Origin of the sequence: Streptomyces sp. NPDC055243 (assembly GCF_044544025.1) — a bacterium.
Taxonomy (GTDB): domain Bacteria; phylum Actinomycetota; class Actinomycetes; order Streptomycetales; family Streptomycetaceae; genus Streptomyces.
On the sequence record NZ_JBITWR010000012.1, the window covers coordinates 47,014 to 102,213 of the forward strand.

Consider the following 55,200-nt stretch of genomic DNA (forward strand, 5'->3'; position numbering starts at 1 on the left):
TCGACGCAGCCGGTGAAGTGCGGCGCCCAAGACATCCCCACAGCTCCCCCACCGCGAGGACGACCTCGGCGGCGGACCAGCCCCCAGCCCACCCGCCGCTCAGGACAGACGCGACGGCCGGGGAAAATCTCAACCCATCCCGCGCTTGACGACGAACTCGACGCAGCCGGTGAAGTGCGGCGCCCAAGACATCCCCACAGCTCCCCCACCGCGAGGACGACCTCGGCGGCGGACCAGCCCCCAGCCCACCCGGCGCTCAGGACAGACGCGACGGCAGGGGACAATCTCAGCCCGTCCGGCGCTTGAGGACGAGCTCGGCGCAGCCGGTGATGTGCGGCGCCCGAGAACATCTCCGCAGAGCACCCGGCGCAAAGAAGTGCCCGCGCAGCTCCCCAGCTGCGCGGGCATTTCTCGTGCCGTCCGCCGCACCCCCGTCCCCACGGGGTTTCCTGGCCGGATGTCCCCGCCCGGACCGCTCATCCGGGCCCGGGGCGCCGCTCAGCGCCCCAGCATCACGCCCACGGACGACGCCTGTGTGACCACTGCTTCCCAGCCGCCGAAGACGACCACCAGCAGGGCCGCCAGGGGAAGAACCATGGCCGTCGCCACCAAGGGGTGGCGCGTGCCGGACGGGCGGACGCCGAACGTGGCGAAAGCCTTACGTCCCTGCGTGCGGATCATCGTCCGCGGTGCCGTGTCCGCCATGGTTCCTCTCCTGACCGAGTCTGTATGAATATGGCAGCGGCGGGTGTCTGACCTCGGGGGACGAGTGCTGCACCCGCCGCTTGACTTCAAATTTAGGTGCGCCGGAGGTCGGGGGCGTCATGCCCTCGTACCGATTGCCGGGCCTCCCGGAGGATGACCGATCGTCGGTCATGTACTCCCATGGGTGGAGACGGGGTCCTAGGTCTCAGGGTCTTCCCGGAGGGGACGGACGGCCTGCTCGGACGTGTCCTCCCGAGGGACGGGCTGCTCGACCAGAGCAAGCACACGGGTCGCCATGAACCGTGCCGTCCGCACCACGGAGCCGCTACGGGTGACTTCGCTCACTTCGACCACCCCTCTGCGCACCGCCGTCTCCACCCGGCGGCCCGCCCGGCTCGCCACCACCTCGTACGTCCGTGTCGTGTCCCCGGCGTCCACGACTATCTCCACGCGATCACCCTTCACGGGATCAATCCCCCTTCAGCGATGGATGGTTGGGGAGGACACCCCGCACAACGGCCGCTCTCCCCCGGCGCCCTGACCACTCTTCAAGTTTCCCACCCGGCACTGACAATCGGTCGGGCCGCGAGGGCGCGGCCTCTGCACCTGCCCGGCCACGGAAACGTAAGCTGTGGCACGACAACGGACCGGGCAGCGGGGATGGACATGGCGATGATGCGGCTCCGGCGCGAGGACCCGCGTGTCGTCGGCTCGTTCAGACTGCACAGGCGGCTGGGCGCCGGCGGCATGGGTGTCGTCTACCTGGGGTCGGACCGGCGGGGGCAGCGCGTCGCCCTCAAGGTGATCCGGCCCGATCTGGCGGAGGACGAGGAGTTCCGTTCGCGCTTCGCGCGGGAGGTCTCCGCGGCCCGGCGCATCCGCGGCGGCTGCACCGCGCGGCTCGTGGCCGCCGATCTCGACGCCGACCGGCCGTGGTTCGCCACGCAGTACGTTCCCGGGCCCTCCCTGCACGACAAGGTCGCCGCCGAGGGGCCGCTCTCCGCGGCCGATGTGGCGGTCGTCGGTTCGGCGCTGGCCGAGGGCCTCGTCGCCGTACACGAAGCCGGTGTCGTGCACCGCGACCTGAAGCCGTCGAACATCCTGCTGTCCCCGAAGGGGCCGCGGATCATCGACTTCGGCATCGCCTGGGCCACCGGCGCCTCGACGCTGACCCATGTGGGCACCGCCGTCGGTTCGCCCGGCTTCCTCGCGCCCGAGCAGGTGCGCGGCGCCGCCGTCACGCCCGCCACGGACGTGTTCGCCCTCGGAGCCACGCTGGCGTACGCGGGAATGGCGGACTCGCCCTTCGGTCATGGCAGTTCAGAGGTCATGCTCTACCGCGTCGTCCACGAGGAGGCGCAGCTCGGCGGGGTTCCCGACGCGCTCGCGCCGCTGATCAGGGCCTGCCTCGCCAAGGACCCGGAGGAGCGTCCCAGCACGCTCCAACTGTCGCTCAGGCTCAAGGAGATCGCGGCCCGCGAGGCACAGGGCCTGACCGAGCCGCGGCCGCCCGCGCCCCGGCAGGACCAGGACCGGCCGACGGGGCGGATGGCCGAGGAGTACGCGGACCAGCGCACCCAGCGGCGTCACCCGCAGGGCACTCCCCCGCCGCGCACCGGTTCGTCACGGACCGGCTCCTCGCGGACGGGATCGGGATCTTCGCGGACCGGTTCCTCGCGCACGGGTTCCTCGCGGCCGAATTCCTCGCGGCCGGGGTCCAGTTCCTCGCGGCCCGGGTCACGTCCCGGGCCTGCCAGGAACACGACGCGCTCCGGCGGTCCGCGGCGGCCCGCCAACCCGCGGCTGCTGCGCCAGCGGCTCTTCGTGTTCGTGGTCGTGACGCTGCTCGTGGCCCTGGGGATCGCGGCGGCCCAGGGGTGTCAGGGGCCCGCGCGCGGGCTCGGCGGCAGCGGCGCGCACGATGTGCGCGACGTGCAGCAGAGCCAGAGCCAGCGGCAGGACCCGGGGCCGGGCGCTGGGGCCGGGCGGACCTCTCAGAGCTGAGGGCGGCCCGTCGCCACCGCGTAGAACGCGACCGCGGCCGCCGCTCCCACGTTCAGGGAGTCGACGCCGTGGGCCATCGGGATGCGGACCCACTCGTCCGCGGCGACCAGCGCCTGCGTGGACAGGCCGTCGCCCTCCGCGCCGAGCATCAGCGCGACCCGGTCCATCCGGTGGGGCGCCGCCTCGTCCAGGGTCTTCGCCTTCTCGTCCGGGGTGAGCGCGAGCAGGTTGAAGCCCGCCTCGCGTACGCCCTCCAGGCCCTTGGGCCAGGATTCGAGGCGGGCGTAGGGGACGGAGAAGACCGCGCCCATGGAGACCTTCACCGAGCGGCGGTAGAGGGGGTCCGCGCAGTCCGGTGAGAGCAGGACCGCGTCCATGCCCAGGGCGGCGGCGCTGCGGAAGATCGCGCCGATGTTGGTGTGGTCGTTGACCGACTCCATGACGACGACGCGGCGCGCCCTGGTGAGGAGTTCGTCCGACGTCGGCAGCGGCTTGCGCTGCATCGAGGCGAGGGCGCCGCGGTGCACGTGGTAGCCGGTGACCTGCTCGGCCAGGTCGGGATTGACCGCGTACACCGGTGCCGGGACCTCGTCGATGACGTCCCGCATGACGTCGACCCACTTCGCCGAGAGCAGCATCGAGCGCATCTCGTAGCCCGCCTGCTTGGCGCGCCTGATCACCTTCTCGCCCTCGGCGATGAAGAGGCCCTCGGCGGGCTCGCGCCTGCGGCGCAGTTCGACGTCGGTCAGGCCCGTGTAGTCGCGCAGGCGCGGGTCGGTGGGGTCGTCAACGGTGATGAGATCAGCCACAGGGTGATACTGCCTTGTCCTGGGTGTGGTGCCAACGCCTCGGGGCGGGTTGGGTTACCGATGGTTACGCGCGGGCTCGGAGGGTTACGCGCGGGCTCGGGGTGGTTACGCGGGGGCGCCCGGACCCACGTTCACCACGTCGCCGACGACGATCACGGCCGGGGGCTTCACCTCGTGGGCGGCGACCTCGGCGGCGACGGTCGCGAGCGTGGCGTCCACGCGGCGCTGGGACGCGGTGGTGCCCTCCTGGATCAGGGCGACGGGGGTCTGGGGCGACCGGCCGTGCGCGGTGAGCGCCTCGGCGATCCTGCCGATCTTGTCCACGCCCATCAGGATCACCAGGGTGCCGCGCAGCTTGGCCAGCGACGGCCAGTCCACCAGGGAGCGCTCGTCGTCCGGGGCCACGTGGCCGCTGACCACGGTGAACTCGTGGGCGACACCGCGGTGCGTGACGGGGATGCCCGCGGCGCCGGGCACCGAGATCGAGCTGGAGATGCCGGGGACCACCGTGCAGGAGATGCCCGCCTCGGCGAGCGCCTGCGCCTCTTCCATGCCGCGCCCGAAAACGAAGGGGTCACCGCCCTTCAGTCGGACCACCGACTTGCCCTGCTTCGCGTGCTCTATGAGGGCGTTGTTGATGGCTTCCTGCGCCATGAACCGGCCGTACGGGATCTTCGCGGCGTCGATCACCTCGACGTGCGGCGGGAGTTCGTCGAGCAGGTCGCGGGGGCCGAGCCGGTCGGCGATGACCACGTCCGCCTCGGCGAGCAGCCGACGGCCGCGGACCGTGATGAGGTCCGGGTCGCCGGGGCCGCCGCCGACGAGGGCGACGCCGGGGGTGCGGGCGCGGTGCTGGCGCGCCACGAGGGTTCCGTCGCTCAGACCCTCGACGAGCGCGTCGCGGATGGCGGCGGTGCGGCGGGGGTCGCGGTCGTGGATGTCCGTGGTGAGGACGGCGACCGTGACGCCCGCGGAGCGGCCCGTCGCGGGGGTCAGAGCGGTGGCGGCGTCGGCGTCGTCCGAGCGCACGCACCAGACGCGGTGCGCCTCGCCTTCCGCGGAGGCCGCCGTGTTGGCCTCGGGGTCGCTGGTGGCGATGAGCGCGTACCAGGCGTCCGTGAGGTCGCCGTGCTCGTAGCGGCGGCGCTCCCAGGTGATCTCGCCCGCGTCCGCCATCGCCTCCACCGAGGCGGTCGCCGTCGGCGACACGAGGGTGATGTCGGCGCCCGCCGCGATCAGGGCGGGCAGACGGCGCTGGGCCACCTGGCCGCCGCCGAGCACTACCGTGCGGCGGGCGGTGAGACGGAGGCCTACGGGGTAGGCGGGGCTTTCGGCCATGGCGGGTGGCTCCTCGTGCGGGGCGCTGCGTGCGCTGCCGCTTCGGCGGTGGAGCGGCGCTGACGTGCGGGTTCTGGGTGTGGGACTACTTTACGGCCCCTGTACGTCTGCGGACCGTGGGCACAGACACAGCGGCGAAGGGTGGGCACGGCCTGCGTGACGCCCTGCCCACCCCTGTGCCGGTGCGGCTACTTCTCCGTTACTCCTGCCGAGTCGAACGTGGCCACCTCGTGCATCGCGCGGGCCGCGCTCTGGACCACCGGGAGGGCAAGGAGGGCGCCGGTGCCCTCGCCAAGGCGGAGGTCGAGGTCGACCAGGGGGCGCAGGCCCAGCTTGTTGAGGGCCGCCACGTGGCCCGGCTCCGCGCTGCGGTGGCCCGCGATGCAGGCCGCGAGGACCTCGGGGGCGATGGCGCGGGCGACCAGGGCCGCCGCGCCGGCGCTCACGCCGTCCAGGATCACGGGCGTACGCAGCGATGCGCCGCCGAGCAGCAGGCCCACCATCGCCGCGTGCTCCAGGCCGCCGATCGCGGCGAGGACGCCGATCGGGTCGGCCGGGTCGGGCTGGTGCAGGTCGAGGGCGCGGCGCACGACCTCGACCTTGCGGCTGTGCATCTCGTCGTTGATGCCGGTGCCGCGGCCGGTGACCTCGCCCGGGTCGGTGTCCGTGTAGACGGAGATGAGGGCCGCGGACGCCGTCGTGTTCGCGATGCCCATCTCGCCGGTGAGCAGGGCCTTGTTGCCCGCGGCCACCAGGTCGCGGGCGGTCTCGATGCCCACCTCGATGGCGGCCTTGACCTCCTCGCGGCTCAGCGCGGGGCCGGTGGTCATGTCGGCCGTGCCCGCGCGGATCTTGCGGGGCAACAGGCCGGGGGTGGCCGGGAGTTCGCTCGCCACGCCCACATCGATGACGCAGACCTCGGCGCCCACCTGGTTGGCGAAGGCGTTGCAGACCGCGCCGCCGCCGAGGAAGTTGGCGACCATCTGCGCGGTCACCTCCTGGGGCCAGGCGGTGACGCCCTGGGCGTGCACACCGTGGTCGCCCGCGAAGATCGCGACGGCCGCGGGTTCCGGGATCGGCGGCGGGCACTGCCGGGACAGGCCGGAGAGCTGCGCGGAGATGATCTCCAGCATGCCGAGCGCGCCCGGCGGCTTCGTCATCCGCTTCTGCCGCTCCCAGGCCTCGCCGAGCGCCTTGGCGTCCAGCGGGCGGATGTTGGAGACGGTCTCGGCGAGCAGGTCGTGCGGCTCCTCGCCGGGCAGGGCACGGCGGCCGTACGTCTCCTCGTGGACCACCCAGGAGAGCGGGCGGCGCTTGGACCAGCCTGCCTGCATCAGCTCGGGCTCCTCCGGGAACTCGTCGACGTATCCGACACAGAGATAGGCCACCACTTCGAGGTGCTCGGGCAGGCCGAGCGTTCTGACCATCTCGCGTTCGTCGAAGAAGCTGACCCAGCCGACACCCAGGCCTTCGGCGCGCGCCGCCAGCCACAGGTTCTCGACCGCGAGCGCCGAGGAGTACGGAGCCATCTGCGGCTGCGTGTGACGGCCCAGGGTGTGGCGGCCGCCGCGGGTCGGGTCGGCGGTGACGACGATGTTCACCGGGGTGTCGAGGATGGCCTCGATCTTCAGTTCCTTGAACTGTTTCGCGCGGCCCTTGGGCAACGACTTCGCGTACGCGTCCTTCTGGCGCATGGCCAGTTCGTGCATCGTGCGGCGCGTCTCGGCCGAGCGGATGACGACGAAGTCCCAGGGCTGCGAGTGGCCCACGGAGGGCGCGGTGTGGGCCGCTTCCAGGACGCGGAGCAGGACCTCGTGCGGGATGGCGTCGCTGCGGAAGCCGTTGCGGATGTCGCGGCGTTCACGCATGACGCGCAGGACGGCCTCGCGCTCGGCGTCGTCGTAGGCGGGGGCGGCCGGCGCCTGCGACTGCTGGGCGGGCTCCGGCTCCCTGACGGGCTCCGCCGGGACGGCCTCGTCCGCGGCTTCCGCCGGTTCGGCGGCCTCGGTCACCTCGGCGGGCCCGGCCTCGGCTACGGCCGCGGGCTCGGGGGCGTCGGGCACGGCCGCTGTCGCTGCCGCTGCCGCTGCTTCCGCTTCGGCTTCCGCGGGTTCGTCGATCACCAGGAGGGGCGTGGGCTCGGCTGCCGTCTCCGTCTGCTCGGGCGCATCGGCCACGGGCTCTTCGACTGCTTGCGTGGGTTCTGGCGCTGCCGACGCTTCCGGCGCTTCCGGCGCTTCCGACGTGGCAGTCGCCGCCGCGGGCTCCTGGCCGTCACGCGGCGCGGGCACGGTGGCCGCGGGCTCGGGGGCCTCCGCGGCTTCGAGAAGGGTCGAGGGCTCCTGGGCTTCCGGTGCCTCGGGGGGCTCCGGGGCCTCCTGGGCGGACGGCACCTCCGGGACCTCGGCTGCCGGTACGGCGTCCGGCGCGGGGGCCTCGGCCTCGGCGGCGGGCTCCGGCTGCGCCTCGGAGGCCTCGGGCAGCGGCGCATCGAAGTGCTCCGGGGGCACGGACAGGGCGTGCGGGGGCGTCGGCGCCAGGTGGGGCGTGGTCGGCACCGACCCCTCGACCGGCACGAACTGGCCCAGCGGCGCGGGCGCCTGGGGCTCCGCGTAGGGCTGGTTCGGGTCGCCCGGGAGTGCCTCGCCGTGGGGCGCCTGGCCCGCGGGGGCTTCCGCGTACTGCGGGGCCTGCGGGGCCTGAGGCGCCTGCGGGATGAGGGGGCCCTGGACCGTGTGCCCGGCGGCCGCGAGCGGCGCGTCCGACCAGGGCTGCGCGCCGGCCATGGCGAACTGCGGCTGACCGGAGCCCGCGTGCGCGGACTGTCCCTGCGCGGACGGCTGCTCCGCGTCGGCGGTGGGCGGCAGCTCCTGGCTCGCTTCCGGGGCGGGCGCGGAGGCCTCCGCGCCCGACGGCTGCTCGGCGTCCACGGCGAACGCGGGCTGTCCGGTCTCGGCGACGGCGTGCGCGAACTGGTCGTCCGCCTCGGTGCCTTGCGCGATCGCGGGGTCGGCGGCCTCAGCGGCCTGCGGGAAGGCGGCAGCGGGCGGCTCGGCGACCGGGGCCGCGGGGTCCGTCGCCACGGGCTGGGGCATGTCGGTGGCCGGCGCGGGCTGCGGGGCCTCGGCGCCGGGCGAGTCCTGCGCTCCTTGTGCGTCCTGCGCGGCCGGTGCGTCCTGCGCGCCCTCTGTCTGCGTGCCCTCTGTTACGGGTGTGGCGTCCGGGACGACCGTTTCTGCTGGTGCGACGGGCTGTGCGGCCTGCGCGGCCTGGGCGTGCTGCGGCTGGGTCGTCCACGGCGTCGCGCCCTGCGGCGTGATCTCACCGAGCTGCGGACCCGGCAGCATCCCTTCCCCGTCACGCGGGATGTCGAGGTACTCGGGCCCCACGGTCGGCGGCCCCGCGTGCCGCACGGGCACGGCGTGCTGCGGGGCACCGGCCGGGCCGCGGTCGGCGAGGGACCGTACGGGACTGCCCGTGCCGTCGGGCACGGCGGGACCCGAAGGCCCCCGGTGGAGCGGGCGGCGGGAGGCGCCGGGGTGCGATGCGGGCGCCGGCGTGGGCGCGCCGGGCAGCTGGACGCCGTTCAGGTCGACCGAGCCGCTGTCGCGCCCGGCGGTCTCGTGCGGACCCGGCTGGTGCACGGCCTGCGGTCCTGCGGCGTGCTGGCCGACGAGGGGCCGGCCGCCCGACGACTGATCGGCCGAGTGCCTGCCACCGGCGGACTGGCCGGCGGCGGACTGCTCCGCCATGGCCGGGTCGGCCACGGGCTGGCCCGCGGCGTACTGGTTCGCGAAGGACGGGTCACCGACAGGCGCGCCCGCGTTCTGCTGACCTACGGGCCGGCCTGCGGACTGACCGACGGCCGCGTGCTGGGCACCCCCGGGCTGCGCACCCACCGGCTGAGCGACGCCGTGCTGCGCGGTCCCGCCCTGGGCGCCCGCGTGCTGGGCGGCCACCGGCTGCTCCGGGCCTGCCTGCTGCGGCGCGGCCGAGTGCGGCTCGCTCCAGGCACCCTGGGCGCCCGGCATGAGGAGCAAATCGTCATCGTCTGCGGGGGCGACGCTCTCGCCGGGATTTTCGGAGGGGTCGAGGTAGGTGTACGCACCCGGGGCGGGGACGCCCGGCTGCTCCACCATGCCTGCGTTCTCCGGCAGTCCCTCGCCCGAGACCTGGCCGGTGTCGGTCATGCGTAACCCCTCGCCCATCGGTTAGTGCTTCTTCGACCGCCCCTCAGCCTTAGGCCGGGGAAGCCCCATTGCCCGGAGCGGCGCACCAACCGCCCGTCAACCTCAACGAGCGTGCGCGCCGCGCGGCACGAACCGCGTACGGACAACAGGCATTGTCCCGGGTGGCCCGCCGCCGCGGCGGCTTGATCCGCAACGGCCCGCTGTGGGCTGCGCCACGTTGCGCGCCCTCCGGTCCTGCCGTACCACACACCCCCCAAAACGGGCGAGCTTTCCGGACATTGACCAACTATTTGCCGGACACTCGGGTGCGGTACAACGATCGGCCAGCCTACCCCGCACCGTGCGGCAGCAGGGTCACGGGGCGCGATCGGGCAACTGTCCGGAGAGCAGGAAGACGACGGTCCGCTCCCGTTCCGTCCACGCGCGCGTGTCGAGTTCGACGGACTGGAGCAGGGCGCATTCGACCGCGTATCCGTGCTCCGTCAGGCCCCTGCCGATGAGTTCGGCGGCGTCACGGGTCGACGCGTGCGTCACGATGCGCGCCGGACGGCGGTCGGCGACGGCGGAGACCACTGCGGCTCCCCCGCCCCCGACGCGTACGACGTCGGGCTCGGGCAGGTCTTCGAGGACGTGCGGCGCCGTGCCGTGCACGATCTGCGGCTGGACGCCGAAGTGGCGGGCGACCGCCGTGGTGCGGGCGCAGGCGTCGGGGTCGGCGTCGACGGCGATGACGGCGGCGCCGAACCGCGCCGCCTCCGCGGTGAAGGCGCCGCTGCCGCAGCCGATGTCCCAGACCAGGTCGCCCACGCGCGGGCCGATACGGGCGAGTTGCGCGGCCCGCAGGCGGTCGCTCTCGCCCTCGCCGAGCTGGGCCTCGCCTCCGTAGGCGGGGGCGGGCAGGGCCCAGCCGCGCGGGGTGCCCGGGTCGCGTCCCGCGATCCAGCCGGTGTCGGAGGCGGCGACCGGGCCGCCGATGACGATGACGACGTTCGGGTCGCGCCAGGTGTGGTCGGCGGCCTTGTCGGAGGTGAGGACGGTGACCTGTTCGCGCTCGGTGCCGAGCTCCTCGCAGATCACGAAGGTGCGGTGCACGCCCTGCAGCAGCAGGCCGAGCTCGGCGGGGCCCGCGCCGGGCGAGGTGAGCACGGCGACCTTGGTGTGGGCGCGGCAGACGTTCACCGCGCGGCGCAGGGTGCGCGGGTGGGCGACCACGACCTGGGCGTCGTCCCAGGGCATCCCGGCGCGGGCGAAGGCCTGGGCCACGGAGGAAACGGCCGGCACCACTTCGACCTCGAGGCCGAATTCGGGGGCGCGCAGGGTGCGTACGACGCCGAAGAACCCGGGGTCGCCGTCGGCGAGGACCACGGCGGTGCCGCGGTGGGCGGCGATGCGGCGGGCGGCCAGGCTCACGCTGCCCAGGCGGATGCGTTCGGCGGCCGGTGGCACCTCGGTGAGCGCCAGGTGGTGGGCGGCGCCCGCGACGAGGGTGGCGGCGCCGAGCGCCGAGCGCGCGGTGGCGGTCAGCGGCGAGCCGTCCCAGCCGATCACCGTGACGCGGTCGGCCATCGTCGTCTGTCTCCTGGGTTCTCGCGGGTGTGCGTTCTCGCGGGTCGTCTGAGGGGGCCGGGCGTCGTGTGCAGGGGGCAACCGTGTGCGGCCAGGGGCGAGCGTACCTGGTGGGGCCCCGAGGTGCTTGGGGGGTCAGTTCCAGTCGGAGTAGGCGCTGAACCCGCTGTCGGCGAGCTGCTCTCCGACGCCTTCCAGGTCCTCGGGGAGCAGGCTCCACACGATGAGGTCGGTCCGGACGTCGATCCAGCCGCCGAACGGGTCCCCGCCGTTCCTCGTACGCGCTATCCAGGCGCCCCGCAGGACTCCCTCGCTGATGCAGCCGATCTTCTGCGCGACCTGCTGGGCCGCGGTGTTGTCGGCGGCGGTGCGCAGCTCGATGCGCTCGAAGCGCTGGTCGTTGAAGAGCCACTGGGCGGTGGCGAGCGCCGCCTCCGAGGCGTAACCCTCGCCGCGGGCCCAGGGGGCGACGACGTAGTTGAGCTCGCTGGAGCGCACCCGCCAGTCGATGTCCCGCAGTTGCACGATGCCGACCAGGCGCTGGGTGAGGAACTCCGTGACGGCCAGGGCGATTCCGCGGCCCTCGGTGCGCTCGGCGGGCGCGACCCGGGTGATCCAGTCGCGGGCGTCGTCCTCGGTGTAGGGCTGGGGCGCGGAGGTCCAGGCGGTGACCATCTCGTCGTTCATCATCTCCGCGTACGCACAGACGTCGGCTTCCTCGAACGGGCGCAGCACCAACCGCTCCGTGCTGATGGAGATGTCGGGCAAGGTGGTAGTCATGCGCTGCTCCGTAACCTGGAACCCTCGGGCCTGCTGAAGTGCCCAGCATGCAGCATGTCGGCGCGCAAACGCACCACGGGGTCCGCTCCTTCATCAGGAGAGGACCCCGTGGTGAGGGCGGAAACGGACTGTGCGTCAGCTCGTTTCGACGGGCAGGACCGAGCCCTTGTACTTGTCCTCGATGAACTGCTTCACCTCGGGTGAAGTGAGCAGTTCGGCCAGCTTCTCGACCCGGGGATCGTCCTCGTCGCCCTTCTTGACGGCGAGCACGTTGTTGTACGGATTGTCCTTGGGCGACTCCAGAAGGATGGCGTCCTTCTTGGGGCTGAGTCCGGCGTCGAGCGCGTAGTTGTTGTTGATGACCGCGGCTTCGACGTCTTCCAGGGAGCGGGGCAGCTGGGCGGGTTCCAGCGGCTTGATGGTGAGCTTCTTCGGGTTGGACGTGATGTCCTCGGGGGTCGCGGTCGAACCGGCCCCCTTCTTGAGCCCGATGACGCCCTTGGAGGCGAGGAGTTCGAGCGCCCTGCCTTCGTTGGTGGTGTCGTTCGGAACGGCGACGGTCGCCCCCGCGGGCAGCTCGGTGACGTCCTTCGCCTTGTTCGCGTACACCCCCATCGGCGGCAGATAGACCCCGGTCACCGGCGTCAGCTCCGTCTTCTTGGACTTGTTGAAGTCCTCCAAGTACGGGGTGTGCTGGTAGAGGTTGGCGTCGAGGGAGCCCTCCTGGAGCGCGGTGTTCGGCGTGACGTAGTCCGTGAACTCCGTGATCTGGAGGTCGAGTCCCTTCTTCTTCGCGAGGTTGTCCCTGATGTACGCGAGGACTTCACCGGCCGGGGTCGGGGTGGCGCCGACGACGAGCTTGTCACCGTCGGCGCCTCCCGAGCCGGATTCGCTGCCGCAGGCGGTCAGGCCGAGGGTGAGGGTGAGGGCCAGTGCTCCCGCGGCGGCCGCGATGACGGGCGTACGCATGATCAGAACGCCGCGACGACGGCACCGTCGTACTTGTCGTCGATGAACTTCTTGACCTCGGGCGAGGTGAGGAGCTTGGCGAGCTTCTTCACGCGCGGGTCGTTCTCGTCGCCCTTGTTCACGGCCAGGAAGTTGCCGTAGGGGTTGTCCTTGGCGGGCTCGGCGACGATGGCGTCCTTGGCCGGGCTGAGCTTGGCCTCAAGGGCGTAGTTGCCGTTGATCACCGCGGCGTCGACGTCACCGAGGGAGCGGGGCACCTGGGCGGCCTCGAGCTCCTTGAACTTGAGGTTCTTCGGGTTCTTCGCGACGTCCTTGGGGGTGGCTTCGTAGCCGACGCCCTTCTTGAGCTCGATCAGGCCGTTGTCGGCGAGGAGCTTGAGCGCGCGGGCCTCGTTGGTGGTGTCGTTCGGCAGGGCGACCGTGGCACCGCTCTTGAGGTCGGTGAGCTTCTTGACGCTCTTGGAGTAGACGCCGAGCGGCTCCAGGTGCACCGTCGCGTTCGGGACGGGCACGATGTCCGTCCCGTTCTTCTTGTTGAAGTCGTCGAGGTAGGGCTTGTGCTGGAAGTAGTTCGCGAAGACCTCGCCCTGCTGGACGGCGGTGTTCGGCGTGACGTAGTCGGTGAACTCCTTGACCTCGAGGTCGAGGCCGGCCTTCTTGGCGAGGTTCGCCTTGACGTAGTCGAGGATCTCGCCCTGCGGCGTCGGGGTCGCGGCGACGATGAGCTTGCCGTCCTTGTCGCCCGCGGCGGAGCCCTTGTCGGAGCCGCAGGCGGAGAGACCGAGGGTGAGGGCTCCGGTGGCGAGGACAGCGGTGGTGATCTTGGCGGTGTTACGCACGAAAAGTGCCTTTCTCCATGGGTGGTACGCCCCGCGATGGGGTGTGCGGGGTGAGATTCAGGAAGCCTTCGAAGGCGCGAGCTTGAGGAAGCGCAGGCGCGGTGCGGCGCCCGAGTGGCCGCCGCGCCGGTGCAGCCTGCGGGCCGCGTAGTCGCCCGCGAACTGGATGATCGAGATGACGACGGCGAGGACGCCGACGGTGATCCACATCAGTTCGGTCTCGAAGCGCTGGTAGCCGTAGCGGATCGCGATGTCGCCGAGGCCGCCCGCGCCGACGGCGCCGGTGATGGCCGAGTAGCCGATGATCGTGACGATCGTCGTGGTGGTGCTGGAGATCAGCGAGGGCAGCGACTCCGGCACGAGGACCTTGCGCACGATGGTCCAGGTGTTGCCGCCCATCGACTGCACGGCCTCGACGAGGCCGCCGTCGACCTCGCGCACCGCGGTCTCCACGAGCCGCGCGAAGAACGGCGTGGCGCCGATCGCGAGCGGCACGATGGCGGCCTCGCGGCCGATCGTCGTACCCGTGATCCAGCGCGTGAAGCCCATCAGGGCGACCATGAGGATGATGAAGGGCATCGAGCGCGCGATGTTCACGATCTGCCCGATGAGCTTGTTCAGGAACGTGTTCTGCAGCAGCCCGCCGCGGTCGGTGAGGACCAGCAGGATGCCGAGCGGCAGTCCGGCGACGACGGCTATCAGCGTCGACCAGCCCACCATGTAGAGCGTGTCCCAACAGGCCTGCTCCAGCAGGGGCTGCATCTCCGACCAGGTCACTTGGCACCTTCCTTGACCAGCGGCGTGGCGTCCTTCGGCGTGCTCACGGGCTCTTCGCCCGCGATGTCCACCTGTAGTCCCTGCTCGCGCAGGAAGCCGATCGGGACGACGTTCTCCTCGAAGCGTCCGGGCAGCTCGATGCGCATCCGGCCGACCTGCTTGCCCGCGACGGTGTCCATCGCGGCGCCGAGGATCGAGATGTCGATGTTGTACGTGCGCGACAGCTGGGAGATGACCGGCTGGGTCGCGGCCTCCCCGTGGAAGGTCACGTCGACGACGGTGCGGTCGACGCCCGACGCCTCGCCGCTGACCGGGAAGAGCGCGGCGGCCAGCTCGGAGCCGGGCGTCGCGAGCAGCTCGGTGACGGTGCCGGACTCGACGATCCGCCCGTTCTCCATGAGGGCGGCGGAGTCGCAGACGCTCTTGACGACGTCCATCTCGTGCGTGATCAGCAGGACGGTCAGGCCGAGCTGCCGGTTGAGGTCGCGCAGGAGCCCCAGGATGGAGCGGGTGGTCTCCGGGTCCAGGGCGCTGGTCGCCTCGTCCGAGAGCAGCACCTTGGGGTCGCCGGCGAGCGCGCGGGCGATGCCGACGCGCTGCTTCTGGCCGCCGGAGAGCTGCGCCGGGTAGGACTTCGCCTTGTCGGCGAGGCCGACCAGGTCGAGGAGTTCGAGGGCCTTGCGGGAGCGCTCGGCGCCGCTGAGACCGAGGATCTCAAGGGGCAGCTCGACGTTGTCCTGCACGGTGCGCGAGGACAGCAGGTTGAAGTGCTGGAAGACCATGCCGATACGGCTGCGGGCCCGGCGCAGCTCCTTGCTCGCGCGGCTGCCGCGTCCCGCGAGGGCGGTGAGGTCCTGCCCCGCGACGGTCACGGTGCCGGCGGTGGGGCGCTCCAGGAGGTTGACGCAGCGGATCAGCGAGGATTTGCCGGCGCCGGACTGGCCGATGACGCCGTACACCTCGCCTTCGCGGACATGCAGATCGACGCCGTCGAGGGCAGTTACTTCACGACCGCGTGAGCGGTAGACCTTGGTGAGGCCGGAAGTGGTGATCACAGGGGTTTCCGTCACTGTCGAGTGCGCGGCGCGGTTCTCGCCGGGCACGGGGCATTCGTGGGGAACGCGGCACGGTTTCTCGCGGTGGCGAAAAGAACCGGAGGAGGTGTGCGCGGGGCAGGCTCGCTTCCTACGTCATGTCCGCCGGTAAGGCGTACGTCGCATAGGGGCGCGGCACAGCGGCTTCGCTTCGGGGCGCGATGCTCAGGGGTGGTGCGGGGGCCCTCAGAAGGCGCACATTCGACACATACAACGAGCACCGGGCGTCGTGATCGCCTCGGTCGCAAAGATGCAGCTGCTCGTCGTGGTCATGTGGACCAGTAAAACACGCGTGCGTCGGCGCCCCGCCACCGTTGTCCGCTATACGGACAGCCGGTGGACAGGTGCGGACGTCGCGGGGCGGGTGCTCAGCCCTCGACGGTGATCTCCACGCCACCCTCGGTGGCCTGTGCGGACACGGCCGAGAGGTCCTTCACGACGACGTCTCCGGAGAGCTCGCCGGCGGTGTGCGTTGTGGCCAACGCCACGGTGGTCATGCCGGCCGCGCGGCCCGCCGTGAGACCCGCCGGTGCGTCCTCGAAGACCACGCAGCGCGCCGGGTCGACGCCCAGCTTCGCCGCCGCGAGCAGGAAGGGCTCCGGGTCGGGCTTGCCGCGCGTGATGTCGTCGGCGGCGATCAGCATCGCGGGGTCGATGCCGACCTCCGCGAGCCGGGCCTCGGCCAGGCGCCGCCCGGCGGAGGTCACCACGGCCCAGCGCTCGGGCGGCAGGGACGCGAGCAGCTCACGGGTGCCGGGCAGCAGCACGACGCCGCCGGCGACGTCCGAGACCTCAAGATCCTCGATGCGGGCGACGGCCTCGGCCACGCGCTCGGCGGGCAGCATGTCGGCGATGATCTCGGCCGCGGGGCGGCCGTGCAGCTCGACCCGCTCGAACTCCTCGGCGGTGATCCCGTACTCCTGCGCCAAGCGCCTCCAGCAGCGGTACACCGACTCCATCGAGGAGATCAGGGTGCCGTCGTTGTCGAACAGGAGCGCTTCAGCGTGGATCTTCATGGTGTCCGAGCGTACGGGGCACCCCAGGGGTGCGCGCATCGGGTCATAGGGCCCGTAATAAAGTCACGGCATGCTTGTTGCCCTGACGATCGCGACCGCCGTGGCCGCGCTCGTGCTCGCCGCGTGGTGCGGCTTCGCCGCCTACCGGGACCAGCCGACCAAGGACTGGCACTTCATCGGCATGGCCGTGGTGACGTTCCTCGCCACGGTCCAGCTGATCGTCGGCATCGTCCAGCTGGCGCGGGGCGAGAAGGCCGAGCAGGGCACGACGATCTTCGTGGCGTACTTGATCGGCTCCTTCGCCTGCATCCCGGCCGCGGGCTTCATGTCCCTGGCCGAGCGCACCCGTTGGGGCTCCATCACGGTCGCCGCGGGCGGCGTGGTCCTCGCCGTGCTGCAGGTGCGGCTCTACGACATCTGGGGAGGCTGAGGTGACGGTGACAGAGCCCGAGAAGCACTCCGCGGACGCGGCGCCCGCCCGGCAGAGGCTGATCAGCGGGCCCGGCATCCTGCTGGTGTGGCTGTACGGGGTGATGGTGGTCGGCGCGGTCTCGCGCTCCGCCGTGCAGATCTCGACGGACTTCCACAAGGCCCCGCTCGCCTACACGCTGTCCGCGCTCGCGGGTCTCGTCTACGGCTTCATCACGTACTCGCTGGTGCGGGGCGGCGAGAAGGCCCGCAAGGCGGCGCTGGTGTGCTGCGCCGCCGAGCTGGTGGGCGTCTTGGCGGTGGGGACCTGGACGCTCGTGGAGCCCTCCGCCTTCCCCGACGCCACGGTGTGGTCGGACTTCGGGATGGGCTATCTGTTCATCCCGGTGATCCTGCCGCTCACCGCGATCTTCTGGCTGAACAAGGCGCGCAGGGCGGCGCGCTAGACCCTGGCCGCGTACGCCCCCGCGGTCGCCTCCTTGGCGAGGGTGATGCGCGTGAGCCGTTCGTTCACGTGCTGCGTCTTCACCGCCGCGTAGCCGTGCTTGCGGTAGAGCTGAAGGTTCTGCTCGCTGCGATGGCCGCTGGAGAGCTGGAAGCACTTGGCGGTGCCGCCCGCGCCCAGGCGCCCCTCTATCGCGTCCAGGAGCCGGCCGCCCAGGCCGTGCCGCTGCATCCTGGGGTGGACGATCAGCTTGTCGATCCGCGCCGTGCCGTCGGCGTCGACCGTGCCGCGCACCGACGCGACGACCTCGTCGCCGAGGCGGGCCACCAGCACGTTGCCGGAGGTCAGTTCGGCCTTGATGGAGTCGAGGGTCTGTGTGAGCGGCTCGATGGAATAGTCGCCGTACAGCTCGGCCTCGCTCTGGTAGCACAGGTACTGCAGTTTGAGGATCTTCTCGGCGTCCTGTCCGCCCGCCTCCGAGATGGTCACGCTCATGCCCATGTGTGCATGCCTCCCGCTCACCTGCTCCGCCGGTTGTCTATCGCTCCTTTCCCCGCGGTTCAGGAGCTGCAACCTCCGCCGCGAGCATTCTGCGCAGGCATCCCAGGCAACGGGAACGTTCAGGCCCCAGACTGCCCTGTGACATTCCCAACTCGCCTGCGATCTCCCGGTAGGTGAGGTCCTTGGGGGAGAGCAGTGCCGCCATGAGACCGGGGCAGCGTCCGGGCAGCCTGCGCACCGCCGCGTGCAGGGTGCGCTCACGGTCGGCCCGCAGGGCGCGCTGTTCGGGGCCACGCTCGGTGTCGTCGGCCGGCTCGGTCGCGTACGCCACCTCGCGCTCCTCCCTGCGCCGGGCGCCGCGCGCCTCGGAGGCGACGGCGGCGCGCAGCCAGGTGGCCGGGTCGGCTGGTGGGTCGGCGACGTCCATGCGTTCCAACAGGCGCAGCCAGACGGCCTGTTCGAGGTCACCGGGGTCGGTGCCGGAGCCGTGGGCCGCGGCGGAGGCCTCGGCGGCGAGGAGCGGACGCAGGGTGGGGATCAGCTCGTGGGTCATGCAGGGCGGGACGCGGCCGCCCCGGCAGGAGGTTGCCGGGGCGGCCGTCTGTCACCCCAACCGGGGCGGGACGATCACTTGTTGACGAAGTCCGCGCGGGCGAGCAGCGCGGTGTCGCAGTTGTCCGAGAAGATGCCGTCGATGCCCGTCTCGAAGTACGCCTTGAAGGCGCCGAAGGCGTCTCCGTAGGCGGCCGGGTCGGTGCCCTTCCTGAAGTTCGTGGGCAGGAAGGTGTTCTCGTTGCGCATCGTGTACGGGTGCAGGATCAGGCCCGCCCTGTGCGCGTCCTTCACGAGGGTGGTCGGGGTGCCGAGGCTGCCGTCCGCCTTCCTCGGGATGATCAGGTCGAGCGTGGGGCCGATGCCCTGCGCGAACGAGGCCATCCACTCCAGGCCCTCGGGCTTGATGAGGTCGGCGACCGTGCGCGGGTCGCCCGCCTCGACGAAGTCCCAGGGGCGGGAGCTCGCGCTGGACAGGAGCACCACGAGCGGCGCGCCGACCAGCTTGTTCAGGCGCTGGATGCTGCTGGGCTCGAAGGACTGAAGGAAGTTCGGCGAGTTCTTCTTGTGCCGTCCGTACTTGCGAAGGAGCTTGGCCAGCGGCTCCTCCAGGCCCAGGCCCAGCTTGCGGAAGTACGTGGGGTGCTTGGTCTCGATGTACAGCCAGATCCGCTTGCCCGTCCTGCGCTCCTGCCGGTCAGCCCACTGGAAGACCTCTTCCAGGGTGGGCACGTCCCAGCGGCCGTCGTAGAGGGTGTTGCGCTGGCGGGTGCCGGGGATGCGCTCCTTGGCGCGCAGCGTCTTCAGCTCGGCGAGCGTGAAGTCCTCGGTGAACCAGCCGGTGAACGAGGTGCCGTCCACGGACTTGGTGGTCTTGCGGGACGCGAACTCCGGGTGCGCGGCGACGTCCGTCGTCGCGGTGATGTCGTTCTCGTGACGGCATACGAGATGGCCGTCCTTGGTGGGCACGACGTCCTGCTCGATGACGTGCGCGCCCATGTCGAGGGCGAGCTGGTACGAACCGAGCGTGTGCTCGGGCCGGTAGCCGCTGGTGCCGCGGTGCGCGACGACGGTCGGCACGGGCAGGTCCTTGTATCCCCCGTGCCCGTGCTTCCCGTCGGCTCTCGCCACGCCGGGCAGTCCTACGACGGCTGTGCCCGCCCCTAGTACGGCCGCTCCCAGTAGCGCGCGCCGCCCCGGTCGCCGCTCCCCCGGCTCCCCCGGCTTCGAATCCCTCGACTGCTGCGTGGCCATTGAGCGCTCCTCCCGATGTGCTGCCTTGCACCTGACAAAGCGGCACGATCGTAGGTGGCCGCGCGTGACGGACGGGAGACCCTGGACCGAACGGAAGGGTGACGCCGGATGGCGACTGGTGTGCGGGGCGGGGTCCGTTCGGTGGGTCCTGGCGCACGGAGGCGGCCCGCTGCACGGTGGCAGCGCGTGACCACCGCGCGTGACAAGGACCACTAGGACGAGCCACATCCTCCCCACGGAGATACGGTCGTCACAGGGAGGGCGATCCGAGGGCAACACCACGCAAACTCAGGTCAACTCTGCGTATCGAGTGCGTGAACCCGATGTGCGAGGAGCGGTAAGCCACGAGTATCGTCCTCACCTGCACATACTCGTCGTTGACCCGTTGACACCGGAGGGCTCGTTGTCCCGTCTCGCGCTCATCAAGGCTGTGCTCGGACCGATCTTGCGTCTGATGTTCCGCCCTCGGGTGGAAGGCGCCGAGAACATTCCGGGCACCGGTCCGGTCATCATGGCCGGAAACCACCTCACGTTCATCGACTCGATGATCATGCCTCTCGTCTGCCCGCGTCCGGTCTTCTTCATCGGCAAGGACGAGTACGTCACGGGCAAGGGGCTCAAGGGCCGCCTGATGGCCTGGTTCTTCACCGGCTCCGGCATGATCCCCGTGGACCGCGACGGCGGCCACGGCGGCGTCGCCGCCCTGATGACCGGGCGGCGCGTCCTGGAGGAGGGCAAGCTCTTCGGCATCTACCCCGAAGGCACCCGCTCCCCCGACGGCCGCCTGTACCGCGGCCGCACGGGCATCGCCCGGCTGACCCTGATGACCGGCGCGCCCGTCGTCCCCTTCGCGATGATCGGCACGGACAAGCTCCAGCCCGGCGGCAAGGGGCTGCCGCGCCCGGGCCGCGTGACGGTGCGGTTCGGTGAGCCGATGGAGTTCTCGCGGTACGAGGGCATGGACCGCGACCGCTATGTGCTGCGGGCGGTGACGGACTCCGTGATGACGGAGGTCATGCAGCTCTCCGGGCAGGAGTACGTGGACATGTACGCCACGAAGGCGAAGGCGGCGTAGCCCTCCGGGCTCGGGTAGCACAAGCCTGAACGCCCGCACCGCGCCAGAGTTCCCCTCCGGCGCGGTGCGGGCGTTCGCGTTTCTGCCTTCAGCTGCGGGCCGTATGTGGCTGGTCGCGCGGTTCCCCGCGCCCCTTACGGGGCTTTTCGCCGTCCTCCAGCCTTGAGCCCTTCAGGAGGAACCACGCCGCCACCGCGGTGGCGAGCAGCACCCCCGCGCCCACGCCCGCCGCCAGGCGCAGGCCGTCGACGAAGGCGTCCTGGGCCGAGGCCAGCAGGGCCTGGGACTCGTGGGCCGGGAGGCCCGCCGTCGACTCCACCGCGCCGCCCAGTGACTCGTGCGCGGCCGCCGCGATCTCCGGTGGGGTGCCCGCCGGGGCGGTGAAGTCGCGGTAGACCCCGGTCACGATGGAGCCGAGCAGGGCGATGCCGAGTGCCGCGCCCAGTTCGTACGCCGTCTCGGAGACAGCGGACGCGGCGCCCGCCTGCTCCTTGGGCACGCTGGAGAGGATGACGTCGGCGGTCACCGTGAACGAGAAGCCCGCGCCGATGCCGACGACCAGGAGCGAGGCGCCGAGCAGTGGATACCCGGTGGACTGGCTCAGCGTGGTCAGCGCCGCGAGGGCCACGCCCACCGCGGCGAGGCCGCCCGCGACCACCAGGCGCACGGAGAACCGCCGCGCGACCATGCCCGCGATCAGACCGGCCGCCACCGCGCCCACCGCGGCGGGCAGTTCGGCCAGGCCCGCCTCGAACGGCCGCCGCCCCTGGACCAGTTGCAGGAACTGGGAGAGGAAGAAGACCAGACCCGAGAGCCCGAGGACCGTGAGGAGGTCGGCGAGCACCGCCCCGGAGAACCCGCGGTTGCGGAACAGGCGCATGTCCAGGAGGGGCGCCTTGAGGGTGAGCTGGCGCCGTACGAACCAGGTGAGGGCCGCCACGCCGAGCAGGGCCGCCGCCCCGATGTCCCAGCGGATGCCGTGCGCCGCCGCCTCCTTGATGGCGTACACGATGGCGATCATGCCGATGAGCGAGAGCACGACGCTGATCAGGTCCCACGGACCGGGCGCCGGGTTCTTGGACTCGGGCAGGAACTTGATGCCGACGACGACCAGGACCGCCATCACCGGCAGGTTGATCAGGAAGACGGAGCCCCACCAGAAGTGCTCGAGCAGGAAACCGCCGACGACCGGACCCACGGCCGCGCCGGCCGAGGCCATCGCGCCCCAGATGCCGACCGCGAGGCTGCGCTCGCGCGGGTCGTGGAAGATGTTCCGGATCAGCGCGAGGGTGGACGGCATCAGCGTCGCACCCGCGACACCGAGCAGCGCCCGGGCCAGCATGAGCATTTCGGGCGTGGTCGCGTAGGCGTTGAGCACCGAGACGCCGCCGAAGGCGACGGCGCCGATCAGCAGCAGCTTCTTGCGGCCGATGCGGTCACCGAGGCTGCCCATGGAGACGAGCAGACCGGCGATGACGAACGAGTACACGTCGCCGATCCACAGCAGCTGGGTGCCGGTGGGCTTGAGGTCCTCGCTGATGTACGGCGTGGCCAGGCCGAGCACCGTCGCGTCCACGGCGACGAGCAGCACGGCCAGGACCAGCACGGCGAGCGCGAGCCAGCGGCCGGGGCTGCGCTCGACCTCCGCCGACGCGGTCCGCTGTTCGATGCTGGTCATGGTTCCACTCTCCGTTGTGCGCCGCCGATCAGCAGCTCGGCGATCATGTGTGTGAAGTCGTTGGCGGCCACGCGGCCGTCCAGTACGGCCCAGGCGCCCGCGCCGATGAGGCCGTACAGCGCCTCTGTCAGCCAGACGGGGCTCAGGTCGATGCGGAACTCGCCGCTCTCCTGGCCGCGTCGGAAGAGCGCGCCGATGCTGTCGTCGAGCCGGGACCAGCCCTCGTGCTGCGCGTCGTCCTCGAAGAGCTGGTTCTCGGTGACGAGGAACGCGAGCAGGCCCGCGGCCGGCTGGAGCTCCTTCACCAGGCGGCGCAGCGCCTCCTCGGCGCTGTCCTCGCCGAGCCTGGCCGCGTCGAGGGCGGCCTCGCACTCCTGGATGCCGAGCTCTTCCAGGGCGCGTACGAGGGCGTCGCGCCCGGCGAAGTGGCGGTGCAGGGTGGCCCGGCTGATCCCCGCCGCGCGCGCCACCTCGTCCATCGTGGCGGAGCCCTTGCGCGTGAGGAGCGCCGCGGCGCTGCGCAGCACCTGATCGCGATCGACTGACATGAGACAACCATAAGCCATGTGAGACATATTTGTCTCACAATGAAGGCGCGGTGATCACCAAGGGCGCGTCCGGCGGGGTGCTCAGTGCCAGGGCAGTTGCCCGCGCCGTCCCCAGTACGCGGCGGGCTCCTCCACCAGGCCCGCGAGCCGCTCCAGCTGCTCCGCGTCGAGGTCGACGGCCGCCGCGTGCAGGTTCGAGACGAGCTGGACCGAGGTTGCGGCGCCGGAGAGCACCACGCCCGCCCAGGGCTGGCGCAGGACCAGGGCGAGGGCCACGGCGTCGCTGCCGAACCCGGACGCGGCGGCGATCTCACGCAGGGCCGCGGGGGCGTGCGGGTCGGCGAGCCGGCCGTTGGCCATGGCCTCCTTGACCAGGACGGTGAGCCCCGCCTCATGGGCCTCCGCGAGCGCGGGGCCCGCCGAGGTCTCCAGGGCGTTGTACGTGGCCTGCACCGTACGGAAGAGCGGCTCGCCGTCGACGGTCACGGCGAGGGCCGCGCGGATCGCGGCCGCCTGCTCCGGGCCGCTGACGGAGAGCCCGACGGTCACGCCCTGGGCCGCCAACTCGGCCAGTTTCGCCTGGAGTTCCTTGTCGGTGAGGGCGGGGCTCTCCGGCGTCACGGAGTGGACCTGATAGAGGTCCAGCCGCTCGCCGAGCAGCTGGGCGCTCTCCTCGCGCTGACGGACGTACGCGGCGAGGCTGTGGTCCTTGACCTCGTGCGGGCCCGCGGCGTCGGCGTTCCAGGCGGCCGTGTACGTGTAGCCCCACTTGCTGCCGATCACGACGTCCCTGATGTCGGGCCTGGCGTTCAGCCAGTCGGCGAGGAACTCCTCGGAGCGGCCGTAGGAGCGCGCCACGTCGATGTACCGGACGCCCAGCGCGTAGGCGGCGTCCAGGAGTTCGAGGGTGCGCTCGCGCAGGGCCTCGACACTGCGGGACGGCGGCAGATCGGTGTCGCGGCCGAGCGTGATGTAGCCGGGCCTGCCGACGGCGGCGAGGCCGAAGCCGATGTGGGCGGTGGGGGTGGTCGCTGCGGCCAGGCGCGAGAAGGGCATCGCGGGCTCCGTTCGGTCGGCTCCTTGCGGAAGAACGACCAACGTAACCCGCGATGCCCACGTCAACGCGGCACGCGCTGTCCCGGCGTCACTTACGCGCCGCGGCCCACTTCTACTCGCGCGCCGCGGCCCACTCCTGCTGGATGGCCAGGTCGGCCTTGACCTCGGCGAGCTGGGCGGCGACGGCCGAGGGGGCGGTGCCGCCGCGGCCGTTGCGCGATGCCAGGGCGCCGGGGACGTTCAGGACAGTGCGGACCTCGGGGGTGAGGTGCTCGGAGATCTTGGCGAACTGCTCGTCCGTGAGCTGGTCGAGCTCGATGCCGTGCGCCTCGCACTCCTTGACGCACTCACCCGCGACCTCGTGCGCGACACGGAACGGCACGCCCTGCTTGACCAGCCACTCGGCGATGTCCGTGGCGAGCGAGAACCCGGCGGGGGCCAGCTCCTCCATGCGCTCGCGGTGCACGGTGAGCGTCGCCATCATGCCGGTGAAGGCGGGGAGCAGGACCTCCAGCTGCTCGCAGGAGTCGAAGACCGGCTCCTTGTCCTCCTGGAGGTCGCGGTTGTACGCGAGCGGCAGCGCCTTGAGCGTCGCCATCAGGCCGGTCAGGTTGCCGATGAGGCGGCCCGACTTGCCGCGCGCCAGCTCGGCGATGTCCGGGTTCTTCTTCTGCGGCATGATCGACGAGCCGGTCGAGAAGGCGTCGTGGAGCGTGACGAAGGAGAACTCCTTCGTGTTCCACAGGATGATCTCCTCGGCGATCCGGGAGAGGTTCACGCCGATCATCGCGGTGATGAAGGCGAACTCCGCCGCGAAGTCCCGCGACGCCGTCCCGTCGATGGAGTTGGCCGCCGAGCCGTGCTCGAAGCCGAGGTCCGCGGCGACGGCCTCGGGGTCGAGGCCGAGAGAGGACCCCGCGAGCGCGCCCGAGCCGTACGGCGACACGGCCGTGCGCTCGTCCCACTGCCGCAGGCGCTCCGCGTCCCGGGAGAGGGGCTGGACGTGCGCGAGGACGTGGTGCGCGAAGAGCACGGGCTGGGCGTGCTGCAGGTGCGTGCGCCCCGGCATGGCGACGTCCGGGTGCGCCTCGGCGAGGCCGACGAGCGCGCCCTGGAGGTCGGCGATCAGACCGCCGATGATCCGGGCGTGGTCCCGCAGGTACATCCGGAAGAGCGTCGCCACCTGGTCGTTGCGCGACCGGCCGGCGCGCAGCTTGCCGCCGAGGTCCGGGCCGAGCCGCTCCAGGAGGCCGCGCTCCAGGGCGGTGTGCACGTCCTCGTCGGCGATGGTGCCGACGAAGTCGCCCGACGCCACATCGGTCTCGAGCTGGTCGAGCCCGGCCAGCATGCGGGTCAGCTCGTCCTCGGTGAGGAGCCCCGCCTTGTGGAGCACGCGCGCGTGGGCGCGGGAACCGGCGATGTCGTACGGCGCCAGGCACCAGTCGAAGTGGACCGATGCCGACAGCTTGGCCAGGGCCTCTGCCGGGCCGTCCGCGAACCGCCCGCCCCAGAGCCGGACGTCACCGCCGTTGTTGCTGCTCACTTCACGTGCTCCTTAACCTGCATTCGCCGTTATGCATGAGTATGCAGTGGTCCGTATGTTTCGTCAATCCAACCAGGAGGTGGGACGGCATCCTCAAGTCGTTAGACAGTCAAAGCTTTTCTGGGAATAATCCTTAGACATGGGAAAGACTTACGAACGCATAGACGGCAGACTCCGCAAGTTCATCGAAGCCCAGCCCCTCTTCTTCACCGCGACCGCGCCCCTCTCCGGCGACGGCACGGTCAATCTCTCCCCCAAGGGCCTCACCGGCTCGTTCGCCGTCGTGGACGAACACACTGTGGCCTATCTGGACTTCGCGGGCAGCACCTCGGAGACCGTCGCGCACCTGCGTGAGAACGGCCGCATCACCCTGATGTGGTGCGCCTTCCAGGGCCCGCCGAACATCGTCCGGGTGCACGGCCGCGGCGAACCCGTCTTCCGCGACGACCCGCGCTGGGCGGAGCTGCTCGGGCACTTCCCCGGCATCGACCCGACCCCGCACGGCCTGCGCGCGATCATCGTCGTGACGGCCGAACTCGTCCGTGACAGCTGCGGATACGCGGTGCCGTTCATGTCGTACGACGACGATCGCGATCTGCACGGCAAGCGCTTCGCGCGCGAGGACGACGCGTCGCTCAGCGCCTACTTCACCAAGAAGGAGTACATCGCACAGAGCATCGACGGCCTGCCCGGGCTGCCGCTGCCCTTGCCTCCCACTACGGTCTGAGCCATGCGCCCCCGTGCCGCCGCCCTCGCGTCCGCAGCCGCCCTCCTCCTCGCCGCCACCGCAACCCTGGGTGCCGCGCCCGGCGCGAGCCGACCGCTGCCGGACCGCATGGCGGACACGGGCGGCGGAACCCAGCTCATCACCGCCCAGGCCGCGCGCACCGGCTCCACCACCGGCACGGTCACGTGGTGGGACCGGCGCGGCGGGCGGTGGGTGAAGTCCGGGACCGCGGCGGCGCGGTTCGGCGCGAACGGCCTGACGGAGGGCGGCTCGCGCAAGCAGGGGTCGAACACGACGCCCACCGGTCTCTTCCGCCTGCCGTACGCCTTCGGCATCAAGTCCGCGCCGTCCGGCACGGACTACCCGTACCGCCGTGTCACGAAGAACTCCTGGTGGTGCCAGGACAACGACTCGCGCTCCTACAACCGCTGGACCCAGCCGCGCCCCGCCGACTGCCGCGCCGCCGAGTCCGAGCACCTCATCACGTACGACGCGCAGTACGCGCACGCCCTGGTGATCGGCTTCAACTACGACCGCCCGGTGCGCGGACGCGGCGCCGGGATCTTCCTGCACGTCGACGGACGCGGGGCGACGGCGGGTTGCGTGTCCGTGCCGGGCGATGCGATGCGGCGGATCCTGCGGTGGGCCGAGCAGGGGCGGCGGCCGCACATGGCGATCGGTACGGCTTCGGGGGCCACCGCCATCACACGGTACTGAACGATCCCCGCCCCCCGGGCAGCTTCGTGTAGCGACCACATATCGAGACGGGTTTGCGTCCCCGCCGCGTGGCGGCGTTGCATCGCCGGGTGCAAACCGAACAGACGATCCCCAGCTCAACGGAGAGCGGCGACAAGGCCGCCCGCCTCGCCGTCACGGTCTTCCCCGTCCTCGTGCTCGCCGCGGGCGCGCTCGGTCTGATGACCCCGGACACCTTCAAGGACTGGGGCACGAACGTCCCGTACCTCCTGGGGCTCGTGATGTTCTGCATGGGGCTCACCATGACCCCGCTCGACTTCCAGGGCGTCGTCAAGCGGCCCTGGGCCGTCGCGCTCGGCCTGGTCGCGCACTACGTGATCATGCCGGGGCTCGGCTGGCTCATCGCCCACGCGCTCGGGCTCTCGCCCCAGCTGGCGGCCGGCGTGATCCTCGTCGGCTGCGCGCCGAGCGGGACCGCGTCCAACGTCGTGACCTATCTGGCGCGCGGTGACGTGGCCCTGTCCGTCTCGGTGGCCACCGTCTCGACCGTCCTCGCGCCGCTCATCACGCCGCCGCTGACGCTGCTCCTGGCGGGCGAGTACCTGCCGGTGGACGCGGGCTCGATGGTCACGGACATCCTCAAGACCGTGCTGCTCCCGGTCCTCGCCGGTCTCGTCGTACGGCTGCTCTTCGGGCGCTACATCGGACGGGTCCTCAGCGCCCTGCCGTGGCTGTCCGCCCTGACCATCGCCGTCATCGTGGCCGTCGTGGTCGCGGGCAGCGCCGCGGCCATCAAGTCGGCCGCCCTGCTCGTGTTCGTCGCCGTCGTGCTGCACAACGGACTGGGCCTCGCGCTCGGCTACGGCGCGGGCAAGCTGGCCCGCCTGGGTCCGCCGGCCTCGCGCGCCATGGCCTTCGAGGTCGGCATGCAGAACTCGGGGCTCGCCGCGTCGCTGGCCACCGCGCACTTCAGCCCGCTGGCGGCGCTGCCCGCCGCCGTGTTCTCCGTGTGGCACAACGTGTCGGGGGCGCTGGTCGCCGCCTGGATGTCGCACCGGGCGCGGCGGACGGAGAAGGCCGGGCAGGCCGAGCGGACCGAGCAGGCCGAGGCCGCCCAGCAGGCCTGACGGGTACGCATCCGCAAAGAATCTTCCGGCAGCCATAGACGGGACGGATCAGCTCCGCTTACCTTCTAGACATGCCTGGACAGGTTCACAAACACCACCGCGTCGCGCACGTGCTCGCCGACGAGATCCGCGCCGGGGTGCACGCCGACGGCAGCCGCCTGCCCGGCGAGCACGCCCTGCGGGAGCGGTTCGGGGTCAGTCGCACCACCGTGCGGCAGGCCCTGAGCGCGCTCGGCGAGCAGGGGCTCATCGAGACCCACGCCGGCATCGGTTCGATCGTCACGTTCGACGGGACCCCGCTCGACCAGCAGCTCGGCTGGACCCGGGCGCTCGCCGACCAGGGCACCGAGCTCACCACGGACACCCTCCGCTTCGAGCGGATCACCGACCCGGAGCTCGCCGCCGAACTCGGGGTCACGGACCCGCACTTCATCGCCCTCGACCGCGTCAGGCGCCTGCCCGACGGCAGTGGCGTCTCCCTGGAGCGCAGCCGCGTCCCCGCCGTGCCCGCCCTCGCCGATCTGCCCGAGCGAGGCCTCGAAGGCGGCTCGCTGAACCGGACCCTGCTGGCCGCGGGCCACATCGCCGCGTCGAGCGACGCCCACATCGCGGTGTCCGGCCTCGGCGACGAGGACGCGGGGCTCCTGCACCGCTCCCCCGGTGAACCCTTCCTGCGGCTCGCCCAGGTCTTCCGCGATGCCGAGGGAGAGGTCGTGGAACAGGTGACAAGCCTGCTCGACCCGTCCCGGTTCCAACTGCACGTCCGTACCGGCCGAGGAGTCCACTCGTGACCACCGCACCCCCCGACCTTCTCGACCGCGCGCTCGGCGCCTTCTACGGCCTCGCGCTCGGCGACGCCCTGGGCATGCCGACCCAGGTCATGTCCCGCGAGGACGTCGTACGCGTCTACGGCACCCTCACCGGATTCGAACCCGCCCGCGACGACAACCCCGTGAGCGCGGGCATGCCCGCCGGTGCCGTCACCGACGACACCGACCAGGCGGTCATCGTCGCGCGGCTGCTCGTCGAGGGCGGCGGACACGTCGACCCGCTGCGGTTCGCCGACGAACTGCTCTCCTGGGAGCGGGAGATGAAGGCCAAGGGCTCCTTCGACCTGCTCGGCCCGTCCACCAAGGCCGCCCTTGACGCCGTCGCGGGCGGCACCGACCCCAAGGAGGCGGGCAGGTACGGCACCACCAACGGCGCCGCCATGCGCGTCACCCCGGTCGGCATCGCCTTCGCCGCAGAGCCGCTGCCGGACCTCCTCGACCGGGTGGTGGAGTCCTGCCAGGTCACCCATGACACGAACATCGGCATCGCGGGCGCGGCGGCCGTCGCCGCCGCGGTGAGCACGGGCGTCGCGGGCGGCACGCTCGACGAGGCCTTCGACGCCGCGATCGCCGCGGCCGAGTCCGGCGCCCGGCGCGGCAACTGGATCGCCGGAGCCGACATCTCCGCCCGCATCGCCTGGGCCCGCGAGCTGGTGGACGGCCTGGACGAGGCCACGGCCCTGGACCGCATCGTCGCGCTCATCGGCACCAGCGTCGCCAGCCAGGAGTCGGTGCCCGCCGCGTTCGCGGTGCTCGCGCTGACCGGCGGCGATCCGTGGCGCAGCACGCTGCTCGCCGCCAACCTCGGCGGCGACAGCGACACGATCGGCGCGATCGCGGGTGCGGTCGCCGGATCGGTGCGCGGCCTCTCGGGGCTGCCCGCCGACGCCGTACGCACCCTGCGCACGGTCAACAGCCTCGAACTGGAGCCGCTGACGGTCCAGTTGCTCACCCACCGCTGATCCCACTACTCCCCTCTTTCTCTCCCCCCTCTTTCTCTCCCCCCTTTTCTCTCTCCCCAGCGCGCAAGGAGGTCCCGTCATGACCGCTTCGACGAAGAACGATCACGTCGGCACCAACGATCAGGTCGGCACCGTAGAGACCCGAGGGATCGAGCCGGTCCCCGACAGCGAGCGCCACGGCCACGCGGGCCAGATGTTCTGGACCTGGTTCGCCGCCAACATCTCGATCCTCGGGCTGCCGCTCGGCGCGACGCTCGTCGCCTTCCGCGGCCTCAGCATCTGGCAGGCCGCGCTGGTCGCGATCGTCGGCTCGTTCGGATCGTTCGCGCTGGTGGGGGCGTTGAGCCTGGCGGGCAAGAAGGGCGGGGCGCCCGCGCTCACCCTCTCCCGCGCGGTGTTCGGGCAGCGCGGCAACGCGGGCCCGACGCTGGTCACCTGGCTGAGCCGGGTCGGCTGGGAGACGATCACGACGACCACGGCGGCGTACGCGCTGCTCGCCCTCCTCGGAGTGGCCTTCGGCGTCCACGAGAACACCTTCCTGACCGTGCTCTGCCTGCTGGTCTTCATCACCTGCACGCTGCTGATCAGCGGCCTGGGGCACGCCACGATCATGTGGATCAACAAGTGGGCGACGGTCCTGTTCGGCGTGCTCAACCTGATCGTCATGGGCTTCCTGGTCGCCACGGTCGACTGGTCGAAGGTCCTGGAGGCCCCGGCGGGACCGACCAGCGGCGTCATCGCGGGCATCGGCTTCATCGCCGCGGGCACCGGCATCGGCTGGGCCAACGCCGGTGCGGACTACGCCCGTTACCTCCCGCGTACGATCCCGGGGCGCCGCCTGGTCACCGCGTCGGCGTTCGGCGCGGGCATCCCGCTCGTGCTGCTCATCTCGCTGGGCTCGCTCCTGACGGCGGGCGACCCGTCGCTCGCCACGTCCTCCGACCCGGTCTCCGCGATCAACGCGATGCTGCCGTCCTGGATGGCGATCCCGTATCTGATCGCGGCCTTCGGCGGCCTGCTGATGTCGAACCACCTGTCGACGTACTCCGCGGGACTCACCATGATCACGCTGGGTCTGCGGGTGCCGCGGGCCTGGGCCGTGGTCATCGACATCGTGCTGATGTTCCTCGGCGGCATCTACTTCATGCTGATCGCCGACGACTTCTACGGCCCCTTCTCCACCTTCCTGACACTGCTCGCCGTGCCGATCTCCGCCTGGATCGGGGTGATCGCGGTCGACATGCTGCGGGGCCGCGAGTACGACCCGGACGGCCTGATGGACACCTCGCGCGCCGGCCGCTACTGGTACACCGGCGGCTTCCGGCTGCCCGCCGTGCTCGCCTGGGTGGCGGCGATCGTGTCGGGGCTCCTGTTCACCACCGCCGGCACGGGCGCGGACGACGTGTGGTTCTCCGGTCCGCTTGCCGACACCTGGCCGGGCGTGAACGGCCTGGGCTGGGCGGTCTCGATAGGGGTGGGCGCGGCGTTGTACGCCGCCTTCGGCGGACGCCCCTGCGCTACAACTCCCGCCCCCTCCCCCGCACTTGAGGAGCCCGTCCGATGAGCACGCCCACCCGCTCCCCGCGCCTCGTCCTGGCCGGGAACGTCATCGCCGACCTCGTCATCGAGGTCCCCGCGCTGCCCGAACGGGGCGGCGACGTGATCGGCTCCCGTACGGAGCTGTACGCGGGCGGCGGCTTCAACGCGCTGACGGCGGCGCGGCGGTTGGGGGCCGACGCGGTGTACGCGGGGCTCCACGGGACGGGGCCGTACGGGGACCTCGTCCGCCGAGCCCTCGCGGACGAGGGCATCGGGACGCTCCTCCCGGTGCGTACCGACGGGGACACGGGCTTCTGCGTGGCGCTGGTCGACGGTGGGGGCGAGCGGACGTTCGTGACCAGCTTCGGGGTGGACGCCCGGATGACGGCGGCGGAGACGGCGGCCGTGGCGGGGGCGTTGCGGCCGGGCGACACGGTGCAGCTGTCCGGGTACAGCCTCGTGATGGAGGTCAACGGCCCGCTCCTGTCCACGTTCGCGGCGGGGCTGCCGGACGACATCCGGGTCTGCTTCGACCCGGCGCCGCTGGTCGCGGACATCCCCGCGTCCGTCCTGGAGCCGGTCCTTGCCCGGACGGACTGGCTGAGCTGCAACGCGCGGGAGGCCCGCCTGATGACGGGCCACTCCCTCCCGCTGGAGGCGGCCGACGCCCTGCGCGGGCGGCTGGCGCCGGGGGCGGGGGCGCTGGTGCGGGCCGACAAGGACGGCTGTTGGCTGGCCGCGCCGGGCTCGGGGGCGGTGGTTCATGTGCCCGGGTTCCCCGTGGACGCGGTGGACAGCAACGGCGCGGGCGATGCCCACGTGGGAGCGTTCCTCGCCCTGTTGGGGCGGGGCCTCGATCCCCTGACGGCCGCGCGCGGCGCGAACGCGGCGGCGGCTTACGCGGTGACGCGACGGGGCCCGGCCACGGCGCCGGTGCTGGCGGAGCTGGCGGCGTTCCTCGGGGATGATCCGCTGGGTGGGGTGTTGGGGTAAGGACGGTCCCTGCGGGGCTTTCCCCCCATCCCGCCCCTTCCCGAAACTGGGGCTCCGCCCCAGACCCCGTACAAGATGGCCTCAGACGCCGGACGGGCTGGAAGTATCCAGCCCGGCCGGATACTTCCAGCCCGTTCGGCGGTCGAGGACGAACTCGGCGAAGCCGGTGATGACGGCAACCAAGGCCCCCGCGCCGAGCGGGTTTGTGGGAAGGGGCGGGGCTGGGGACCAATCAGTGCTCGTTCGAAGCCAGCCGCAGCAAGTGGTCCGCCAAGGCCTGGCCCCCCGTGGCCTCCCTGCTGATCAGCATCAACGTGTCGTCGCCCGCGATCGTCCCCAAGATGTCGTGCAGCTCCGCCTGGTCGATCGCCGAGGCCAGGAACTGGGCCGCGCCCGGCGGCGTCCGCAGGACGACGAGGTTGGCCGACGCCTCGGCGGAGATCAGCAGCTCCGCCGAGAGACGGCGCATCCGCTCCTCCTTGGCCGACTCCCCCAGCGGCGCGCGCGGAGTGCGGAAGCCGCCCTCGCTCGGCACCGCGTAGATGAGGTCGCCCTCGGCGTTGCGGATCTTCACGGCGTTCAGCTCGTCCAGGTCCCGCGAGAGCGTCGCCTGCGTGACCGTGAGGCCGTCGTCGGCGAGCAGCTTCGCGAGCTGGCTCTGGGAGCGCACGGGCTGCCGGTTGAGGATGTCCACGATCCGGCGGTGACGTGCGGTGCGGGTCTGCGGCACCGCGGGCCCGGAGTGATCCGGGTGCTCCGCGTGCTCGTTGCCTTGCGCCTGGCTCATCGTCGTCTCATTCTCCGGATCGTCCGTCCCCGTTGGCCGCGGTGGCCTGGTCAAGCACGCCGGGCAGGGCCCGGAGGAACGCGTCCACCTCGTCGTCGCGCACGTTCAGCGGCGGCATCAGCCGTACGACATCGGGGGCGGGCGCGTTCACCAGGAAGCCGGCGTCCTGAGCCGCCTGCTGCGCCTGGGGCGCGAGCGGCTCGGTGAGCACGATACCCAGCAGCAGGCCCGCACCCCGGACATGGCCCACGAGCGGGTGTCCGAGTGACTCGATTCCGTCGCGCAGCTTCTCGCTCGACCGCTTCACGTTCTCCAGGAGTCCCTCGGCCTCGATCGTGTCGAGCACCGCGAGTCCCGCGGCGCACGCCACGGGGTTCCCGCCGAACGTCGTTCCGTGATGACCGGGCTTGAGCAGCTCCGCCGCCGCGCCGAACGCGACGGTCGCGCCGAGCGGCAGACCGCCGCCCAGACCCTTCGCGAGCGTGACGACGTCGGGCTCCACGCCCTCGTGCGCGAGGTGTTCGAACCAGTGGCCGGTACGGCCGATTCCGGTCTGCACCTCGTCGAGGACGAGGAGGGTCCCGGTGGCCGTCGTGATGTCGCGGGCCGCCTTGAGGTAGCCCGCGGGCGGTACGACCACGCCGTTCTCGCCCTGGATGGGTTCGATGACGACGAGGGCGGTCTCCTCGGTGACCGCGGCCCGCAGGGCCTCCACATCGCCGTACGGGACGTGCGTGACGTCGCCGGGCATCGGCAGGAACGGCTCCTGCTTGCCGGGCTGGCCGGTGAGCGCGAGGGCCCCCATGGTCCGGCCGTGGAAGCCGCCGTCGGTGGCGACCATGTGCGAACGCCCGGTCAGCCGGCCGATCTTGAAGGCGCCTTCGTTGGCCTCGGCGCCGGAGTTGCAGAAGTACACCCGGCCCGTGCGCCCGAAGAGCTGGAGCAGCCGCTCGGCGAGCGCGACCGGCGGCTCGGCGATGAAGAGGTTCGACACATGGCCGAGGGAGGCGATCTGGGTGCTGACCGCCTCGACGATCGCCGGGTGGGCGTGGCCGAGCGCGTTGACCGCGATGCCGCCGACGAAGTCGACGTACTCCTTGCCGTCGGCGTCCAGAAGCTTGCTGCCCGCGCCGCGCACGAGGGGCAGCCTGGGGGTGCCGTAGTTGTCCATCAGCGCGTCCTGCCAGCGCCGGGTCAGCTCCTCGTTGCCGGTCATGCCGCTTCCCCCTCTGTCTCGTGCTCGGGCGCGTCCGGCACGACCATCGTGCCGATGCCCTCGTCGGTGAAGATCTCCAGCAGGATCGAGTGCTGGACCCGTCCGTCGATCACGCGGGCCGTCTCGACGCCGTTGCGCACGGCGTGCAGGCAGCCCTCCATCTTCGGGACCATGCCGCTGGCCAGCTCGGGAAGGAGCTTCTCCAGCTCCTTCGCGGTCAGGCGGCTGATCACCTCGTCGCTGTTGGGCCAGTCCTCGTAGAGGCCCTCGACGTCCGTGAGGACCATCAGGGTCTCGGCGTCCAGCGCAGCCGCAAGTGCCGCAGCCGCCGTATCAGCATTGACGTTGTAGACATGGTGGTCGTCCTGGGAGCGTGCGATCGAGGAGACGACCGGGATACGGCCGTCCGCGAGCAGGGCCTCGATGGCGCCGGTGTCGATCTCGGTGATCTCACCGACCCGGCCGATGTCGACCAACTCGCCCTCGATACGGGGCTGGTGCTTGGTGGCGGTGATGGTGTGCGCGTCCTCGCCGGTCAGGCCGACGGCGAGCGGGCCGTGCCGGTTGAGCAGGCCGACGAGCTCGCGCTGGACCTGTCCGGCGAGCACCATGCGTACGACGTCCATGGCGTCCTCGGTCGTGACCCGCAGGCCCGCCTTGAACTCGCTGACGATGCCGTGCCGGTCCAGGGCCGCGCTGATCTGCGGTCCGCCGCCGTGCACGACGACGGGCTTGAGGCCCGCGTGGTGCAGGAAGACGACGTCCTGCGCGAAGGCGGCCTTCAGCTCCTCGTCGACCATGGCGTTGCCGCCGAACTTGATGACGACGGTCTTGCCGCGGTGCCGGGTCAGCCAGGGCAACGCCTCGATGAGGATCTGCGCCTTGGGGAGGGCGGTGTGCTTCCGCGCGGTCTGGTTGCCGCTGGTGTTGCCGCTCGTGTCGCCGCTCATGAGGAGTACGCGCTGTTCTCGTGGACGTAGTCGGCGGTGAGGTCGTTGGCCCAGATCACGACAGGCTCTGCGGTGCCGGCCGCCAGATCCGCGGTGATCTTGATCTCCCGGTAGCGCATGTCGACGAGGTCGCGGTCCTCGCCCACGCTGCCGTTCTTGCAGACCCAGACGCCGTTGATGGCGACGTTCAGCTGGTCGGGCTCGAAGGCGGCCTTGGTCGTGCCGATGGCGGAGAGCACCCGGCCCCAGTTGGGGTCCTCGCCGTGCAGGGCGCACTTGAGGAGGTTGTTGCGGGCGATGGAGCGGCCCACCTCGACGGCGTCGTCCTCGGACGCGGCGTTGACCACCTCGATCCGGATGTCCTTGCTCGCACCCTCGGCGTCGCCGATGAGCTGGCGGGCGAGGTCGTCGCAGACGGCGCGGACGGCTTCGGCGAACTCGGCGTACTCCGGGGCGACCTGGGAGGCGCCGGAGGCCAGCAGGAGCACCGTGTCGTTCGTCGACATGCAGCCGTCGGAGTCGACACGGTCGAAGGTGACCCTCGTGGCGTCGCGCAGCGCCTTGTCCAGGACGTCGGCCTCCAGGTCGGCGTCCGTGGTCAGGACGACGAGCATCGTGGCGAGCCCGGGGGCGAGCATGCCCGCGCCCTTCGCCATGCCGCCGACCGTCCAGCCGTCCCGGGTGACCACGGCCGTCTTGTGCACGCTGTCGGTGGTCTTGATGGCGATGGCGGCCTTCTCGCCGCCGTGCGCCGAGAGTTCGCCCGCCGCGGCCTCGACTCCCGGCAGGAGCTTGTCCATGGGGAGCGTGACGCCGATGAGCCCCGTCGACGCGACGGCGACCTCGCCCGCGTTCAGGTCGAGGGTCTCGGCGACCTTCTCGGCGGTGGCGTGCGTGTCCTGGAAGCCCTGCGGGCCCGTACAGGCGTTGGCGCCACCGGAGTTGAGGACGACGGCCGAGACGAGCCCGCCCTTGACGACCTGCTCCGACCAGAGGACGGGGGCGGCCTTGACGCGGTTGGAGGTGAAGACGCCCGCGGCGGCCAGGCGGGGCCCGGTGTTGACCACGAGGGCCAGGTCCGGGTTGCCGTTCTCCTTGATCCCGGCGGCGATGCCCGCCGCCGTGAATCCCTGCGCTGCCGTGACGCTCACTGCATCTCCTTGTTCGCTTCTCCGCCCGCGCAGCGCAGAGGCGCGCGGTCCGTTGTCATCTGCGGCCCGGCGGCCGCGCGTGCGTCGCTCACGGAGCCACTCCGATCGTGGAAAGACCGAGCTCCTCCGGGAGCCCGAGTGCGATGTTCATGCTCTGCAGGGCGCCGCCCGCGGTGCCCTTGGTGAGGTTGTCGATGGCGCTGATCACGATGACGCGCCCCGCCGCCTCGTCGTACGCGACCTGGATCTGTACGGCGTTCGAGCCGTACACGGCGGCGGTCGCGGGCCACTGCCCCTCGGGAAGCAGGTGCACGAACGGCTCGTCCGCGTAGGCCTTCTCGTACGCGGCCCGCACGGACTCGGCGGTGACACCCTCGGTCGCCTTAGCGCTGCACGTGGCGAGGATGCCGCGGGGCATCGGGGCCAGGGTCGGCGTGAAGGAGACGGTGACGGGGGTGCCCGCGGCGGCGGAGAGGTTCTGGATCATCTCCGGGGTGTGCCGGTGGACGCCGCCGACGCCGTACGGCGACACGGAGCCCATGACCTCGGAGCCCAGCAGGTTCGGCTTGGGCGCCTTGCCCGCGCCCGAGGTCCCGGAGGCGGCGACGACGACCGCCTCGGCCTCGGCGAGCCCGGCGGCGTACGCGGGAGAGAGCGCGAGCGAGACGGCGGTGGGATAGCAGCCGGGCACGGCGATGCGCTTGGAGCCTTCGAGGGCCGCGCGGGCTCCCGGCAGTTCGGGCAGGCCGTACGGCCAGGTCCCGGCGTGCTCGCTGCCGTAGAACTTCTCCCAGTCGGCCGCGTCCTTCAGCCGGAAGTCGGCGCCCATGTCGACGACGAGGACGTCCGGCCCGAGCTGCTCGGCGACGGCGGCGGACTGGCCGTGGGGCAGTGCGAGGAAGACGACGTCGTGTCCGGCGAGGGCCTCTGTGGTGGTCGGCTCCAGGACGCGGTCGGCGAGCGGCATCAGGTGCGGCTGCAGGGCGCCCAGGCGCTGGCCCGCGTTCGAGTTGCCGGTCAGGGAGCCGATCTCCACCTCGGGGTGGACGAGCAGCAGACGCAACAATTCACCGCCCGCGTACCCACTCGCTCCCGCCACTGCTGCACGTACCGCCATGGAACCCTCCTCCTTGATGGCATGACTATACGTATCTACGCAGCTTTATGCAATGAGCCGATCACCCGTTCGGGGGTTCCAGCGGGTCCGCCGCCGGTCTTGGGTGCGCTACTGGGAAGCGACCGGTACCACGATCGAGGAGCAGCGATGGGTGAGAAGCGACGCGACGACGAGGCGCAGGGCGCGCGCTGGATCGGGAAGACCAATGCGGCGCCGGAGCGGATGCGGCCCGCCGACGCCGAGGCGACCGAGAACGACGTCGTCGAGGAGCCGGAGACGTACGACGCGGGCGGGACGAGCAAGCGGCGCCCGCCCGAGAAGTGACCGGGCAAGTTGTGTCCCGGCGATGAGTTCCGGCGGGCGCGAGGGTCAGTACAGGCGCAAGGACCCGAGCGCATCCCGCGCGGGCTCCGCCGACGACAGGAGGCAGTCATGCCCCGCATCACGCCCACCCTCTGGTTCGACACCCAGGGCGAGGACGCCGCCACGTTCTACGTCTCCGTCTTCCCGAACTCGAAGATCACGAACGTCTCCCACTACGGCGAGGCCGGGCCGCGTCCGGCCGGGACCGTGATGACGGTCGAGTTCGAACTCGACGGCCAGCAGTACCTCGTGCTCAACGGCGGCCCCCAGTTCACCTTCAACGAAGCGGTCTCCCTCACGATCTCCTGCGCCGACCAGGAAGAGGTCGACCACTACTGGACCAAGCTCTCCGAGGGCGGCGAGGAAGGCCCGTGCGGCTGGCTCAAGGACAGGTTCGGCCTCTCCTGGCAGGTCGTCCCCGCGGCCCTGGACGAGCTCGTCTCCGACCCCGACCAGGGGCGCGCGCAGCGCGCCATGGCGGCCATGCTCGGCATGAAGAAGATCGACGTGGCGGCGCTGTACGCGGCGGCGGACCAGAAGTAGCCGCCGCGAGGCCCGCACAAATGGTTTGACTTGGAGTCGACTCCAGCTCCTAGGGTCGGGGCGACCGCCCGAAAAAGGGCACACGCTCCACCTGGAGGTACCGGCATGACCAGCATTCCCACGCGCCGACTCGGATCACTGACCGTCTCGGCGCAGGGGCTCGGCTGCATGGGGATGAGCCACGCGTACGGCGTCTCGGACGACACGCAGTCGATCGCGACGATCCACCGTGCCCTCGACCTCGGCGTCAGCCTGCTCGACACCTCCGACTTCTACGGCGCGGGCCACAACGAGGAGCTGATCGGCCGCGCGCTCGCCGGGCGGCGCGAACAGGCCGTCGTCGCCACGAAGTTCGGCTTCGCCAACCGCCTCGGCGAGCCCGCGCAGATCAGGGGCGACGCGGCGTACGTGCACCAGGCGTGCGACGCCTCGCTGCGACGCCTGGGGGTCGACCACATCGACCTCTACTACCTGCACCGCGTCGACCAGAACGTGCCGATCGAGGAGACCGTCGGCGCGATGGCCGAGCTCGTCGAGGCCGGGAAGGTGCGCCACCTCGGACTCTCCGAGGCCAGTACGCGCACGATCCGGCGGGCGCACGCCGTGCATCCCATCGCCGCGCTGCAGAGCGAGTGGTCGCTGTGGACGCGGGACCTGGAGGCGGAGATCGCGCCGGTCTGCCGGGAGCTGGGCATCGGCCTCGTGCCGTTCTCGCCGCTCGGGCGCGGCTTCCTCACCGGGCGCTACACCTCCGTGAACGGCCTCCAGGAAGGCGACATGCGGCGCGGGCAGCCGCGGTTCGCCGACGGGAACCTGGAGCGGAACCTGCCGATCGTGGCCGCCCTCAACTCCCTCGCCGACGAGAAGGGCGTCACCGCGGGGCAGCTGGCCCTGGCCTGGGTGCAGCACCGCGGCGACGACGTGGTGCCGATTCCGGGCACGCGCCGGGAGAAGTACCTCGTGGAGAACCTGGGCGCGCTCGACGTCGAGCTCTCCCCCGACGAGCTCGCGGCGATCGACGCGGCGGCCCCTGCGGAGGCGGTCGCGGGCACGCGTTACGACGAGGGCAGCCTGGCCATCGTCGACAAGTAGACACGGCGGGTGGGCGGGCACGTAGCCTGCCGGTATGCCTTTCGCGGATGAGCCGGCCGACGCGGCGATGGTGGGGAGCGCACCGAGCGCCGCCCACCACGCCGTGCCGGACGTGCTGGCGTACCTGGCCGGGTCGTGGACGGTGGAGCGGACCGCGCGGGACCTGGCGGGGAACGCGGAGGGGCACTTCACGGGGACGACGGCGTTCATGCCCCTGGACGACGGCGAGGGTCTCCTGCACCACGAGTCCGGCACCTTCACCTGGCGCGGCACCGCCCGCCCCGCCGAACGCACCCTGCGCTTCCTGCCCGGCGACGAGCCCGGCACCGCCCGCGTCACCTTCGCCGACGGCCGCCCCTTCCACGACCTGGACCTGCGCACCGGGCGGCACACCGCCGACCATCCGTGCGCGCTCGACCTCTACCGGGGCGAGTTCGAGGTCGACGACGCACGGCACTGGCGGACGCGGTGGCGCGTGGCAGGACCCGCCAAGGACCTGATCCTCACGACCGCGTACACGCGGCACGTCACTGGCGGCCCAGTGCCATCCATATCGTCGGGTCCTCGATACCCCTGAACCCGACCTTCTCGTACACCCCGTGCGCATCGGCCGTGGCCAGCAGAATCCGCCCCAGACCGCACGGCTCCAGGTGGTCCCTGACGGCGGTCACCAGCGCACTCCCCAGGCCCTTGCCGCGCACCGCCCGGTCGACGTACACGTCGCAGAGCCAGGCGAAGGTCGCGTGGTCCGTGATGACGCGTGCGTACGCGACCTGCTCGCCCGAAGCCGTTTCGTAGAGCCCGAAGTTGAGCGACCCGGCGATCGCGCGGTCCTGCTTCTCGCGGGGCCGCCCCCTCGCCCAGTACGCGTCCGTGGAGAGCCACTGATGGATGCGGGCCGCGTCCAGGCGGGCGGCGTCGGTGGAGATCTCGTACCCGGCGGGGAGGTCGTACGCTGCGTCGGTCATGACCGCAAGGCTCGCAGGCGCCACGGCACTTCGTCAGCCGGACACCCCCCGCACCGCGTCAGCCGGACACTCCCCGCACCTCGTCGCACGCCCTGCGAAGCCTGCGCACCCCCTCGCCGATCTCCCCCACCCCCGCGACCGCGGCGAAGCTCAACCGCAGGTGGGCCGCCGTGGGTTCGGCCGCGAAGTACGGGCGGCCGGGGGCCACCGCGACGCCCGCGCGCAGCGCCGCGCCCACCAGGTCCGCCTCGTTCGTGCCGTCGGGCAGGCGCAGCCACAGGAGGTAGCCGCCCGCGGGGACGTGCGGCAGGGCGAGTTCGGGCAGCTCCAGGCGCAGGGCCGCCGTCATCGCGTCCCTGCGGTCCTTCAACTCGCCCGCCACCTGGCGCAGATGGCGCGGCCAGGCCGGGGAGCCGACCAGTTCGAGCGCCGCCTCCTGGAGCGGTCTCGGCACGAAGAAGTGGTCGACGACCTGGATCGCGCGCAGCCGCTCCAGGACAGGGCCGCGGGCGGCGAGCGCGCTCACCCGGAAACTGGGCGACGTGGCCTTGGTGAGCGAGCAGACGTGCACGACGACACCGTCGGGGTCGTCGGACTGGAGCGGCCTGGGCAGCGGGCCCGCGTCCTCGTGGACGAGGCGGCGCACGAAGTCGTCCTCGATGACGAAGGCCCCGGCCTCGCGCGCGATGCGCAGCACCTCCGGGCGCCGCTCCGCCGAGAGCACCGCACCCGTCGGGTTCTGGAACAGCGGCTGGCACACGAAGACCCGCGCCCCGGTGGCCTTGAACGCCGCGGCGAGCAGCTGGGGCCGTACGCCGTCCACGTCCACCGGCACCGGTACCGGCCGCAGCCCCGCCGCGCGGGCGATCGCCAGCATGCCGGGGTAGGTGGGCGACTCGACCAGGACCGGCGCACCGGGCGGGGCCAGGGCCCGCAGCGCCGTGGTGAGCCCGCTCTGGCCGCCCGCGGTGATCAGCACCTCGGCGGCCGTGATCGCGCCGCCGATGCCGCGCGCGAACCACTCCCGCAGTTCGGGGAGCCCGTCGATCGGGGGCCTGCCCCACGCGCCGGGGCGCCGCCCCGCCCGCGCCAGGGCCGCCGCCATCGCGCGCTCGGGCTGCAGGGAAGGGTGCAGATAGCCGCCGTTGAACTCGATAATGCCGGGCGGCGGCGCCGCGAGCGTGACCAGGACCCCGGAGGCGTCCACCGCACGCGGCACCAGCTCCGTGGCCGCGTCCGCGCTCAGCGACACCTCCTGCCACGAGGTGTCCCCCGCAGGCGCCGCGGCGGCCTGCGACTCGGCGCGGAAGACACCGGCGCCGGGCCGCGAGACGACCAGGCCCTCGGCGGCCAGCTGCCCCAGGGCCCGCGACACGGTCACCGGGCTCACCCTGAACCGATCGACCAGCGCCCGGCTCGACGGCAGCTTTCCACCAGGTGAGTAGCGGTCGAGCTCACCCCGCAACTGTTTTGCCAACTCAGCCACACTGCTACCCTCATGCATGACAGCACAGGATAGCGCTACTCGCCCGAGTCGGATAGCAGTCACCATCGCCACGGGCCCGCGGGAAGCCCCGGCCGCACCGGTCGGCGCCCCCCGGCACGGCTCCCGCCGCGGCGGCACCGTCATGGCCGCGCTCGGCGTCATCGCGTTCTCGCTCACCTTCCCCTCCACCGCCTGGGGCCTCGAAGGCTTCGGCCCCTGGTCGTTCGTGGCCCTGCGCTGCGCCCTGAGCGCGGTCATCGCGGGCGGCGCCCTGCTCGCCCTGCGCGTACCGCTGCCCGCCCGCCGCCACTGGCCCGGTCTCGCGGTCGTCGCCGCCGGAGTCGTCATCGGCTTCCCGCTGCTCACCACGCTCGCCCTGCAGACCTCCACCACCGCCCACGCGGCCGTGGTCGTCGGCCTGCTCCCGCTGACGACCGCCGTGTTCTCGGCGCTGCGCACCGGGGCGCGGCCCTCGCGGATGTTCTGGGCCGCCGCCCTCACCGGCGCGGCGGCGGTCATCGCGTTCACCGTGCAGCAGAGCGGCGGCGACCTGTCCACCGCCGACCTCTACCTCTTCGCCTCGCTGCTCATCTGCGCCGCCGGCTACACCGAGGGCGGCCGCCTCGCCCGCGAGATGCCGGGCTGGCAGGTCATCGGCTGGGCGCTGGTCCTGTGCCTGCCGCTCGCCGTGGTGGGGGCGGCCGTCGCCCTCCAGCACGAGCCCTTCCAGCTCACCGGCCACAGCACCGCCGGGCTGCTCTACGCAGCCATCGGCTCGCAGTTCCTCGGCCTGGTCGTCTGGTACCGCGGGATGGCGGCGATCGGCGTCCCCAAGGCCAGCCAGCTCCAGCTCGCGCAGCCGCTGCTCACGCTGGTCTGGTCGGTGTTCCTGCTCGGCGAGCACCTCACGGTCGCGGCGCCGCTGACGGCCGCCGCCGTCCTCGTGTGCATCGCGGTCACCCAACGGGCGCGCGGCTAGGCGCCGACGGCCGGGGACCGGCTCCCGCCACCGGACGTAGACTTGCCGCCACGGAAGGCAACCGCAGGGTGGGACGAGGAGGTCGCTCCAGATGCGTGCAACCGTAGGCGACGAGCTGGTGCTGCACGGCAGGATCGTCGGCCAGCACGACCGGATCGGGCAGATCGTCGAGGTGCTCGGCGCGGACGGCGGACCGCCGTACCGCGTCCGCTTCGAGGACGGTCACGAGACGCTGATGTCACCGGGCCCCGACACTGTCGTACGACACCAGGACCCGGCTTCGTAGCTCCCGAGCTTCCGACGGGAGACCGGATCAGCGGGGCGGCCTGGCCCGCTGCTGATAGTGGTCGGCGACCACGCGCGCCATCGCGCCGATCTTGTCCACGCCCACTTCCTTCGCCGAGAAGTACACGTGCCCGCGTGCCTGCGGGAACCCCTTGGCGAACGTGAGGTGGCGGGACAGCTCGGCGGGGTCGTGCCAGGGTGCCGCCTGCGCGGGGTCGCCCGCCTTGTAGAGGGCCTCCCCCACGTACAGGCGCACGCCCGTGTCCTTGACGACATCGGCCCACCAGGGCAGCAGCTTGCCGTAGTCCGCGACGGTGAAGCCGATGTTCCAGTAGAGCTGCGGGCAGATGTAGTCGAGCCAGCCCTTCTTGACCCAGCCTCGCGTGTCGGCGTGCAGATTGTCGTAGGTCTGCACGCCGGCCTGGGTGTCCGAACCGATCGGATCGGTCGAGGCGTTGCGCCAGACCCCGAAGGGGCTGATGCCGAACTGCACGTGCTTGCGCACCTTCTTGATCCGCGTCCCCATCTCGCGCACCAGGCGGTCGATGTTGTCGCGCCGCCAGGCGGCCCGGTCGGGGAAGTCGCCGCCGTAGCGCGCGAAGGCGTCGTCGTCGTCGAAGACCTGGCCCGCGACCGGGTACGGGTAGAAGTAGTCGTCCCAGTGCACCGCGTCGACGGCGTAGTGCCGCACGGCGTCGAGCATCGCGTCCTGGACGAAGCGCCGCACCTCGGGCAGGCCGGGGTTGTAGTAGAGCTTCCCGCCGTACGGCACGACCCACTCCGGGTGCAGCCGAGCGGGGTGCGTCGGGACGAGGCGTGAGGGGTCCGTGTGGTTGGCGATGCGGAAGGGGTTGAACCAGGCGTGCAGTTCAAGGCCCCTGCGGTGCGCCTCGGCCACGGCGGTGCCCAGCGGGTCCCAGCCGGGGTGCTTGCCCTGCACGCCGGTGAGGCACTCCGCCCACGGCTCGTAGGGCGAGGGCCACAACGCGTCGGCGGTGGGGCGCACTTGGAAGATCACGGCGTTCAGCCGGCGCCGCACGGCGGTGTCGAGATGGCCGATCAGCTGGGCGCGCTGCTCCGCCACCGTGAGGCCGGGCTTCGAGGGCCAGTCGCGGTTGGCGACCGTCGCCAGCCACATGCCCCGCAGTTCGCGGCGCGAAGGAGCCTTCCCGGGCACGGCCGCCGCGTCGCCCGCGGCTGTGAGCCCCGCCACCATCGCGGCTGCCGCCATCGTGAACCCTCGGCGTGACATACGCCTCATCCGCTTGCCCCCTGGCCTCTGTATCCGCCGGAACCGCAGTCTCTGGGGGACAGCATGCCCGACCCGGCACGTGATGCACCGGAGGTTCCGGAGTAACGTTCACCGCTGGGGCAGACGCCGCACCCGTACGGCGGCTGCCCGCCCGTTGATCAGCGAAAGGCACGAGGTGACCGACTCTATGCCCGACATCGAACGCGTCGGAGTAGTGGGCTGCGGCCAGATGGGCGCCGGGATCGCGGAGGTCTGCGCCCGCTCCGGACTCGATGTGAAGGTCGCGGAGACCACCGGCGAGGCCCTGGAGATCGGCCGCACCCGGCTGTACAACTCCCTCTCCAAGGCCGCCGAACGCGGCAAGATCTCGGAGGAGGAGCGGGACGCGACGCTCGCCCGGCTCAGCTTCACGACCGACCTCGGGGAGTTCTCCGACCGCGACCTCGTCATCGAGGCGGTCGTCGAGAACGAGGCGGTCAAGACCGAGATCTTCCAGGTGCTCGACCAGGTGGTGACGCGGCAGGACGCGATCCTCGCCTCCAACACCTCGTCCATCCCGCTGGTGAAGCTGGCCGTCGCCACCTCCCGCCCGGACGCGGTCATCGGCATCCACTTCTTCAACCCGGCCCCGGTGCAGCAGCTCGTCGAGCTGATCCCCGCGCTCACGACGTCCGAGGGCACGATCAGCCGCGCGCAGTCCATGGTCGAGAAGGTGCTCGGCAAGCACGCGATCCGCGCCCAGGACCGCTCGGGCTTCGTGGTCAACGCACTGCTCATCCCGTATCTGCTCTCCGCGATCCGGATGTTCGAGTCGGGCATCGCGAGCCGCGAGGACATCGACAACGGCATGGAGATGGGCTGCGCCCACCCGATGGGTCCGCTCAAGCTCGCCGACCTGATCGGCCTGGACACCGTCGCCTCGGTCGCGGACAGCATGTACGCCGAGTACAAGGAGCCGCTGTACGCCGCTCCCCCGCTGCTCCAGCGGATGGTGGACGCGGGCAGGCTCGGCCGCAAGTCCGGCTCGGGCTTCTACCCGTACGGCTGACGCCTGCACGCCTGACACGTCCGCGCCGGACACGACTCACACCGGCACCCGGCACTTCGCACCGCACGCGGGCCCGGCACTCGATCGAGTGCCGGGCCCGCGGCGTTCACACACCGTGTGCGCCCTGGGCTCGCATATGCCCTTCGCACACTCTCCCGTCCTGGCCACCAGGCGAGTTGACTTTCCGTGCGCATCAGGGGGATGGACAGCTACAGAAAGGAACGCAACTGTGACCGCCGACCCCGAACCTCGCGTGGTCCCCGAAGAACTCGCCGAGTTACGCCGAAGCTTGGACGTGGGTCTCGCCCGCGTCGACGGACAGCTGGCGTTGCTCACCCAACATGACGAACAAAGCGTCAAGAATCAGGATGAACTGACCGTACGGATCGCAGCACTCGAGCACACACGCTGGCCGCTGCCCGCCCTTCTCGCCCTGACGGCGGTAGGTGCGCTCGCCGTGGCAATCTGGCAGGCCATCGGCCGTTAGTGCGCGTCCTGGCCAAGACGCAGGTGGTGCAGGAGCAGGAGCGCCGCCGCCATGTTGGCGGCCGGCACTTCACCGCGGGCCACCATGTCAGGGACGAGTTTGAGTGGGACCCATTCACGGCGGTCGGACTCGAAGTCGTCCTCGGGATGACCGATGTAGGTGCACTCATCCGACCAGTAGATGTGGTGCACGGCGTCGGTGAGCCCATTGGACGGCTCGACACTCATCAGGTGTCGTAACGGGCCCGGCCGCCAGCCGGTCTCTTCCTCCATTTCCCGGGCGGCCGCGTAAGCGAGCTCCTCCCCGTCCTCGACGACACCCGCGGCCAGTTCCCAGCCCCAGCTGTCGGTGATGAACCGGTGCCGCCACAGGAGCAGCACCTCGTTGGCCTCATTGACGACGGTGGCCACGGCGACGGGCCGCAGCCGTATCAGGAAGTGGTCGAGGTGCCGGCCGTCGGGCAGTTCGACATCTGCCAGATTGACCGTGAACCATCGATTTCCATACACAGTTTGTTCGCTTTGTTTCGTCCACTGCACGGTTCTGCCACCTTCCGCCGAGTAGATGGCAATATCGCAGCAGGAGGGTGTTCAGAGCAGCGTGTGAACGACGTCGGGGTTCAGTGCTCGCCGTGTGTTGTCGCCGTCGTACGCGCGGTGCGCATCACAGGGGTACGCGCAGCGCCCCGTCGATGAGTTCGGCCGCCTCGGCCGTGCCCGCGCAGTCGCTGCGTACCAGGTGTTCCCGCACGGCCCGCAGCCGGTCGCGCAGCCGTTGGGACTCCATCCCCCGTGCCTGTTCTGCCATTTCCACCGCCGTGGCCACGGCCTCGTCGGTGTTCCCCTGGCGCAGTTCGATCTGGCTGAGCATGGCGAGCCGATGGACCCGGCCCCGGTCGTGAGCCGGCGTGTCCACCGCTGCCGCCGCGTGCTCGTACGCACCCGTGAGGTCGCCGAGGCTGAGCAGCGCCTCCGCCACTTGTACGTTGACGAGCCCGGGCTGGACATACCCGGTCTCGTCCGGCTCGCGCCCACGCCGGATGCGGTCCGCCGCGCCTTCCGCACGCCGGATGCAGGACAGCGCGCTGCTGCCGTCGCCCAGGTGTGCGTACGACTTGGCCTGCATGGCGTAGAGATCGGATGCCAGGGCCGGGGTGAGCTCGCGCCCCGCGGCGCGCAGCGCGGCCTCCGCGAAGGCCACCGCCTGGCGGTATTCGCGCATGAAGAGCGACTGGTTGACCAGGAGCGCGATGACGTAGGCGCCAAGTCCCCTGTCTCCGCTGGCCTTCGCGAGACGCAGGGCCTGGTGGAAGTAGCGCTGGGCCAGGCCGTGGGCGTCCGAGTCGTAGGCGCAGATGCCCGCGATGGCCACCAACCCTCCGGTGGATCTGTGCAGTTGGCGTCCCGTCTCGTCCGTGTAGCTGCCCCGCAGCAGGGGCGCGGCCTCCGCGTTGAGGAAGCCGACGATGCGGGTGCGGGTCGCGATGCCGCCGGTCTTGCGGTACATCTGCTCGTAGTGGGCGCGGGCCGCGCGCATCATGTCGATGTCCGCGGTGCTGACCTGATGCCGGCCGCCGCGGGAGACGTCCACGTCCTCGGGCGGGTTCTCCCACTCCCACACGGGCATCACCGCGGGCGTTCCGGTGACGGCGGGGGCGCCGAGCAGATGCGGGCGCTGCTGTTCGTCGGAGCGCCACAGGGCGGTGGCCCGCTCCACGAAGCCGGACAGCGTCGAGGCCACGGACCCTGATCCCGCGACCGGCAGGCCCGGCACTCCGAGGCCGATGTCGTCCAGGGTGACGGTGCGCTGGAGCCGCCCCGCGAGGACCTCGCAGATCAGGTCGGGCACCTGGCCGCGCGGACGCTGGCCCTTCAACCACCGCGACACGGCGGTGTGTTCGTAACGCAGGGCGAGGCCGCGCCTCTTCCCTGCCTGATTGACGTGGGCAGCCAGGCCCGCGTGGGAGATTCCCGCCTCGTCGAGGATCGCGTCGAGCAGGGTATTGGGCTGCATGGAGGCCCTCCGGTGGCTCGGTGTGGCCAGCGTAGTAGAGGTGACTTCACACGGGGTGTGAACGGAACGCCCGAATCCGGGGGGTGTGCGCTCTGCCGCCGCCACTCCCGTCACGCTTGACTGAGGTTCCTCACAAGGAGGCCGGCCGGGCCGCCGGCTCCCCCTCGAAAAGTGCGGCGGCCCTCACCGGCGCCGTCCGCCCCGCCGTCTGCCCGACACTCCTGGGCGGGGTCGGGCGGCGCACGGCCGGGGAAGGTTGACGGTGCGTCACGTCATGGTGCTCTGCCGACGCACCGTCTCCCCCTGCTGCTGGGGCACCCGTCGGCGGTCGTTGCGCAGAACCAGGAGCGCGGCGTCGTCGGCGGGCAACCGCCCGGTGTGACGCAGGAGTTGGGCGTACACCGAGCGGACCACCGTCCGGGGCGCGACCGGCGGGACCCGCACCGCTTCGGTGAGCGCCGCCCGGAGCGGGAAGAACCGCCCGGCCGCGTCCCTCGCATCCTCCATGCCGTCCGTGTGCAGCACGAGCGCCTCACCCGGAAGGAGCGGTCCACAGTGCAGTACGGGCAGTTCGGCGGGGAGCGGGAAGGGGCCGAGCGGCGGCAGCGGCTCCCCGCCGACCACCGGCTCGGCGTGCCCGCTCAGGCGGTACGGCCAGGGGTGACCGCAGTTGAGCGCGGTCATCTCGCCTTCGGGACTGATCTCCATCAGGAGTACGGTGACGAACTCCTCGGCCAGGGGGGTGTCCGGCGCGGCTCCGCCGCTCGCCGGATGCTCGGCCCGCGCCCGCTCCCGCAGATGCCGCCCCAGGGCGCGCTCCAACTTCCTGAGCACGTGCGGCAGTTCCACCTCTTCGTACGCCGCCTCGCGGAAGCAGCCGAGGACCGCGGCGGCCGTGCCGATCGCGGTCAGGCCGTGCCCGCGCACGTCGCCCATGACGACGCGGACGCCGTGATCGGTGGCCGCGACCTCGTACAGATCGCCGCCGACGGAGGCGCCGCGGGACGCGGAGAGCCGCCCGGCCGCGACGGTCAGGCCCTCGACACGGGGCGGCAGCGGGCGCAGCAGGACGTTCTGCGCGGCGCCCGCGATCTCGCGCAGCTGGCGCAACTCCCGCAGCAGCGTGCTGCGGACGTGCCATATCAGGCCGGTGCCGACCGCGAAGAAGACCGCGCTGGTGGCGATCCGCGCCCCGATGCCGTCCTGCTGGGCGAGCGGACAGACGAGTTTGTACGTGATGGCGGCCGCGCCCCACACCGTGGGGAGGCCGAGCGTGAGGACGCGCCGGATCCGCGGCGGGTCCATGCGCGACACCCTCGCCCGGGCCCGCGCCCGGAAGCGGGTCGGGCCCCTTGCCCGGAACCTGGTCCGGCCCCTCGCCCGGAGCAGCACCCGACGGGGAGCTCCAGCCCTCATACGGATCATGCCGACGGCCCCCCTAAGGCCCTGTTCAGCGTGCAGGCCGCGCAGGCCGCCCAGAGATCACGCTCCTGCGGCCGGATTGATTCTGTCGACCGCCTGAGCCAATCGGGCCAGAGAGGGCTTACTTGTCACTCAAACGAGTGAAGGGCGTACCCGGAGGTCCGGATACGCCCTTCTTTGCGCCTCTTGTGCGCCTGGCGGCGACTACAGGCGGTGACTACGCTCCGCGCAGCACCGCGCCGGTCCGCTCGGCCGCCAGCGCGACGGCCGCGTCACGGGCCGCGGAGGCCTCGTCGACGGTCAGCGTGCGGTCGGCAGCGCGGAAGCGCAGCGCGTACGCGAGGGACTTCTTGCCCGCGCCGACCTGATCGCCGGTGAAGACGTCGAACAGGCGGATGGACTCCAGGAGTTCACCCGCGCCCTCGCGCAGCACCTTCTCGACGTCGGCGGACGGGACGCCCTCGTCCACGACGAGCGCGACGTCCTGCGTGGCGACCGGGAAGGTGGAGATCTTCGGCCCCTGCGGGACACCGGAGCTCGCGTCCTCCAGGCGGTCCAGGTCGAGCTCCATCGCGCAGGTGCGCGCGGGCAGACCAAGGGCCTTGACGACGCGCGGGTGCAGCTCGCCCGCGTACCCGATGACCTGCTCGGCACCGTCGATCACGACGGCGAGCTCGGCACACCGGCCCGGGTGCCACGGGCCGTACTGGCCCTGGCGCACGAGCAGTTCGGTGCCCGACTCGGCGGCCAGGGCGCGCGCGGCCTGGACCGCGTCGGCCCACTCGGACGGACGGCCCTTGCCCCACCAGCCGGCCTGCTCGCGGGCGCCCGCGAGGACGACGGCGGCGTGCCGCGGCTGGACGGGGAGCGCCTCGGTCAGAGAGGCGATCTCCTCGTCCGTGGGACGGCGGTCCACCGGAAGCCGCACCGCGACCCGGGCTTCGTCACGCGGCTGGAAGACCAGCCCCGTCTCGAAGAGCGCCAGGTCGTGGCTGCCGCGGCCTTCGTTGCGGCGCAGCGCGCCGAGCAGGCCCGGCAGCAGCGTCGTACGAAGAGCGGGCTCCTCGTCGGAGAGCGGGTTGACCAGCTTCACGACCCTGCGCTTGGGGTCGCCGGGCTCCAGGCCCAGCTGGTCGAAGACCTGCTCGCCGATGAACGGGTAGTTCGGCGCCTCGACGAAACCGCTGCCGGCGAGCGCGCGGCCGATGCGGCGGTGCAGCCGCTGCCGGTCGGTCAGGCCGCGGCCCGCGGGGGGCTTGGGCAGCGTCGAGGGGAGGTTCTCGTACCCCTCGAGCCGGATGACCTCTTCGGCGAGGTCGTTCGGCTCGGCGAGGTCGGGACGCCAGGACGGGACGGTGACGGTCAGGGCGTCCTGGCCGTAGACGTCGCAGCCAACCTCCTGAAGACGGCGGACGACCGTCTCGCGGCCGTACTCCACACCGGCGACCTTGTCCGGGTGATCGGCGGGCATGCTGATCGTGTGGGGCGCGGAGGGCGCGATGACCTCGGTGACCCCGGACTCGGCGGTGCCGCCCGCGAGCAGGACCAGGAGATCCACCGTGCGCTGCGCGGCGGCGGAGGCGGCCTGCGGGTCGACGCCGCGCTCGAAGCGCTTGGCCGCCTCGGAGGGCAGCTTGTGGCGCCGGGCCGTGCGGGCGATGGAGATCGCGTCGAAGTGCGCGGCCTCGATGACGACGTCGGTGGTTCCGGCCGCTTCCTCGTGGTCCGCGATCTCGGTGTTGGCGCCGCCCATGACGCCCGCGAGGCCGATCGGGCCGCGGTCGTCGGTGATGACCAGGTCCTCGGCGTCCAGGACGCGCTTGGCGCCGTCGAGCGTCGTGAACTTCTCGCCCTGCTCGGCACGGCGCACGCCGATCGTGCCCTGGATGCGGGAGCGGTCGTAGGCGTGCAGGGGCTGGCCGAGCTCCAGCATCACGTAGTTCGTGATGTCGACGGCGAGCGAGATCGGGCGCATGCCCGCCTTCTGCAGACGGCGCTGCAGCCAGATCGGCGAGCGGGCCTCGGGGCGGAGCCCGGTGACCGTGCGCGCGGTGAAGCGGTCGCAGCCCATCGGGTCGGAGATCTTGACCGGGTAGCCGGAGGCGTTCGGCGCGGGCACGTCCAGGAGCGCCGGGTCGCGCAGCGGCAGGCCGTACGCGATGGCGGTCTCGCGGGCGACGCCACGCATCGACAGGGCGTACCCGCGGTCGGGCGTGACGGCGATGTCCAGGACCTCGTCGACCAGTTCGAGCAGCTTGATGGCGTCGGAGCCGGCCTCGTGCTCGGGCGGAAGGACGATGATGCCGCCGCTTCCGTCGTCGCCCATGCCCAGCTCGTCGCCGGAGCAGATCATGCCGTGCGAGGTCTTGCCGTACGTCTTGCGCGCGGCGATCTTGAAGTCGCCGGGCAGGACGGCGCCCGGGAGCACGACGACGACCTTGTCGCCTTGCGTGAAGTTCCGTGCGCCGCAGACGATCTCCTGCGGCTCGCCGGTGCCGTTGGCGGAGCCGACGTCGACGGTGCAGAAGCGGATGGGCTTCTTGAACTCCGTCAGCTCCTCGATGGTGAGGACCTTGCCGACGACGAGCGGACCGGTGAGGCCGGAGCCGAGCTGCTCGACGGTCTCGACCTCGAGGCCGACCTCGATGAGCTTGGCCTGTACGTCACGGCCGGTCTCGGTGGCGGGGAGATCGACGTACTCCCGCAGCCAGGAAAGCGGGACCCGCATCAGATCTCCATCCCGAAGGGCCGGGTGAACCGGACGTCACCCTCGACCATGTCTCGCATGTCTTCGACGTTGTGGCGGAACATCAGCATCCGTTCGATGCCGAACCCGAAGGCGAATCCGCTGTACTTCTGGGGGTCGACGCCGCAGGCGGTGAGCACCTTCGGGTTGACCATGCCGCAGCCGCCCAGCTCGATCCAGCCCTCGCTGCCGCAGGTGCGGCAGGGGCGGTCGGGGTTGCCCACGGACTCGCCGCGGCAGACGTAGCAGACCATGTCCATCTCGGCGGACGGCTCGGTGAACGGGAAGTAGTTCGGGCGCAGGCGCGTCTTCATGTCCGCGCCGAAGAGCGACTGGACCATGTGGTCCAGGGTGCCCTTGAGGTCGGCCATGGTCAGGCCCTCGTCCACGGCGAGCAGCTCGATCTGGTGGAAGACCGGGGTGTGCGTCGCGTCCAGCTCGTCCGTGCGGTACACACGGCCGGGGCAGACGATGTAGACGGGCGGCTCGCGGCGCTCCAGGAGCGCGCGGGCCTGCACCGGGGAGGTGTGGGTGCGCAGCACGACACCGGACTCGTCCCCGTCCGTACCCTTCGGGCCCTGGACGAAGAACGTGTCCTGCATCTGCCGGGCCGGGTGGTCCGGGGTGAAGTTCAGGGCGTCGAAGTTGAACCACTCCGCCTCGACCTCGGGGCCCTCCGCGATCTCGTAGCCCATGGCGACGAAGACGTCCGCGACCCGCTCCATGAACGTGGTCAGCGGGTGCCGGGCACCGGCCGGGACGCGGTCGTACGGCAGCGTGACGTCCACCGCCTCCTCGACGAGCACCCGGGCGTCGCGCTCGGCCTCGAGCTCGGTCTGCCGGGCGGCGAGCGCCTTGCTCACGGCGCCGCGCGCCATGCCGACGCGCTTGCCGGCCTCGGCCTTGGCCTGCGGGGGCAGCGCGCCGATCTCGCGGTTGGCGAGGGCCAGCGGCGAGGTGCCGCCGGTGTGCGCGACCTTGGCCTCCTGGAGCTGTTCGAGGTCGCCCGCGGCGGCGAAGGCGGCGAGCGCCTCGTCCCGCATGCGCTCGATCTCTTCAGGTTTCAGTGCCTCGACCTCAACAGGGTCGTACGACTTGTTCGGTGCCGACATCTCTTCCCGTGCTTCCGGTTGGCTGGTGATGGTCCCCGTCTACGACTCGGAGACGAATCGTCCACATAGGGGGACGCAAACGTGCCAAGGATCGAGTCTAACGGGGGTGGCGCAGGTGAATGAGCCCGCGGGCGGTGCTCGGGCGGATCAGAGGTGATCAGTGCAGCTCGGTGATGATCACAGGAGGTACGCCGGAGTGCTCACGGGCAACGTAAATCGGAACTGGGCGCCGCCGCCGGGCGCGCGGCCGACGGTGATCGTCCCGCCGTGCGCCTCCACGATGCCCTTCACGATGTACAAGCCGAGTCCCGTCCCGCCGCGCTTGCTGCCCCGCCAGAAGCGGGTGAAGACGCGGCCCATCGATTCCTCCGGAATGCCGGACCCCTCGTCGCTGACGGTCACGGCCGTTTCGGCCCCGCCCCGCTCACGTGGGGACGAGGAGGGTGCCACGTCGATGGTGACAGTGCCCTCGCCGTGCCGCACGGCATTTTCCAGCAGGTTGCTGAGCACCTGGTCGATCTTGTCGGGGTCGGCCCAGCAGTCGGGCAGCGGCCGCTGTATCCGCACGAGGAAGCGATCGGCGTCCTGGCCCGAGGCGACGTGGGCCTGGATGTGGCGGCCGACGGCGGCGCCGATGTCCACGGGCTGACGGCGCAGTTCGAGGCGCCCGGAGTCGATCCGTGAGATGTCGAGGAGCTCGGCGATGAGCCGCGTGACGCGGTTGGCGTCGGCGTCCACCGTCTCCAGCATCAGTTTCTTCTGGTCGTCGGTGAACCGCTCCCACTTGGCGAGCAGCGTCGCCGTGAAGCCCTTCACGGAGGTGAGGGGCGAGCGGAGCTCGTGGGCGACGGTGGCGATCAGCTCCGCGTGGCTGCGCTCGGTGCGGCGGCGGGCCTCGGTGTCGCGGATGGAGACGACGACCCGGCGGACGGGGCCGGTGGGCGCGGTGCGCACATAGCGAGCGGAGACGAGGACCTCGCGCCCGCCGGGGAGCAGCAGATTGCGCTCGGGCTGGGCGAAGCGGGTGGCGAGGCCGCCGTACGGATCGGTCAGCCGCCACCAGCGGCGGCCTTCGAGGTCCTCTAACGGGAGCGCCTGGTCCAGCGGGGCGCCCAGCGCGTCGGCGGCGCGGACGGCGGTGATGCGCTCGGCCGCGGCGTTGAAGCAGATGACGTGGCCCGTCTCGTCCGCGACGACCAGGCCGTCGGGGAGGTCGTCCGGGTGGATGCCGAGCCCGCCGCCGAGGTCACCGAGGGCGCCATGGTCCGCGCGAGTACACAGGATGTCCTGTACTCCCGGTGATCTGCTCGTGCCGATGCTCATTCCCCGTACCCCACCTCTCGGACCGGCGCAGGAGGCCTCCGAGCCCGTCACCCTACTAGCTGGGAGTGACGGAACGGCACCCTCCAGCCGCACGCTGTGCACGGGCGGACGCATAGAGGCACACGGCCGCCGCCGTAGCGAGGTTGAGGCTTTCGGCTCTGCCGTGGATCGGAACGCGCACCACGGCGTCGGCGAGTGCGCGGGTCTCCTCCGGGAGCCCCCAGGCCTCGTTGCCGAAGACCCAGGCGGAGGGGGTGCCCATGGCGCCCTTGTCGAGCTCGTCGTCGAGGTCGTCCTCGCCCGCCCCGTCGGCCGCGAGGATGCGTACGCCCGCGTCCTTGAGCCCCTGGACGGCCCGCTCGACGGGTACGCCGACGGCCACGGGCAGATGGAACAGCGAACCGACCGAGGCGCGCACGCACTTGGGGTTGTAGAGATCCACGGAGGCGTCCGTCAGGACGACCGCGTCGGCTCCCGCGGCATCCGCGCAGCGCAGCACGGTGCCGGCGTTCCCGGGGTCACGGACGTGCGCGAGGACGGCGACCAGCTTGGGCCTGGCGGCGAGGATGCTCTCGAAGGGGGTGTCGACGAACCGGCAGACGCCGACGAGCCCCTGGGGCGTGACGGTGGTGGAGATGTCGGCGATGACGTCCTCGTCCGCCAGATGCAGCCGGGCACCGGCGGCACGGGCCTCGCCGACGATGTCGGCGTAGCGCTCGGCGGCCTCGACGGTGGCGAACAGCTCGACGAGCGTGTCGGCCGTGTCACCGTACGCGGCGGCCTCCCGCACGGCCTGCGGCCCCTCGGCGAGAAACAGC

General features: G+C 71.6%; 53 protein-coding genes (1 of these 53 only partly in view). 19 read left to right on the top strand and 34 right to left on the bottom strand.

Annotated features, from left to right (window positions below; all coding sequences use genetic code 11):
* Positions 1-498 precede the first annotated feature (498 nt).
* Together ACIGXX_RS30520 and ACIGXX_RS30525 are read right to left on the bottom strand one after the other, a co-directional pair.
* Complete coding sequence (locus ACIGXX_RS30520) at positions 499-705, bottom strand: hypothetical protein (protein WP_351164871.1); 207 nt, start codon at positions 703-705, stop codon at positions 499-501.
* Between the two features lie 198 nt (positions 706-903).
* Positions 904-1,170 (bottom strand): hypothetical protein, encoded by a 267-nt coding sequence (locus tag ACIGXX_RS30525; protein ID WP_351164872.1) that lies wholly within the window; start codon positions 1,168-1,170, stop codon positions 904-906.
* Between the two features lie 195 nt (positions 1,171-1,365).
* On the opposite strand from ACIGXX_RS30525, the gene ACIGXX_RS30530 reads away from it, so the two are divergent.
* The gene (locus ACIGXX_RS30530) at positions 1,366-2,709 is read left to right on the top strand and encodes a serine/threonine-protein kinase (RefSeq protein ID WP_351164873.1); all 1,344 of its coding nucleotides are present in this window, start codon (positions 1,366-1,368) and stop codon (positions 2,707-2,709) included.
* Here the strand turns inward: ACIGXX_RS30530 and ACIGXX_RS30535 are convergent.
* The 10 genes from ACIGXX_RS30535 to ACIGXX_RS30580 all read right to left on the bottom strand — a co-directional run bounded on the left by ACIGXX_RS30535 (position 2,700) and on the right by ACIGXX_RS30580 (position 16,087).
* A complete protein-coding gene (locus ACIGXX_RS30535) occupies positions 2,700-3,518 on the bottom strand; it encodes an RNA methyltransferase (RefSeq protein WP_351164874.1) in 819 nt (272 codons plus the stop codon). The genes ACIGXX_RS30530 and ACIGXX_RS30535 overlap by 10 nt on opposite strands.
* Positions 3,519-3,623: 105 nt before the next feature.
* Positions 3,624-4,856 (bottom strand): uroporphyrinogen-III C-methyltransferase, encoded by a 1,233-nt coding sequence (gene cobA / locus ACIGXX_RS30540; protein ID WP_351164875.1) that lies wholly within the window; start codon positions 4,854-4,856, stop codon positions 3,624-3,626.
* 188 nt (positions 4,857-5,044) lie between these two features.
* Entirely contained in the window at positions 5,045-9,046 is a 4,002-nt protein-coding gene (gene cobT / locus ACIGXX_RS30545; protein ID WP_399980393.1) for a nicotinate-nucleotide--dimethylbenzimidazole phosphoribosyltransferase, read from the bottom strand.
* A 354-nt stretch (positions 9,047-9,400) separates the two neighbouring features.
* A complete protein-coding gene (gene cbiE / locus ACIGXX_RS30550; RefSeq protein ID WP_361463239.1) occupies positions 9,401-10,612 on the bottom strand; it encodes a precorrin-6y C5,15-methyltransferase (decarboxylating) subunit CbiE in 1,212 nt (403 codons plus the stop codon).
* Between the two features lie 135 nt (positions 10,613-10,747).
* Entirely contained in the window at positions 10,748-11,392 is a 645-nt protein-coding gene (locus tag ACIGXX_RS30555; protein WP_361463237.1) for a GNAT family N-acetyltransferase, read from the bottom strand.
* 135 nt (positions 11,393-11,527) lie between these two features.
* Positions 11,528-12,361, bottom strand: a complete 834-nt coding sequence (locus ACIGXX_RS30560) for a MetQ/NlpA family ABC transporter substrate-binding protein (protein WP_399980397.1) — start codon at positions 12,359-12,361, stop codon at positions 11,528-11,530.
* Between the two features lie 2 nt (positions 12,362-12,363).
* A complete protein-coding gene (locus ACIGXX_RS30565; protein WP_351164883.1) occupies positions 12,364-13,200 on the bottom strand; it encodes a MetQ/NlpA family ABC transporter substrate-binding protein in 837 nt (278 codons plus the stop codon).
* A gap of 57 nt (positions 13,201-13,257) precedes the next feature.
* Positions 13,258-13,977 (bottom strand): methionine ABC transporter permease, encoded by a 720-nt coding sequence (locus ACIGXX_RS30570; RefSeq protein ID WP_351164884.1) that lies wholly within the window; start codon positions 13,975-13,977, stop codon positions 13,258-13,260.
* On the bottom strand, positions 13,974-15,032 hold the full coding sequence (locus ACIGXX_RS30575; RefSeq protein ID WP_399980403.1) for a methionine ABC transporter ATP-binding protein: 1,059 nt from the start codon (positions 15,030-15,032) through the stop codon (positions 13,974-13,976). Before ACIGXX_RS30575 ends, ACIGXX_RS30570 begins: the two co-directional genes overlap by 4 nt.
* Positions 15,033-15,439: 407 nt before the next feature.
* On the bottom strand, positions 15,440-16,087 hold the full coding sequence (locus tag ACIGXX_RS30580; protein ID WP_351164888.1) for an HAD family hydrolase: 648 nt from the start codon (positions 16,085-16,087) through the stop codon (positions 15,440-15,442).
* A 70-nt stretch (positions 16,088-16,157) separates the two neighbouring features.
* Here ACIGXX_RS30580 and ACIGXX_RS30585 point away from each other — a divergent pair, with 70 nt between their 5' ends.
* Together ACIGXX_RS30585 and ACIGXX_RS30590 are read left to right on the top strand one after the other, a co-directional pair.
* On the top strand, positions 16,158-16,517 hold the full coding sequence (locus ACIGXX_RS30585) for a hypothetical protein (RefSeq protein WP_351164890.1): 360 nt from the start codon (positions 16,158-16,160) through the stop codon (positions 16,515-16,517).
* A gap of 1 nt (position 16,518) precedes the next feature.
* The gene (locus tag ACIGXX_RS30590; RefSeq protein ID WP_351164892.1) at positions 16,519-16,962 is read left to right on the top strand and encodes a hypothetical protein; all 444 of its coding nucleotides are present in this window, start codon (positions 16,519-16,521) and stop codon (positions 16,960-16,962) included.
* On the opposite strand, the gene ACIGXX_RS30595 is transcribed toward ACIGXX_RS30590, so the two are convergent.
* From ACIGXX_RS30595 to ACIGXX_RS30605, 3 genes are all read right to left on the bottom strand, one after another.
* Positions 16,959-17,462, bottom strand: coding sequence for a GNAT family N-acetyltransferase (locus ACIGXX_RS30595; RefSeq protein ID WP_351164894.1), 504 nt, complete (start codon positions 17,460-17,462; stop codon positions 16,959-16,961). The two genes, ACIGXX_RS30590 and ACIGXX_RS30595, sit on opposite strands and share 4 nt — an antisense overlap.
* A 37-nt stretch (positions 17,463-17,499) precedes the next feature.
* On the bottom strand, positions 17,500-18,015 hold the full coding sequence (locus ACIGXX_RS30600) for a sigma-70 family RNA polymerase sigma factor (RefSeq protein WP_361463229.1): 516 nt from the start codon (positions 18,013-18,015) through the stop codon (positions 17,500-17,502).
* A 74-nt stretch (positions 18,016-18,089) separates the two neighbouring features.
* Entirely contained in the window at positions 18,090-19,268 is a 1,179-nt protein-coding gene (locus ACIGXX_RS30605) for a glycerophosphodiester phosphodiesterase (RefSeq protein WP_399980410.1), read from the bottom strand.
* 385 nt (positions 19,269-19,653) lie between these two features.
* On the opposite strand from ACIGXX_RS30605, the gene ACIGXX_RS30610 reads away from it, so the two are divergent.
* Positions 19,654-20,343 carry a lysophospholipid acyltransferase family protein gene (locus ACIGXX_RS30610; protein ID WP_383818196.1) on the top strand — a complete coding sequence of 230 codons (690 nt, stop codon included), beginning with the start codon at positions 19,654-19,656 and terminating at the stop codon, positions 20,341-20,343.
* Between the two features lie 88 nt (positions 20,344-20,431).
* Here ACIGXX_RS30610 and ACIGXX_RS30615 read toward each other — a convergent pair whose 3' ends face one another.
* From ACIGXX_RS30615 to argH, 4 genes are all read right to left on the bottom strand, one after another.
* Complete coding sequence (locus tag ACIGXX_RS30615) at positions 20,432-22,021, bottom strand: MFS transporter (protein ID WP_351164899.1); 1,590 nt, start codon at positions 22,019-22,021, stop codon at positions 20,432-20,434.
* Positions 22,018-22,569 carry a TetR/AcrR family transcriptional regulator gene (locus ACIGXX_RS30620; protein WP_351164900.1) on the bottom strand — a complete coding sequence of 184 codons (552 nt, stop codon included), beginning with the start codon at positions 22,567-22,569 and terminating at the stop codon, positions 22,018-22,020. Before ACIGXX_RS30620 ends, ACIGXX_RS30615 begins: the two co-directional genes overlap by 4 nt.
* 81 nt (positions 22,570-22,650) lie before the next feature.
* Entirely contained in the window at positions 22,651-23,625 is a 975-nt protein-coding gene (locus ACIGXX_RS30625; protein ID WP_399980415.1) for an aldo/keto reductase, read from the bottom strand.
* A gap of 112 nt (positions 23,626-23,737) precedes the next feature.
* On the bottom strand, positions 23,738-25,168 hold the full coding sequence (gene argH, locus ACIGXX_RS30630) for an argininosuccinate lyase (RefSeq protein ID WP_399980418.1): 1,431 nt from the start codon (positions 25,166-25,168) through the stop codon (positions 23,738-23,740).
* 139 nt (positions 25,169-25,307) lie between these two features.
* On the opposite strand from argH, the gene ACIGXX_RS30635 reads away from it, so the two are divergent.
* The 7 genes from ACIGXX_RS30635 (at position 25,308) to ACIGXX_RS30665 (ending at position 32,042) form a co-directional block, all read left to right on the top strand.
* A complete protein-coding gene (locus tag ACIGXX_RS30635) occupies positions 25,308-25,895 on the top strand; it encodes a pyridoxamine 5'-phosphate oxidase family protein (protein ID WP_351164904.1) in 588 nt (195 codons plus the stop codon).
* Positions 25,896-25,898: 3 nt separating this feature from the next.
* The gene (locus ACIGXX_RS30640) at positions 25,899-26,612 is read left to right on the top strand and encodes a L,D-transpeptidase (RefSeq protein ID WP_399980421.1); all 714 of its coding nucleotides are present in this window, start codon (positions 25,899-25,901) and stop codon (positions 26,610-26,612) included.
* Positions 26,613-26,701: 89 nt separating this feature from the next.
* Positions 26,702-27,718 (top strand): bile acid:sodium symporter family protein, encoded by a 1,017-nt coding sequence (locus tag ACIGXX_RS30645; RefSeq protein WP_351164907.1) that lies wholly within the window; start codon positions 26,702-26,704, stop codon positions 27,716-27,718.
* Between the two features lie 71 nt (positions 27,719-27,789).
* Positions 27,790-28,509 (top strand): GntR family transcriptional regulator, encoded by a 720-nt coding sequence (locus ACIGXX_RS30650; RefSeq protein ID WP_399980424.1) that lies wholly within the window; start codon positions 27,790-27,792, stop codon positions 28,507-28,509.
* Positions 28,506-29,510, top strand: coding sequence for an ADP-ribosylglycohydrolase family protein (locus ACIGXX_RS30655; RefSeq protein ID WP_361463216.1), 1,005 nt, complete (start codon positions 28,506-28,508; stop codon positions 29,508-29,510). Before ACIGXX_RS30650 ends, ACIGXX_RS30655 begins: the two co-directional genes overlap by 4 nt.
* A 79-nt stretch (positions 29,511-29,589) precedes the next feature.
* On the top strand, positions 29,590-31,074 hold the full coding sequence (locus ACIGXX_RS30660) for a purine-cytosine permease family protein (protein ID WP_399980428.1): 1,485 nt from the start codon (positions 29,590-29,592) through the stop codon (positions 31,072-31,074).
* On the top strand, positions 31,071-32,042 hold the full coding sequence (locus tag ACIGXX_RS30665) for a PfkB family carbohydrate kinase (protein WP_399980430.1): 972 nt from the start codon (positions 31,071-31,073) through the stop codon (positions 32,040-32,042). The genes ACIGXX_RS30660 and ACIGXX_RS30665 overlap by 4 nt, the downstream gene beginning before the upstream one ends.
* A 232-nt stretch (positions 32,043-32,274) precedes the next feature.
* Here the strand turns inward: ACIGXX_RS30665 and ACIGXX_RS30670 are convergent, their stop codons facing one another.
* From ACIGXX_RS30670 to argC, 5 genes are all read right to left on the bottom strand, one after another.
* Positions 32,275-32,829 carry an arginine repressor gene (locus tag ACIGXX_RS30670; RefSeq protein WP_351164913.1) on the bottom strand — a complete coding sequence of 185 codons (555 nt, stop codon included), beginning with the start codon at positions 32,827-32,829 and terminating at the stop codon, positions 32,275-32,277.
* Positions 32,830-32,836: 7 nt separating this feature from the next.
* Positions 32,837-34,045 (bottom strand): acetylornithine transaminase, encoded by a 1,209-nt coding sequence (locus tag ACIGXX_RS30675; RefSeq protein ID WP_399980433.1) that lies wholly within the window; start codon positions 34,043-34,045, stop codon positions 32,837-32,839.
* On the bottom strand, positions 34,042-34,995 hold the full coding sequence (gene argB / locus ACIGXX_RS30680) for an acetylglutamate kinase (RefSeq protein ID WP_351164915.1): 954 nt from the start codon (positions 34,993-34,995) through the stop codon (positions 34,042-34,044). The genes ACIGXX_RS30675 and argB overlap by 4 nt, the downstream gene beginning before the upstream one ends.
* On the bottom strand, positions 34,992-36,146 hold the full coding sequence (gene argJ / locus ACIGXX_RS30685) for a bifunctional glutamate N-acetyltransferase/amino-acid acetyltransferase ArgJ (protein ID WP_351164916.1): 1,155 nt from the start codon (positions 36,144-36,146) through the stop codon (positions 34,992-34,994). Before argJ ends, argB begins: the two co-directional genes overlap by 4 nt.
* Before the next feature lie 88 nt (positions 36,147-36,234).
* Complete coding sequence (gene argC, locus ACIGXX_RS30690) at positions 36,235-37,263, bottom strand: N-acetyl-gamma-glutamyl-phosphate reductase (protein WP_399980438.1); 1,029 nt, start codon at positions 37,261-37,263, stop codon at positions 36,235-36,237.
* A 147-nt stretch (positions 37,264-37,410) separates the two neighbouring features.
* Between argC and ACIGXX_RS30695 the strand changes: the two genes are divergently transcribed.
* From ACIGXX_RS30695 to ACIGXX_RS30710, 4 genes are all read left to right on the top strand, one after another.
* On the top strand, positions 37,411-37,587 hold the full coding sequence (locus tag ACIGXX_RS30695; protein ID WP_351164918.1) for a hypothetical protein: 177 nt from the start codon (positions 37,411-37,413) through the stop codon (positions 37,585-37,587).
* Positions 37,588-37,695: 108 nt separating this feature from the next.
* Positions 37,696-38,169, top strand: coding sequence for a VOC family protein (locus tag ACIGXX_RS30700; protein WP_351164919.1), 474 nt, complete (start codon positions 37,696-37,698; stop codon positions 38,167-38,169).
* A gap of 105 nt (positions 38,170-38,274) precedes the next feature.
* Positions 38,275-39,261 (top strand): aldo/keto reductase, encoded by a 987-nt coding sequence (locus tag ACIGXX_RS30705; RefSeq protein ID WP_399980443.1) that lies wholly within the window; start codon positions 38,275-38,277, stop codon positions 39,259-39,261.
* A gap of 67 nt (positions 39,262-39,328) precedes the next feature.
* Positions 39,329-39,838: a DUF6314 family protein gene (locus ACIGXX_RS30710; RefSeq protein ID WP_361463416.1), complete on the top strand. Its 510-nt coding sequence runs from the start codon at positions 39,329-39,331 to the stop codon at positions 39,836-39,838.
* On the opposite strand, the gene ACIGXX_RS30715 is transcribed toward ACIGXX_RS30710, so the two are convergent.
* Together ACIGXX_RS30715 and ACIGXX_RS30720 are read right to left on the bottom strand one after the other, a co-directional pair.
* Positions 39,789-40,229: a GNAT family N-acetyltransferase gene (locus tag ACIGXX_RS30715; RefSeq protein WP_361463200.1), complete on the bottom strand. Its 441-nt coding sequence runs from the start codon at positions 40,227-40,229 to the stop codon at positions 39,789-39,791. The two genes, ACIGXX_RS30710 and ACIGXX_RS30715, sit on opposite strands and share 50 nt — an antisense overlap.
* Before the next feature lie 58 nt (positions 40,230-40,287).
* Positions 40,288-41,733 (bottom strand): PLP-dependent aminotransferase family protein, encoded by a 1,446-nt coding sequence (locus tag ACIGXX_RS30720; protein WP_351164922.1) that lies wholly within the window; start codon positions 41,731-41,733, stop codon positions 40,288-40,290.
* On the opposite strand from ACIGXX_RS30720, the gene ACIGXX_RS30725 reads away from it, so the two are divergent.
* Positions 41,732-42,694: a DMT family transporter gene (locus ACIGXX_RS30725; protein WP_351164923.1), complete on the top strand. Its 963-nt coding sequence runs from the start codon at positions 41,732-41,734 to the stop codon at positions 42,692-42,694. The genes ACIGXX_RS30720 and ACIGXX_RS30725 overlap by 2 nt on opposite strands.
* 91 nt (positions 42,695-42,785) lie before the next feature.
* Positions 42,786-42,980, top strand: a complete 195-nt coding sequence (locus ACIGXX_RS30730; RefSeq protein ID WP_351164925.1) for a DUF1918 domain-containing protein — start codon at positions 42,786-42,788, stop codon at positions 42,978-42,980.
* A gap of 27 nt (positions 42,981-43,007) precedes the next feature.
* Here the strand turns inward: ACIGXX_RS30730 and ACIGXX_RS30735 are convergent, their stop codons facing one another.
* Positions 43,008-44,240 carry a glycoside hydrolase family 10 protein gene (locus ACIGXX_RS30735; protein WP_399980448.1) on the bottom strand — a complete coding sequence of 411 codons (1,233 nt, stop codon included), beginning with the start codon at positions 44,238-44,240 and terminating at the stop codon, positions 43,008-43,010.
* 178 nt (positions 44,241-44,418) lie between these two features.
* Here ACIGXX_RS30735 and ACIGXX_RS30740 point away from each other — a divergent pair, with 178 nt between their 5' ends.
* Together ACIGXX_RS30740 and ACIGXX_RS30745 are read left to right on the top strand one after the other, a co-directional pair.
* Positions 44,419-45,279: a 3-hydroxybutyryl-CoA dehydrogenase gene (locus ACIGXX_RS30740; protein ID WP_351164927.1), complete on the top strand. Its 861-nt coding sequence runs from the start codon at positions 44,419-44,421 to the stop codon at positions 45,277-45,279.
* A gap of 229 nt (positions 45,280-45,508) precedes the next feature.
* On the top strand, positions 45,509-45,766 hold the full coding sequence (locus ACIGXX_RS30745) for a hypothetical protein (RefSeq protein WP_351164928.1): 258 nt from the start codon (positions 45,509-45,511) through the stop codon (positions 45,764-45,766).
* On the opposite strand, the gene ACIGXX_RS30750 is transcribed toward ACIGXX_RS30745, so the two are convergent.
* The 7 genes from ACIGXX_RS30750 to ACIGXX_RS30780 all read right to left on the bottom strand — a co-directional run.
* Positions 45,763-46,305 carry an NUDIX hydrolase gene (locus ACIGXX_RS30750; protein WP_351164929.1) on the bottom strand — a complete coding sequence of 181 codons (543 nt, stop codon included), beginning with the start codon at positions 46,303-46,305 and terminating at the stop codon, positions 45,763-45,765. The genes ACIGXX_RS30745 and ACIGXX_RS30750 overlap by 4 nt on opposite strands.
* 124 nt (positions 46,306-46,429) lie before the next feature.
* Positions 46,430-47,779 (bottom strand): transcriptional regulator, encoded by a 1,350-nt coding sequence (locus tag ACIGXX_RS30755; protein WP_351164930.1) that lies wholly within the window; start codon positions 47,777-47,779, stop codon positions 46,430-46,432.
* A 267-nt stretch (positions 47,780-48,046) separates the two neighbouring features.
* Entirely contained in the window at positions 48,047-49,084 is a 1,038-nt protein-coding gene (locus ACIGXX_RS30760; protein WP_361463197.1) for a PP2C family protein-serine/threonine phosphatase, read from the bottom strand.
* 334 nt (positions 49,085-49,418) lie between these two features.
* A complete protein-coding gene (gene pheT / locus ACIGXX_RS30765; protein WP_361463195.1) occupies positions 49,419-51,929 on the bottom strand; it encodes a phenylalanine--tRNA ligase subunit beta in 2,511 nt (836 codons plus the stop codon).
* The gene (pheS, locus tag ACIGXX_RS30770; RefSeq protein WP_351164934.1) at positions 51,929-53,059 is read right to left on the bottom strand and encodes a phenylalanine--tRNA ligase subunit alpha; all 1,131 of its coding nucleotides are present in this window, start codon (positions 53,057-53,059) and stop codon (positions 51,929-51,931) included. Before pheS ends, pheT begins: the two co-directional genes overlap by 1 nt.
* Positions 53,060-53,236: 177 nt before the next feature.
* Positions 53,237-54,382 carry an ATP-binding protein gene (locus ACIGXX_RS30775; protein ID WP_351164935.1) on the bottom strand — a complete coding sequence of 382 codons (1,146 nt, stop codon included), beginning with the start codon at positions 54,380-54,382 and terminating at the stop codon, positions 53,237-53,239.
* A gap of 55 nt (positions 54,383-54,437) precedes the next feature.
* Positions 54,438-55,200, bottom strand: the 3' portion of a protein-coding gene (locus ACIGXX_RS30780) for an RNA methyltransferase (protein ID WP_351164936.1). Its footprint extends 92 nt past the window's final position; 763 of the gene's 855 nt are visible here — the last part of the coding sequence; its start codon lies beyond the right edge, outside the window; the stop codon is at positions 54,438-54,440.

What these genes read in the sequence shown, in the direction of transcription:
- ACIGXX_RS30695 (WP_351164918.1), top strand. Translation starts at nt 37,411, where the DNA reads ATGGGTGAGAAGCGACGCGACGACGAGGCGCAGGGCGCGCGCTGGATC.
- ACIGXX_RS30710 (WP_361463416.1), top strand. Translation starts at nt 39,329, where the DNA reads ATGGTGGGGAGCGCACCGAGCGCCGCCCACCACGCCGTGCCGGACGTG.
- ACIGXX_RS30625 (WP_399980415.1), bottom strand. Translation starts at nt 23,625, where the DNA reads ATGCCCTTCTCGCGCCTGGCCGCAGCGACCACCCCCACCGCCCACATC.
- ACIGXX_RS30700 (WP_351164919.1), top strand. Translation starts at nt 37,696, where the DNA reads ATGCCCCGCATCACGCCCACCCTCTGGTTCGACACCCAGGGCGAGGAC.
- ACIGXX_RS30725 (WP_351164923.1), top strand. Translation starts at nt 41,732, where the DNA reads ATGACAGCACAGGATAGCGCTACTCGCCCGAGTCGGATAGCAGTCACC.
- ACIGXX_RS30600 (WP_361463229.1), bottom strand. Translation starts at nt 18,015, where the DNA reads ATGACCCACGAGCTGATCCCCACCCTGCGTCCGCTCCTCGCCGCCGAG.
- argC (WP_399980438.1), bottom strand. Translation starts at nt 37,263, where the DNA reads ATGGCGGTACGTGCAGCAGTGGCGGGAGCGAGTGGGTACGCGGGCGGT.
- ACIGXX_RS30615 (WP_351164899.1), bottom strand. Translation starts at nt 22,021, where the DNA reads ATGACCAGCATCGAACAGCGGACCGCGTCGGCGGAGGTCGAGCGCAGC.
- cobT (WP_399980393.1), bottom strand. Translation starts at nt 9,046, where the DNA reads ATGACCGACACCGGCCAGGTCTCGGGCGAGGGACTGCCGGAGAACGCA.
- ACIGXX_RS30665 (WP_399980430.1), top strand. Translation starts at nt 31,071, where the DNA reads ATGAGCACGCCCACCCGCTCCCCGCGCCTCGTCCTGGCCGGGAACGTC.
- ACIGXX_RS30605 (WP_399980410.1), bottom strand. Translation starts at nt 19,268, where the DNA reads ATGGCCACGCAGCAGTCGAGGGATTCGAAGCCGGGGGAGCCGGGGGAG.
- ACIGXX_RS30740 (WP_351164927.1), top strand. Translation starts at nt 44,419, where the DNA reads ATGCCCGACATCGAACGCGTCGGAGTAGTGGGCTGCGGCCAGATGGGC.
- ACIGXX_RS30520 (WP_351164871.1), bottom strand. Translation starts at nt 705, where the DNA reads ATGGCGGACACGGCACCGCGGACGATGATCCGCACGCAGGGACGTAAG.
- ACIGXX_RS30670 (WP_351164913.1), bottom strand. Translation starts at nt 32,829, where the DNA reads ATGAGCCAGGCGCAAGGCAACGAGCACGCGGAGCACCCGGATCACTCC.
- ACIGXX_RS30555 (WP_361463237.1), bottom strand. Translation starts at nt 11,392, where the DNA reads ATGACTACCACCTTGCCCGACATCTCCATCAGCACGGAGCGGTTGGTG.
- ACIGXX_RS30660 (WP_399980428.1), top strand. Translation starts at nt 29,590, where the DNA reads ATGACCGCTTCGACGAAGAACGATCACGTCGGCACCAACGATCAGGTC.
- pheS (WP_351164934.1), bottom strand. Translation starts at nt 53,059, where the DNA reads ATGTCGGCACCGAACAAGTCGTACGACCCTGTTGAGGTCGAGGCACTG.
- cobA (WP_351164875.1), bottom strand. Translation starts at nt 4,856, where the DNA reads ATGGCCGAAAGCCCCGCCTACCCCGTAGGCCTCCGTCTCACCGCCCGC.
- ACIGXX_RS30585 (WP_351164890.1), top strand. Translation starts at nt 16,158, where the DNA reads ATGCTTGTTGCCCTGACGATCGCGACCGCCGTGGCCGCGCTCGTGCTC.
- ACIGXX_RS30675 (WP_399980433.1), bottom strand. Translation starts at nt 34,045, where the DNA reads ATGACCGGCAACGAGGAGCTGACCCGGCGCTGGCAGGACGCGCTGATG.
- ACIGXX_RS30620 (WP_351164900.1), bottom strand. Translation starts at nt 22,569, where the DNA reads ATGTCAGTCGATCGCGATCAGGTGCTGCGCAGCGCCGCGGCGCTCCTC.
- ACIGXX_RS30560 (WP_399980397.1), bottom strand. Translation starts at nt 12,361, where the DNA reads ATGCGTACGCCCGTCATCGCGGCCGCCGCGGGAGCACTGGCCCTCACC.
- ACIGXX_RS30715 (WP_361463200.1), bottom strand. Translation starts at nt 40,229, where the DNA reads ATGACCGACGCAGCGTACGACCTCCCCGCCGGGTACGAGATCTCCACC.
- pheT (WP_361463195.1), bottom strand. Translation starts at nt 51,929, where the DNA reads ATGCGGGTCCCGCTTTCCTGGCTGCGGGAGTACGTCGATCTCCCCGCC.
- ACIGXX_RS30705 (WP_399980443.1), top strand. Translation starts at nt 38,275, where the DNA reads ATGACCAGCATTCCCACGCGCCGACTCGGATCACTGACCGTCTCGGCG.
- ACIGXX_RS30760 (WP_361463197.1), bottom strand. Translation starts at nt 49,084, where the DNA reads ATGGACCCGCCGCGGATCCGGCGCGTCCTCACGCTCGGCCTCCCCACG.
- ACIGXX_RS30755 (WP_351164930.1), bottom strand. Translation starts at nt 47,779, where the DNA reads ATGCAGCCCAATACCCTGCTCGACGCGATCCTCGACGAGGCGGGAATC.
- ACIGXX_RS30635 (WP_351164904.1), top strand. Translation starts at nt 25,308, where the DNA reads ATGGGAAAGACTTACGAACGCATAGACGGCAGACTCCGCAAGTTCATC.
- ACIGXX_RS30640 (WP_399980421.1), top strand. Translation starts at nt 25,899, where the DNA reads ATGCGCCCCCGTGCCGCCGCCCTCGCGTCCGCAGCCGCCCTCCTCCTC.
- cbiE (WP_361463239.1), bottom strand. Translation starts at nt 10,612, where the DNA reads ATGGCCGACCGCGTCACGGTGATCGGCTGGGACGGCTCGCCGCTGACC.
- ACIGXX_RS30530 (WP_351164873.1), top strand. Translation starts at nt 1,366, where the DNA reads ATGGACATGGCGATGATGCGGCTCCGGCGCGAGGACCCGCGTGTCGTC.
- ACIGXX_RS30595 (WP_351164894.1), bottom strand. Translation starts at nt 17,462, where the DNA reads ATGGGCATGAGCGTGACCATCTCGGAGGCGGGCGGACAGGACGCCGAG.
- ACIGXX_RS30720 (WP_351164922.1), bottom strand. Translation starts at nt 41,733, where the DNA reads ATGCATGAGGGTAGCAGTGTGGCTGAGTTGGCAAAACAGTTGCGGGGT.
- ACIGXX_RS30735 (WP_399980448.1), bottom strand. Translation starts at nt 44,240, where the DNA reads ATGAGGCGTATGTCACGCCGAGGGTTCACGATGGCGGCAGCCGCGATG.
- ACIGXX_RS30730 (WP_351164925.1), top strand. Translation starts at nt 42,786, where the DNA reads ATGCGTGCAACCGTAGGCGACGAGCTGGTGCTGCACGGCAGGATCGTC.
- argB (WP_351164915.1), bottom strand. Translation starts at nt 34,995, where the DNA reads ATGAGCGGCGACACGAGCGGCAACACCAGCGGCAACCAGACCGCGCGG.
- ACIGXX_RS30580 (WP_351164888.1), bottom strand. Translation starts at nt 16,087, where the DNA reads ATGAAGATCCACGCTGAAGCGCTCCTGTTCGACAACGACGGCACCCTG.
- ACIGXX_RS30650 (WP_399980424.1), top strand. Translation starts at nt 27,790, where the DNA reads ATGCCTGGACAGGTTCACAAACACCACCGCGTCGCGCACGTGCTCGCC.
- ACIGXX_RS30775 (WP_351164935.1), bottom strand. Translation starts at nt 54,382, where the DNA reads ATGAGCATCGGCACGAGCAGATCACCGGGAGTACAGGACATCCTGTGT.